The organism is Pseudomonas sp. NPDC089395, from assembly GCF_044749525.1.
GTDB lineage: Bacteria > Pseudomonadota > Gammaproteobacteria > Pseudomonadales > Pseudomonadaceae > Aquipseudomonas.
Genome location: NZ_JBIVID010000019.1, coordinates 1 through 56,209, shown reverse-complemented (window position 1 = coordinate 56,209; position 56,209 = coordinate 1). Strand labels below are relative to the sequence as shown.

Genomic DNA, 56,209 nt, shown 5'->3' with positions numbered 1-56,209 from the left:
GCCAGACTCTGCGCCTGCAACCGCTTCATCACCCGCCCCCGATACAAATCCACGGTCTTCACACTGACCCCCAGCCGCTCGGCGATCTCGCGATTGTTCAACCCCTGCGCCAACGGCACGAACACATCACGCTCACGCGGCGTCAGGCCATCGACCCGCGCCTGCACTTGCGCCAGCGCCTGCTCCCCCTTGCGCGCCTCCCCTGCCCGCTCCAGCGCAGCCTGCACACTGTCGAGCAGCAACTGGTCGTTGTAGGGCTTCTCGATGAAATCGCAGGCCCCCGCCTTGAACGCCCGCACCACGATCGGCACATCGGCATGGCCGCTGACGAAAATCACTGGAATGGCCAGCCCGCGCTCGCGCATCGCCTGCTGCACCGCCAGGCCACCCAGGCCCGGCATGCGCACATCCAGCAGCACACACGCCGGCCCATCCTCTGCGCAGGCATCGAGAAACGCCTGGCCACTGTCGAACGGCAAGGCCTGCAGGCCCACCGACTCAAGCAACCAGACCGTCGAATCACGCATGCCCTGGTCGTCATCGACCACATAAACCTTCGCTTGCACCCTGCCCTCTCCTTATCCCCTGCTCACCGCCAGGCGGCAGCACACGACCAGCCCGCCGAACTCACCCGCGCGCGCCCACAAGCTGCCACCAAAACCCTCGATCAGGCTGCGGCTCATGCTCAAGCCCAGCCCAAGCCCGTCAGCCTTGCTGGTGTTGAATGGCGTGAAGATCGCCTCCAGGCGTTCCTGCGCCACACCCGGCCCCTGGTCTGCCACCTCGACCAGTACCCCGTCGCCGTCGCGCGCGGCGCCCAGCAGGATACGCGACGGCTGTTGAGCATGCTGCTCGCGGTTGGCCTCGATGGCGTTGCGCAGCAGGTTGAGCAGCACTTGCTCGAGCAATACCCGGTCGGCGAACACCGCAGGCATCTGCCCACCGATGCGCAGCTCGACACTGACCTGATCGCGGGCCGCTTCCCAGGCGCACAGGCGCATGGCCTCGGCCGCGACTTCAGCCAGGTCGACGGCCTCGAGACGCCGCGGCCCCTTGCGCAGGAATGCGCGCAGGCGGCGGATCACTTCGGCCGCATGGGTGGCTTGCTCGCTGATGCGCTGCAGGCCCTGGCCGACCCGCTCGCGTGCCTGCGGGTCGCGCTCCAGCCCCTGTAGATAGCGCAGGCTGGCATTGGCGTAGTTGACCACCGCCGCCAGTGGCTGGTTGATTTCGTGGGCGATGCCCGACGCCAGCTCACCCAGGGTGGCGAGCCGGGCGCTGTGGGCGAGGTTTTCCTGGGCCTCGATGCGCAGGGTGATGTCACGCGACACGGCGACCACCTCCACCACCGCGCCGGTGTAGGTTTCGCGGATCGCCCGGCTGGCGATCTCGAACCAGCGGTAGCCACCGGTGGCATGGCGCACCCGGCAGGTCATGGTGTGGTAGCCGTCCTGATCCAGCGCAGCGGACGCCTGGCGCAGGGCCTGGCGGCGCTCACTCGGGTGCAGCAAGGCCAGTACCGGCATGCCACGCAATTGCTCGGGCCACAGGCCTAGCAGGCGGTAGGCGGCAGGCGAGGCATCGAGGAAGCGGCCGTCGGGGCTGTGCCGGGAAATCAGGTCGGTGGTGTTTTCGATGATCAGCCGATACAGGCGCCGGGCGCGGTTGGCTTCCCGCGCGGCCTGACGTTCCTCGCTGGCCTCTCGGCAACGGGCAAGTACCTGCTGGCCCTGGTCGTCGGGGATGAAGGTCCACAGCACGGTGCGTTCGCCCACCTGGGTTTCCACCTCGGCGATTGCACGGTGCTGGCGCAGGCAGGCGCGTACCAGGGCCGGGCAGTTGTTCGGTAACCAGTCGGCCAGCGGCGGGCCACCCTGGACCAGGGCCTGCAAGGCGGGGTTGATGGCCAGCGCGCTGCAATCGGCCGCCAGCAACAGACTGGGTTGCGGGTCCTTGGCAAGCAAGGCGGTGTGGGTTGTTTCCACGGTAGAGGCTCTTGTTATAGTAGTTTTACTATATTGCTATAGTCGATATTCCATCTACCATAGCTGTTCGCGTAAAACTGCGACAGGGGCAAGCGGCCATCGGCGCGCTGTCCACACCCTGATCAGAGCTAACAATCAGCCAACGGGGGCCACACGCACAGGCTGCGTCTGCCTCCTTAACAGGATTTCCGCATGTCGATCTTCTCCCAGGGCCTGATGCCCGCTGCCGTCAACCACGTCGCCCTGACCCCGTTGAGCTTCATCGAGCGCACCGCTGCCGTCTACGGCAACTACCCGGCCGTCATCCACGGCGCCATCCGCCGAGACTGGCGCGAGACCTACCAGCGCTGCCGACGCCTGGCCAGCGCCCTGGCCGGACGCGGTGTCGGCCGCGGCGACACGGTGGCGGTAATGCTGCCGAACATTCCGGCGATGCTCGAGGCGCACTTCGGCGTGCCGATGATCGGCGCCGTGCTCAACACCCTCAACGTGCGCCTCGATGCCGAAGCCATCGCCTTCATGCTGCACCACGGTGAAGCCAAGGTGCTGATCACCGACCGCGAGTTCCACACGGTCATCGAAGCGGCCTTGGCCTTGCTCGAACACCCGCCCCTGGTGGTCGACGTGGACGACCCCGAATACGGCGAAGGCCGAGCGGTCAGCGACCTGGACTATGAAGCCCTGCTCGCCGAAGGCGACCCGGAGTTCGCCTGGGAATGGCCCGATGACGAGTGGCAGGCGATCTCGCTCAACTACACCTCCGGCACCACCGGCAACCCCAAGGGCGTGGTCTATCACCACCGCGGGGCGTACCTCAATGCCATCGGCAACCAGATGACCTGGGGCATGGGTCACCGTCCGGTGTACCTGTGGACCCTGCCGATGTTCCACTGCAACGGCTGGTGCTACCCCTGGACCATCACCGCGCTGGCCGGCACCCACGTGTTCCTGCGCCGGGTCGACCCACAGAAAATCCTCACTCTGATCCGCGAGCACCGGGTCAGCCACCTGTGCGGTGCGCCGATCGTGCTCAATGCGCTGGTCAACATGCCCGAGGCCGCCAAGGCCGCCATCGAACACCCTGTGCAAGCCATGGTCGCCGGTGCCGCGCCACCGGCGAAAGTGATCGGCGCCGTGGAAGAAATGGGTATCCACGTCACCCACACCTATGGCCTGACCGAGGTGTACGGCCCGGTGACGGTGTGCGCCTGGCACGATGAATGGCAGGACCTGCCACTGGAGGACCGGGCGCGGATCAAGTCGCGCCAGGGCGTGCGCTACCCGACCCTCGACGGCCTGATGGTGGCCGACCCGCAAACCCTCGAACCGGTGCCGCGCGATGGCAACACCCTGGGCGAGATCTTCATGCGCGGCAACACGGTGATGAAGGGCTACCTGAAAAACCCCGAAGCCACCGCCGAGGCCTTCCGTGGCGGCTGGTTCCACACCGGTGACCTGGCGGTGTGGCACGCCGACGGCTATGTCGAGATCAAGGACCGGCTCAAGGACATCATCATTTCCGGTGGCGAGAACATCTCCACGATCGAGGTCGAGGACACCCTCTTCAAGCACCACGCCGTGCTTGAAGCTGCCGTGGTGGCGCGCGCCGACGAGAAGTGGGGCGAGACGCCATGCGCCTTCGTCGCGCTCAAGCCCGGGCACGAACATACCCGCGAAAGCGACATCATTGGCTGGTGCCGGGAGCACATGGCCGGGTTCAAGGTGCCGAAGACCGTGGTCTTTGGCGAGTTGCCCAAGACCTCCACCGGCAAGATCCAGAAGTACGTGCTGCGCGACCGCGCCAAGGCACTCTGAAACCCTAGCGGCCCTATCGCCGGCAAGCCGGCGAGAGGGCCTGACCAGTCAGCCAATCCATTTGCCCGAGCGACCCGCCAATGACCGACTACACCGCCCCCCTGCGCGACATGCGCTTCATCCTTCATGACGTGTTCCAAGGCCCTGCCCTGTGGGCGCGCCTGCCTGCCCTGGCCGAGCGCGTAGACGGCGAAACCGCCGACGCCATCCTCGAGGAGGCCGCCAAGGTCACCGCCAACCTGATCGCCCCGCTCAGCCGCAACGGCGACGAACAAGGCGTGCACTTCGACGCAGGCCATGTCACCACCCCGGACGGTTTCCGCGAAGCCTGGCGCACCTACCGCGAAGGCGGCTGGGTGGGCCTGGGTGGCAACCCCGAGTACGGCGGCATGGGCATGCCGAAAATGCTCGGCGTGCTGTTCGAAGAAATGCTCTACGCCGCCGACTGCAGCTTCAGCCTGTATTCGGCGCTGAGCGCCGGCAGCTGCCTGGCCATCGACGCCCATGCCAGCGAGGCGCTAAAGGCCGCCTACCTGCCCGCGCTGTACGAAGGCCGCTGGGCCGGCACCATGTGCCTGACCGAACCCCACGCCGGCACCGACCTGGGCCTGATCCGCACCCGCGCCGAACCCCAGGCCGATGGCAGTTTCCACATCAGCGGCAGCAAGATCTTCATCACCGGCGGCGAGCAGGACCTGACCGAGAACATTGTGCACCTGGTACTGGCCAAACTCCCGGACGCCCCCGCCGGCGCCAAAGGCATCTCGCTGTTCCTGGTGCCCAAGTTCTTGGTGGCCGCCGATGGCAGCCTGGGGCCGCGCAATGCCGCGCACTGCGGCTCGATCGAACACAAGATGGGCATCAAGGCGTCGGCGACCTGCGTGATGAACTTCGACGGTGCCACCGGTTACCTGGTGGGTGAAGCCAACAAAGGCCTGGCGGCCATGTTCACCATGATGAACTACGAACGCCTGTCCATTGGTATCCAGGGTATCGGCTGCGCCGAGGCTTCGTACCAGAGCGCGGCCCGCTATGCCAACGAGCGCCTGCAGAGCCGCGCCGCGGTGGGTCCGCAGGCGCAGGACAAGGCCGCCGACCCGATCATCCACCACGCTGACGTGCGGCGCATGCTGCTGACCATGCGCACCCTCACCGAAGGCGGCCGCGCCTTTGCCGCCTATGTGGGCCAGCAACTGGACCTGACACGCTATGCCGAAGACGCCGGCGAGCGCCAACACGCCCAACGCCTGGTGGCGCTGCTTACGCCAGTGGCCAAGGCGTTCTTCACCGACAACGGCCTGGAAAGTTGCGTGCTCGGCCAGCAGGTGTTCGGCGGCCATGGTTACATTCGCGAATGGGGCCAGGAGCAGCGCGTGCGCGATGTGCGCATCGCGCAGATCTACGAAGGCACCAATGGCATCCAGGCCCTCGACCTGCTCGGGCGCAAGGTGCTGGCCGACGGCGGCCAGGCCCTGGCCGGCTTCGCCGCCGAAGTACGCGCCTTCTGCGTGAGCACACCGCTGCACCGTGACGCCTTGCAGGCCAGCCTGGTGTGTCTGGTTGCCTGCAGTGAGTGGTTGAGCGCGCGGGCGCGCGAGGATGCCAACCTGGTCAGCAGTGTGGCGGTGGAGTACCTGCACCTGTTCGGCCTGACGGCCTACGCCTACATGTGGGCGCGCATGGCGGCAGTGGCCTTGGCCAAGCACGATGAAGATCCGGCGTTTTATGGCGCAAAGCTTGCGACAGCCGAGTTCTTCTTCCAGCGCGTGCTGCCACGCAGCCTGGCATTGGACGCGAGCATTCGTGCAGGGAGTGCGTCACTTTACCGCATGACGCCTGAGCAGTTCTGACGGCCCTGTCGCCGGCAAGCCGGCTCCCACAGATTCCCTGCCGGTCCCGGGTCTGGCGCCGTACCTGTGGGAGCCGGCTTGCCGGCGATGAGGCCCTTGCAGGACCCCGCGAAACGTTCTCAAACACTGAAATTCGATTGCCCAACCGACGAAAAACCCTCACAACTGATAGTCATTCGCCATTACCTCGGTTCTCGGAACCCCTGCGCAGGGGTAGAATGCGCAAAACCCGGAGCCGCAATGAACCAAGACCGCCTCAATCCCAGCCCAGACGATGCCATTACCGACGCCGCCGCGCACTGGTGCATGCGCCTGCACGCCGACGATTGCACGCAGGTCGAGCGCGAAGCCTTCACCCGCTGGCTGGCCGCCGACCCGCGCCACGCCGACGAGTACCAGGCCATGCTGGAGATCTGGCAAACCGCCGACTTGCTGCCCCGCACCGCTACGGTCATCGACTTCAACCCGCCCTCGCAACGCATGCCCCAGCGCCGCAACTGGCGCCCGCTGGCGTCGGCCGCGGCGCTTGCCCTGCTGGCCTTGCCCCTGGCGGCTTGGGTCGGTTGGGAGCAAGGCTGGCTACCCAACCACTACCAGCACTTCAGCGCCAGCGATAACACCCAGACTGTGCAGCTGAGCGACGGCAGTACGGTCGAGCTCAACCTCAACAGCGAACTGACCTACCTCAATTACAAGGACCGGCGCCAGGTCACCCTCAAGCGTGGCGAGGCGTTCTTCAAGGTGCAGCACGACAGTGCGCACCCCTTCATCGTGCAGGCAGCGCATGGCCAGACGCGGGTGACGGGTACTCAGTTCAACGTGTGGAAGTACGAGGACCAGGTGAAGGTCACGCTGGTGCAAGGTTCGGTGTTGGTCAGCAGCAATGGCAGCACGGGCGGCTACCGACTCGGCCCCGGCATGCAGGCCAGTTACCGCACCGGCGACTTCGAGCCACAGATGGCCCAGAGCGACGACTACGGCAACAGCCTGGCCTGGCGCAGCGGCAAGCTGGTACTCGACAACCTCAGCCTGGAACAGGCCTTGCCGGTCATCAACCGCTACCTGGAGAAGCCGCTGCTGCTGGCCGATGCCCGCACCGGTCAGATTCGCATCAGCGGCATCTACAACACCCGCGAAGTCGGGCGCCTGGTGGACAACCTGCCCAAGGTGCTGCCGGTCTACCTGACCCGCAGCAAGGACGGCAGTACCGTGCTCAACGGCATTTCCCCGCCGCCCGACAAGGGCTGAGGCCCTACAGCGTCATCGCCGCCAGCCAGCCGAAGGCCAGCAGTGGCAGGTTGTAGTGCAGGAACGTCGGCACCACGGTATCCCAGATATGGTGATGCTGGCCGTCCACGTTCAGCCCCGAGGTTGGCCCGAGCGTCGAGTCCGATGCTGGCGAACCCGCATCACCCAAGGCACCCGCCGTACCGACGATGCACACCGTGGCCAGCGGGTCGAAGCCCAGCTGCACGCACAGTGGCACGAATATCGCGGCCAGGATCGGTACCGTCGAGAACGACGAACCGATCCCCATGGTCACCAGCAGTCCCACCAACAGCATCAGCAAGGCACCAATACCTTTGCTGTGGTCGATCCACTGCGCCGATGTTTCCACCAGGCTCTTGACTTCCCCTGTGGCTTTCATCACGTCAGCGAAGCCCGATGCGGCAATCATGATGAAGCCGATCATGGCCATCATCTTCATGCCTTCGGTGAACAGGTCGTCGGTCTCTTTCCAGCGCACGATGCCTGACAGCGAGAAGATCAAGAAACCGACCATGGCGCCGATGATCATCGAATCCAGCCACAGCTGGACGATGAACGCCGAGGCAATGGCCAGCCCCGCCACCAGCAGCGTCAGCGGGTTGTACTGGACACTCACCTGCTCCACCTGTTCGATGCGCGCCAGGTCGTAGTCGCGCTTCTTGCGGTAGCTGACGAACACCGCCAGCAGCAGGCCGGCCAGCATGCCCGCGGCCGGAATGGCCATGGCATGGGTGACGTTGACCCCGCTCACATCGACCCCGGCACGGGCGACATTGGCCAGCAGGATCTCGTTGAGGAAGATGTTGCCAAAGCCCACCGGCAGGAACATGTACGGCGTGATCAAGCCGAAGGTGATGACACAGGCGATCAGCCGGCGGTCGATGCGCAGGCGGGTCAGCACGTACAGAAGCGGCGGCACCAGCAGCGGGATGAAGGCGATGTGGATGGGCAGGATGTTCTGCGATGACACGGCCACTACCAGCATCAGGCCGATCAGTAGCCATTTGATCTTGCCACCGTTGCCGTGCCCCTGGCGGTCGATCATGCTCAGGGCACGGTCGGCCAGGGCATGGGCCAGGCCTGACTTGGCGATGGCCACGGCAAAGGCGCCGAGCAAGGCATACGACAACGCCACCGTGGCGCCACCACCCAGGCCGCCGTTGAAGGCCTTGAGCGTCCCCTCGATACCCAGCCCTCCGACCAGGCCTCCGACCAGCGCGCCGATGATCAGGGCGATCACCACGTGCACCCGGGACAGGCTGAGTATCAGCATGATGCCGACGGCGGCTATCACAGCATTCATGGTTTGGTTTACCTCGTGGCGACAGACAAAAACCGCGCACTCTGAAGCAGTGGGGGGCGGATGTCAAAAGCGCCATGGTACGGCGTGTTACGCGGGTCGGTGAATTTTAATTGAACGTTTGAATAAAGAAAAATGCGGGGGCGACGATATAGAGGGGATGCGGGGGTGCATGGTTTGGGTTGTGTGGTGTTTTTTAGATCGAGCGCCGCGCGGGCGGCGCTCGATCTCGAACCCTCCAAAAACCCCAAGCCAGGCCCCCAAAAATCCCACCCAGCCCTTACTGAAAAAAAGGGATCGCCCCATGCCTTTGCGACAACTTTCCATCCAATGGAAGATCACCCTGCTCGCCGGACTCTGCCTGGCCGGCATCGTCACCCTGCTCGTCGGCCTCTCCCTCTACCGCATGGACCACAGCTCGGACCTGGTCAAAGCCAGCAGCATGCAGATGCTTGGCGAAGCGGCGCAGGCGCGCATCGAGTCGCAAGGTGAAGTCCAGGCCCTGAACATCCGTCGCCAGTTCATGGACGCCTACCAGTACGGCGCCGGCTTCGCCCGCCAGGTGCTGTTCCTGCGTGAACAGGCGGACAAACGCTTCCTCGACGCCTTCGACCTGCGCGAGGACATGACCCGCCAAGTCCGCGCCGCCCTGCAGGCCAACCCCGACCTGCTCGGCCTGTCACTGGTCTTCGAGCCCAACGCCCTGGACAACAAGGACAGCCTCTTCGCTGGCAAGCCAGAACTTGGCAGCAACGAAACCGGGCGCTTCGCCCTGTACTGGTCGCAGCCGCGCGCCGGCCAGCTGACCGCCATGGCCCTGCCCGAACACGACATGGCCAACACCGAGATCGGCCCCAGCGGCCAGCCCGCCAACACCTGGTGGGTCTGCCCGCGCAGCAGCGGCAAGGTCTGCGTGGTGGAGCCCTACTTCTACGACATCGACGGCCAACGCGTGCTGATGACCAGCATCGTCTTCCCGCTGAGCGTCGACGGCAAGGTGGTCGCCACCCTGTCCATCGACATCAACCTCAACAGCCTGCAGGCCCTGAGCCAGGAGGCTAGCCGCAGCTTGTACCAAGGCCAGACCACGGTCGGCATCCTCAGCCCCGTCGGCCTGCTGGCCGGCTACAGCGCGGACGCCAGCAAGCTGGCCCAGCGCTTCGAGCAGATCGACCCGGGTCAAGGCGCCGCGTTGGTACGCGACCTGGCTGAAGGCAAACTGACAGTTCATCATGACCAGCAACGCCTGAAAGTGCTCGCCGCCTTCCAGCCGATTCCCGGCGGCAAGCCCTGGGGCGTGCTGCTGGATGTCCCGGAAAGCGCCCTGACCGGCCCCGCCGAGGCACTGAAGCAGGAACTGGACGCGCTGAACACCAGCGGCACCCTGCTGGAACTGGGCTTGAGTCTGGTCGCCGCCATCGCCGGCCTGCTGCTGGTGTGGCTGATGGCCCGCGGCGTGACCCGGCCGATCCTGGGCGTTGCCGCCATGCTCAAGGACATCGCCAGCGGCGAAGGCGACCTGACCCGGCGCCTGACCTACGACAAGCGCGACGAACTGGGCGAACTGGCCGGCTGGTTCAACCGCTTCCTGGACAAGCTGCAACCGACCATCGCCGAGGTCAAACACTCGGTGCAGGCTGCCCGCAGCACCGCCGACCAGAGCTCGGCGATTGCCAGCCAGACCAGCGCCGGCATGGAGCAGCAGTACCGCCAGGTCGACCAGGTGGCCACCGCCTCGCACGAGATGAGCGCCACCGCCCAGGACGTTGCCCGCAGCGCCGCCCAGGCCGCACAGGCGGCGCGCGAGGCCGACCAGGCCACCCGCGAAGGGTTGACGGTCATCGACCACACCACCCAGCGCATCGACGCCCTGGCCGCCAACATGAGCCAGGCCATGGCCGAGGTCGAGGGCCTGGCGCAGAACAGCGAGAAGATCGGTTCGGTGCTGGAAGTGATCCGCTCGATCGCCGAGCAGACCAACCTGCTGGCGCTCAACGCAGCCATTGAAGCCGCGCGCGCCGGTGAAGCGGGCCGTGGGTTTGCCGTGGTGGCCGATGAAGTGCGCAATCTCGCGCAAAGGACCCAGGAATCGGTGGAAGAAACCCGCCAGGTGATCGAAGCCTTGCAGGCTGGCACCCGTGAAGTGGTCGGCGCCATGGACAACAGTCACCGCCAGGCCCAGGGCGGTGTGCAACAAGTGGGTCAGGCGGTCACTGCGCTGCAGCGCATCGGCCAGGCCGTCAGCGTGATCACCGACATGAACCTGCAGATCGCCTCGGCCGCCGAGGAGCAAAGCGCGGTAGCCGAGGAAATCAACAGCAACGTCGCCACCATCCGCGATGTCACCGAGTCGCTGTCGGGCCAGGCCAACGAGTCGGCGCGGGTCAGTCAGTCGTTGAACAGCCTGGCCAACCAGCAGCAGGCCTTGATGGATCAGTTCCGGGTCTGATCTTCAGGGGCGCAGGCGTCGCCACAGAAGCCGTCGTCCGGCAAGTGGAACCGCCCTGCCTGAAGAATGCGATCAAGCAGCATCAGGGCGCCCTGCACATTGGGCCGGGCGCCCATGGGCAGGCGATCGCTGTCAGGTAGCGTGGCATCCGCGTAGCCCGACTGCATGACCAGCAGGTGGATCTGGTCGGTGTTCAGGTAGAGGTGGTGCTGCTCGATGGCATAGGCCTGGATCAGGGCCAGCGACCCGGCCACCAGAGGGGTGGCGCTGGAGGTGCCGGTGTAGTTGTCGGTGTAGTCCCGATCGTGGCCCTCCCGGTCCTGCAAATCGCCGTAACCCAGCGTTGCCACGCTGTCGCCCCAGGCGTTGAGCATGCGGTAGCGGTAGTTGTAATTGGAGTACTGATGGGGCTTGCCATCCCAGGAATGGCAAGCGCCCACCAGGATCGCGTCGGCATCGCCTTGGTCGTTGAAGTAGCGCCATTGTGAGAGGTCGACACCATAGTTGGCGCTCGTACCTACCGCAGGGTCGGCCCTGTAGGTGCCATTGCAGGCGGCATTGAGCACCACCGCGCCACGTGTGCTCAGCGCGCGGGTAACGTCCCACCAGGCCTTATCGTGCAACGAGGGCAGGAAAGTGCCCAAGGCATTGATGTGGGCCGTCTGGCGGTTGACGGCGACGATGTCACCGGGCTGGGTATAGGCCAGCAGCTTCTTCAAGGTCTGTGAGTAGCCTCGGGCATCCACTGCACGGTTGTCGTACAGAAACAGCTCCGCAGCATGGCACACACCCGTCATGCCAACGCCGTTATCAGTTGCCAGCAGTATCCCCGCCGATGCCGTGCCGTGGTCAGGATCGGAGTTGACCGTGGGTGGGATGAGCTTCAGCCGGGGGTTGCCGCGCAGGTCTTCATGGTTGGCATGCAGGCCACCGTCGGAGAAATGCACCCGCGCGCCCCTGCCCTTCACACCCGCTTCCCAGGCCTTGCGAATGTTCAAGCCTTTATCCCTGGAGCCCGGTGTTTCCAGATAACGTTGCAACGCTTCGAAGTCAGGCGTTGGCTGCGCCTCCTCGTAGGCGTTATTGCCTGCCACGACGGCGGCGCCCGTCAGCAACGTGGCGATGGCCGCGGCAGCGGCAAACAGATAGCCGTAATCGAGCTGCGGTGGCAGAAAGGCCACATTTTCAATGCAGTCGAGCACCGCCAGGCGCTCGGACAACGCGAGAAATGCCGCGTTGGTCATCGTCGTCGGCTGCTCGATCCAGTAGTAGTTGGCGAGTGCCTGGAAGCGTTCATCATCACGCTCATGCGGCTCCAGAAACGGCTCAAGGTCGATGGCCTCGGCATCGCTGTACTGCCCGGTCATGAACTGTGCATGGCCACCCTCCCTGAACGCCACGATCAGCGCGGGGTAACGCTCGGTCTCTGGTAACTCAGGCAACGCCTGCGAGTCTTGCACCTCGCGTCGGCGTCGCGCGGATGCCGCAGGCAGTGGCACGCGGTCAAGGATACGGCGGGTCAGCTCGGCCTCGCTCACCTCGATCACCAGCGGCCCCTCGCGCAACACCGCATCGGCGTCATGCTCCAGGTCCAGCGACATGATTGCGCTGTCGAGCAGGCTGACCAAGGGTGTAATCACATAAGTGCCCGCCTGTACCTCGCAGCTCAGGGTGGCCGGGCAACCATGGTTGGAGACCCTGCCGCTGTCGGCCTGGGAAGGTACGGTGGCGCCATCGAGATGCACCACACCTTCGTCCGTCCTGCGCTCCAGCAGGTAATGGATGGACTTGACCTTGGGCAGGTCGTCGCCGATGCAGCGCACGTGGAACTTCCCGTCGAACATGAAGTTGCGGTAATACACAAATTGAAGAGCGAAACCCATCTCGTACTCCTGCCATCTCGGCTTGCGGGGCACGCAGCCTTGCAGCCCACTCCCGCCACAAGCAGACTGAAACCGTTCCAGGCGCCCCGGAGCCGTCGTCTACACTTGCCCGTCACCTGACATGACAACCCGTGAGGTGCAGATGAAGAAAATTCCAACGCTGCTGGCCGGCCTGCTGCTCGCCGTGGGCCTGGCCAGCACCGACAGCGCCGCCTCCGCCGAGCAGCGGGCGCCCATCCACTTTGGCGCCATCAACTGGGAAAGCGGTGCCTTGACCACCGAAATCCTGCGCCTGATCGTCGAGCGCGGTTACGGCTACCCCACCGACACGCTGCCCGGTAGCACCGTCAGCATGGAAGTGGCACTGGCGCGCAATGACCTGCAAGTGGTCGCCGAAGAATGGGCCGGGCGCAGCCCCGCCTGGGTCAAGGCCGAAGCGGCCGGCCAGGTGTTCGCCCTGGGCGACACCGTGAAGAACGCCGAAGAAGGCTGGTGGGTGCCGGCCTACGTGATCAAGGGCGACGCGGCACGCGGCATCAAGCCGGCGGCGCCGGAGCTGCACAGCGTCGACGACCTCAAGCGCTACCCCGAGGTGTTCAGCGACCCGGAAGCACCCGGCAAGGGCCGCTTCCTCAACAGCCCGAGCGGCTGGACCTCGGAAATCGTCAACACCCAGAAACTCAAGGCCTACGGGCTCGATGGCCTGTACAACAACTTCCGCAGTGGCACGGGCGCGGCGCTGGACGCCGAGATCGACTCGTCCATCCGCCGTGGCAAGCCGGTGCTGTTCTATTACTGGAGCCCGACACCGTTGATTGGCCGCCACGACCTGGTGCGGCTGCAGGAACCGCCGTTCAATGCCGAGCACTGGGCCACCCTGCTCGACCCCAGAAACCCCAACCCAAAGGGCAGCCAGTCGCTGCCGGCGAAACTGTCGATCGGGGTGTCCAAGGCGTTTCGCGAGGGCTACCCGGACCTGGTGGCAGTGTTCGAGAAAGTCGACTTGCCGATCGACCTGCTGAACAAAACCCTGGCGCAGATGAGCGAGAAACGCCTGGCACCCGAAAAGGCCGCGCAAGCGTTCCTGCGCGACCATCCCGAGGTGTGGAAACCCTGGTTGCCGGCCGACATCGCGGCCAAGGTCGCCAGCGACCTGTGACCGCGCGGGCCTTCAGTAGCGGATCATCACCGACTTCAACTCGGTGTAGTCGTCGATGAACGCGCTACCGAACTCGCGCCCCACCCCGGACGCCTTGCTACCGCCGAACGGCACCGCCGGGTCGAGGAAGGTGTGCATGTTGACCCACACCGTGCCGGCCTCGATCCGGGGAATCAACCGCAGCGCCTTGGACAGGTCGTTGGTCCACAGGCTGGCGGTCAGGCCGTAGGGGCTGTCGTTCATCAGCTCGACCAATTGCTCTTCGTCATCGAACGGCAGCACGCAGACGATCGGTCCGAAGGTTTCCTCATGCAGCAGCGGGTCGTTGGCGTCGTTGGCCAGCACCACGGTCGGCTCGACGAAGTAACCCGGCCGGTCTACCGCCTTGGCACCGCAGATCACCGTATTGCTGGCGCGGGCACGCTCGAAGAAACCGAGGATCTTCTCCAGGTGTGCGGCATTGGCCAGCGGGCCGAACTGGGCTTCGGGATCCAGCGCCGAGCCGATCGTCAACTGCCCCAGCGCTGCGCCCAGTTTGCGGGTGACTTCATCGACCTTGCTGCGGTGCACGTACAGCCGCTCCGGTGAGGCGCACACCTGACCCTGGTGCACGTAAGCGGTCTGCACGATGCCGGCCACGGCACCGTCCACGTCCACATCGGCCAGCAGCGCCGCCGCGTTCTTGCCGCCCAGCTCCAGGGTGGCGCGGGTCAGGTTGGCCGCCATCGCTGCCTTGCCCACGGCGATGCCGGTCGGCACGGATCCGGTGAAGGCCACCTTGGCCACATTCGGGTGCTCGATCAGTCGCTGGCCCACCGCACCACGACCGTTAACCACGTTCAAGGCGCCCGCCGGCACACCGGCTTCGATCGCAAGTTCGGCGATGCGCAACAGCGTCAGCGGCGTGAACTCGCTGGGCTTGATCACGATGGTGCAGCCGGTGACCAGGGCCGAGGCGATCTTCCAGATGCCGATCATCACCGAGAAGTTCCACGGCACGATGCCGGCCACCACCCCCACGGGCTCGCGCAGGGTGAAGGCGGTGTAGCGCTCGCCGGCGAACGAGGGGATCGACGGGGTCATGGTCTGCCCGGTGATCTTGCTTGCCCAGCCGGCGAAGTAACGCAGAAAGACTACACTTTGAGCGATTTCCAGCCCGCGCGAGAGGTTGATCGACTTGCCCGAGCACAGGGTTTCGAGCTGTGCCAGTTCCTCGGCATTGGCTTCGATGAGGTCGGCCAGTCGGTTGAGCACCACCCCTTTCTGATACGGCGAAACCTGTGCCCAGGCGCCCTTGAACGCTTGCCGGGCACTGTCCACGGCACGCGCCACTTCGGCTTCACTGGCCTCGGCGACCTGGCCGATGACCGCGCCGCTGGACGGGTCATGCACGTCGATCGACGGCCCCGCCTCGCCTGCCAGGTACTGGCCCTCGATGAAGTGGCCATGGGGCCTGGCGAGGAATTCGACCACGGCAGGTAACAGCTGGATATCGCTCATGACATGACTCCTGGATTGGCAGTGGAAAAGCTGTGCGGGCCGATCTTCAGGCGCCTGGCTACCGGTCTGCCAGCCCTGCCAGGCGTTTTGTCAGGGAGCCTCAAGAGAATGTCACGCTGGCCAAAGCAGCGCTTCGGGCCAGGCGGCAAACTGCGATGACTGCGATTTCTGCATAACCCATAACAACATCGGAGATAGCCAATGCGTCGCGTCGACAGGCTCAGCATCTCGGCGGCCCTGGCCCTGGCCCTGGCCGCAAGCACCAGCGCGGTGCGGGCCGAGCTGCCCGCCGAAGAGATCGGCAGCAACACCCTGCCGTTCCCCCCGGACCCTCACCGTGTCTACATCCTCGATGTGGATTTCAAGAACCCCATCGCCGGCAAGGTGGTGGTGGTCGACCCGAAGGCCAAGCGCATGCTCGGCATGACCACCAATGCCTTCGTCGCACCGACCGCGCTCAGCCCGGACAACCGCACCCTGTACTCGGCCAACCTGTTCTACTCGCGGGGCACCTACGGCGAGCGCACCGACGTGCTGGTGGCCTGGGACACCCAGACCCTGCGCCCGGAATGGGAAGTGGTATTGCCGGCCAAGCGCGCCAGTACCCTGACCGAGAAGTACGCCATGGGCATCAGCGCCGACAGCAAGCTGGCCTATGTCTTCAACCTCACCCCTTCGACCTCGGTGACCGTGGTCGACACCCAGTCGCGCAAGGTCGCCAGCGAAGTGGCGATCAGCGGCTGCGTGCTCAACTACCCGGTGGGCAAGCGCAGCTTCGCCTCGCTGTGCGGTGACGGCCAGCTGCTGCTGGTCACCCTCGACGACCAGGGCAAGGAAGTGTCGCGCACGCAGACGCCGTTCTTCGACCCGAACAAGGTGCGCCTGAACGAGCGCGCCATCGCCAACGGCGACACCTACTATTTCACCACCACCCATGGCGAGGTGTACCCAGTCAGCTTCGAAGGCGGCAAGACCAAGCCCCTGCCTACCTGGTCGCTGGTCAGCGACGAAGAGCGCAAGCAAGGCTGGGCGCCAGGTGGCTGGCAGGCATTGGCCGTGGCCCCTGGCCTGAACCGCCTGTATGCGCTGATGCACGACCAGCACACCGACGGCAAATGGGAAGACCCGAGCACCATCATCTGGTCCTTCGACCTCAAGACCGGCAAGAAGCTCGGCACCCTGGAGTCGCCGAAACCGGTATGGAGCCTGCAGGCGAGCCACGACAAGGCGCCGATCCTGGTGGCCACCGACCTGGAAGGCGGCGTGCAGTTCTTCGACCTGGCCACCGGCAAGCACAGCGGCGCGATGAACCAGATCGCCGACACGCCAGTGCTCACCCTGGCCCCTTGGTAAGCAGGAGACACGACCATGCTCGACCCTGTCCTGGTCATTGCCGCCAGTACCGCACTGGCGGCACTGCTGGCCAGCGCTGCCAGCCACAAGCTACGTGACTGGCGCGCCTTCAACGGCATCGTGCGCGCCTACCAGGTGCTGCCCGATGCGCTGGTGCCCGCGGCCACAACCAGCCTGGCGCTGGCCGAGCTGGGCCTGGCGCTGGCCTTGCTGCTGCCCGCCTGGCACGGCCTGGCGGCCCTGGGCGTAGTGCTGCTGATGGCGCTGTACGCCAGTGCCATCGGCCTGAACCTGTGGCGCGGGCGCCGCGACATCGACTGCGGTTGCTCCGGCCCCGGTGCCGCGCAACCGCTGCGCCCGGTGCTGCTGCTGCGCAACCTGGTGATCGCCCTGCTCGCGGGCCTGGCCGCCGTGCCGATGGCCGAACGCGCACTGGGCGCGCTGGATATCTTCGTGGTGATCGCGGCCGGTGCCGTGGCGCTGCTGATTCATGTAGCGGTGGATGGCCTGTTGGCCAATCAGCCGCGTCTTGCCAAATTGACTGGGAGATAACCTCCATGCAACTGCTTATCGCATCGAACATCCTGCTCTGGCTGCTGCTGATCGCCGTCGCCTTCACGGTCATGGCCCTGGTCCGCCAGATTGGCGTCCTGCACAGCCGCATCGCCCCAGCGGGCGCGCTGATGGTGGACAAAGGCGTCACCGTCAACGACCCTGCGCCGCAAGTGACCGCCGCCGACCGCCACGGCCGCCCGGTGAACATCGGTTACCGCGCCGAGCGCTCGCAGCTGCTGTTCTTCCTCGCCCCGGGTTGCCCGGTGTGCAAATCGCTGCTGCCGGCGGTGAAGTCGATCGCCAAGGACAACAGCGGCGAGCTGGACGTGATCTACGTCAGCGACGGCGACTTCACTGAACAGCAAGCGCTGATCGAGGCCAACGGCCTGCAGCAGGCCACCTATGTGGTCGGTCCGGAAATCGGCATGACCTACCAGATCGGCAAGCTGCCCTATGCCGTGCTCATCGACCAGGCCGGCACCCTGCGCGCCAAAGGCCTGGTGAACTCCCGCGAACACCTCGACAGCCTGTTCGAAACCGTCCACCTGGGCAGCGCCACGCTGCAGCACTACCTGCATGGCGAGCACAAGCACGACCACGCCCATGACCACGCCCACCCACACAGCGCGCAGCACTGATCGCGGAGCCCACCATGAGTTTTCTCGACAAACTGTTTGAACGCTCCAGCCGCCATGTCGCCGACACCACCTCGCGGCGCAAGGTGCTGGCCCGCCTCGGCTCGCTGATCGTCGCCGGTGCTGCCCTGCCGGTGCTGCTGCCGATCGACCGTACCGCCAAGGCGCTGGCGGCCGACGAGCCGAAGATGGGCGACCCGGGCGACCCGACCAGCTGCGACTACTGGCGCAACTGCTCGATCGACGGCTTCCTCTGCTCGTGCTGCGGCGGCTCGATCACCTCCTGCCCGCCCGGCACCGAGGCCTCCCTGGTGACCTGGATCGGCACCTGCCGCAACCCGGCCGATGGCAAGAACTACATCATCTCGTACAACGACTGCTGCGGTAAGCACGCCTGCGGCCAGTGCGCGTGCTCACGCAACGACGACGAGCAACCGCTGTACCGGCCGTTCAACAACAACGACATCAACTGGTGCCTGGGGGCCGAGTCGAAGATCTACAACTGCACCGTCACCATCATTCGCGGCGTAGCGGTGTAGCGCCATGAAGGGTGTGACGGCGCTTCTGCTCCTGTGCCTGCTGGCGCCGCTGGCCCAGGCCAGGACCCTGCCCAACCCCAACCAGCGGCCGGCGCCCGGCAATGAAGTGCCACCGGTGCCGATTGCCCAAGCCGGGTACTCGGTGCCGGTGAACTACCAGCTGCAGTGCGCCGGCTGCCACCGTGACAGTGGTGAGGGGTCGGCGGCCAACGATACACCGCGCATGCAGGGTTTCGTCGGCAACTTCCTGAAGGTGCCGGGGGGGCGCGAATTCCTGGTGCGGGTGCCGGGGATTTCACAGTCGGCGCTGAACGATCAGCAGATTGCCGACCTGCTCAACTGGCTGCTGGCACGGGATGGAATGGCAGGCGAAAGCTCGCCTGAACAGTGGCAGCCGTATAGCGGTGAGGAAGTGCAACGGGTACGCCATACCAGCATGCTCAACCTGCCCCACGTGCGGGCCGGGTTGATCGAGGCGATGCAGGCCAAGGGGATCGTCATCAGCGATGGGCTTGGCCACTGAATCACGCGAGTGCTCTACGTTCAGCCCGCTCGGTCAGCGGGCTTTTTTTTTGCCTTCGAGGGCCCTATCGCCGGCAAGCCGGCTCCCACACCGACACCACAGTTCTCAAACGCTGCGCTGTGCCTGTGGGGCCGGCTTGCTGGCGACAGGGCCCTGAAATCAAATAAAGATATAACAATATGAATTCTTATTCTTTTTTATTTGAAAACAACTCCTTTATAACGTTTCCAACTGTACAGCCGCCAACACCCGGCCAACTGTCTGCAGCGCAACACCGAATCAACATCCAACGCCCACAAGGCAACACCGGTCGAAGCCATCAAAGGCACACAACCTGTTGATTCATAACAAAATTCAAAACCGGCACGACGATTGCTCAAGCAAAGTCCCGCTTATTCAACCGGAGACCTGCCATGAGCGCCCCCCTGAATGTCGTAGCCCTGTCCGGCGGCACTTCCCGCCCTTCGCGCACCCTGACCCTGACCGAGGCCATCCTCGCCGAACTGGGCCAGCACCTGAACATCAAGCCGCACCTGATCGAGCTGGGCGACATTGCCCGCCCCCTGGGCGCCGCGCTGTGGCGCAGCGAACTGCCCGAATCGGTCGAGCATCAATTGCGCCTGGTGGAAAAGGCCGATCTGTTGGTGGTGACCACCCCGGTCTACCGCGGCAGCTTCCCAGGCCACTTCAAGCACCTGTTCGACCTGATCGGCCAGGACGCCCTGGTCGACACCCCGGTGCTGCTGGCCGCCACCGGTGGCAGCGAACGCCACGCCTTGGTGCTGGATCACCAACTGCGCCCGCTGTTCAGCTTCCTGCAGGCGCTGACCTTGCCGATCGGAGTGTACGCAAGCCAGGCGGAACTGGCCGATTACCGGGTTTCCAGCGATGCCTTGAATGCCCGCATCCGCCTCGCCGCCGAGCGCGCCGTGCCGCTGTTCGGCGCCCACCATGCGCTGCGCAAGAGCGCTTGAGGAGCGGCCATGAATGCACCGGTAACCCCTGCCCAACGCCCTGCCCTGGCCATCGCCCGCGAACTGGCCGGGCAGTTCGCCCAGAGCGCCGTCGAGCGTGACGAGCGCGGCGGCACGCCCAAGGCCGAACGCGACGCGCTGCGCGACAGCGGCCTGCTGTCGTTGGTGATCCCACAGGCCTTCGGTGGCCAGGGCGCCAGCTGGCACGACACCTTCGAGGTGGTGCGCGAGTTCGCCCGCGTCGACAGCTCGCTGGCCCACGTGTTTGGTTTCCATCACTTGATGCTGGCCACCGTGCGCCTGTTTTCCCGCCCCGAACAGTGGCAGCCGTGGTTCGAACAGACCGCGCGCAAGCACTGGTTCTGGGGCAACGCCCTCAACCCGCTGGACACCCGCACGGTGGTCAAGCACTTCGATGGCTGGTGCGAGTTCTCCGGCAAGAAGAGCTTCTGCTCCGGTGCCAGCGACTCGGAAATGCTGATTGCCTCGGCCGTGGACGAACGCGCCGGCGGCAAGCTGCTGATTGCCGCGATCCCCAGTGGCCGCACCGGCATCACCCTGCACAACGACTGGAACAACATCGGCCAGCGCCAGACCGACAGTGGCAGCGCCACCTTCGAACGGGTGCGGGTCGAGCACAACGAACTGCTGCTCGACCCCGGCCCGCTGAGCACCCCATTCGCCGCCCTGCGCCCGCTGATCGCCCAGCTGCATTTCGCCAACCTGTTCCTCGGTATCGCCGAAGGCGCGTTCGACGAAGCACGCCAGTACACCCTCAAGGAAAGCCGGCCGTGGTTCCGCTCGGGGGCCACCAGCCCCGCCGACGACCCTTACGTGCTGCGCCATTACGGCGAGTTCTGGGTCGGCCTGGAAAGCATGCGGCTGCTGATCGAACGGGCCGCCCAGCAACTCGACCGGGCCTGGGCCAAGGAGCACACACTGAGCGCCGAGGAACGCGGCGATCTGGCCCTGGCCATCGGCACCGCCAAGGTCGCGACCACGCGCCACGGCCTGGATATCTGCAACCGCCTGTTCGAAGTCACCGGCGCCCGCGCCACCCACGCTTCGCTGCGCTTTGACCGTCATTGGCGCAACCTGAGAACGCAAACCTTGCACGACCCGGTGGATTACCGCATCCACGAGCTCGGCGAGTGGGCCCTCAGCGGCAAGCGCCCAGCCCCATCCTTCTATTCCTAAGGATCGCCCATGCAACTGCTGACCCTCCCCCCGTCACCGCAACTGGCTACCTCGATCAGGGCGACCGCACAGGTCTTCGAAGACCCTAAATCGCAGGCGCTGCTCGCCCACCTGCAACAGGTCGCCCCCAGCGAGGCCAGCGTCCTGATCATCGGCGAAACCGGCACGGGCAAGGAGCTGGTCGCGCGCCACATCCACAACCTCAGCGGCCGGCGCAACGGCCCATTCGTCGCGGTCAACTGCGGCGCGTTCTCCGAGTCACTGGTCGAGGCCGAGTTGTTCGGCCATGAAAAGGGCGCCTTCACCGGCGCCCTGGCGGCCAAGGCCGGCTGGTTCGAAGAGGCCAACGGCGGCACGCTGTTCCTCGACGAGATCGGCGACCTGCCCTTGCCGATCCAGGTCAAGCTGCTGCGCGTGCTGCAGGAGCGCGAAGTGGTGCGGCTGGGCTCGCGCAAGAGCATCCCGATCAATGTGCGGGTACTGGCGGCGACCAACGTGCAGCTGGAGAAAGCCATCAACGCCGGGCATTTTCGCGAAGACCTGTACTACCGGCTGAACGTGGTGACCCTGCAGCTGCACCCGCTGCGCGACCGGCCGGGCGATATCCTGCCGTTGGCCCGGCACTTCATTCGCAGCTACAGCGAGCGTCTGGGCTACGGCCCAGTGGAGCTCAGCCCCAAGGCCCAGGCCAAGCTGGTGGAGTACAGCTGGCCGGGGAACATTCGCGAGCTGGAGAACGTGATTCATCACAGCCTGCTGACGTGCGGCGATGGGCTGGTGCAGGCGCAGGATCTGCGTCTGTCTCATCTACGCCTGGAGCGCCAGGAGGAAGAGGCCAGCAACCAGGGTGTGGAGGATCTGCTGCTGCAGGCGTTCAGCCGGTTGTACGAGGAGCAGCCGGGGGATTTGTACGAGAAGGTTGAAAACGCACTGCTGCGCTCGGCCTATCACTTCTGCCATTACAACCAGGTGCATACCGCGCAGTTGCTAGGGTTGTCGCGCAATGTCACGCGCACGCGGCTGATTGCGATTGGGGAGCTGGTGGTGAACAAGCGGCGGGTGCAGGAAGAGCAGGTGCTGGATGCGCGGGTGGTGCGGTTGTCGATCTGATCTTCATATTCTGCTCTGGCCTCTTCGCGGGACAAGCCCGCTCCCACAGGTCCTCCACTGAGTTCAAGAACAGTGGAGGACCTGTGGGAGCGGGCTTGTCCCGCGAAGAGGCCAGAACAGGCACCTCAAATGTCAGGTCCGATCACCTCCATGATCATCCCCGACATCATGATTGACCCCATCATCCGCACCATGCCCTACACCGTGGGCCTCGCCCACATTGTGATTGGCCTCGTGATTCGCTTCGTGGTTGGCTTCGTGGTTGGCCTCGTGGTTGGCTTCATGGTTGGCCCCATCATCGGCCCCGTTGCGGCCACTTTCACCACGGCCTGAACTGGCATGCCCACCGCCATCGCCGCTATGACCGCTACCGCCACTGCCGTGGCCTCCGCCGCCGCCACTGCCACCACTACCGCCGCCGTGGCCTCCGCCACCTCCACTGCCACCGCCGTGGCCTCCGCCGCCTCCACTGCCGCCACTGCCACCGCCGTGGCCGCCACCGCCACCACTACCACCATGACCACCGCCACCACCACCACTACCACCATGACCACCGCCTCCACCACCGCCGCCACCATCCTTCGCATACGCGCTGGACGCACCGCCGAGGGAGTCAGGCACCAGTACCGCCGAAGCAGACAGCACCGCACCGATGGCCAACGCCAACATACATTTCTTGAGCATGATGAGCCTCCGCTTGGAATTGCACGGGTTGCACAGGGCACTCCGTGATGTCCGGCCCCCCCATGGGGCGACCTGCCAACCAGCGCGGCCTTCCATCACCGGCGAATGTACGAGATCCTTCAGGGCCTGCTGGCCGAATGTTGCAGAATATTTCTTAATTTGTGAGCGTAGTCTGCGGTCGCGTGTTGCAGTGACCGGTCATCCGAATCGTCAATTGGCCAGGCGCCGGAACACCCACCCCGACAAGCCGCACACCAGCGCGCACACCAGCATCACCGTGGCGATGTCCGCCACCGAGGTTTCGCTGCGCCCCTCCAGCCCGGCCAACACACCCAGCAGCACCCCCGCCAGGCTGACCGACAAGGCCATGGTCAACTGCACCGACATCGCCGACAGCGAACTGGCCGCCGCCGAGCGCTCGCCGGGCACATCCTGATAGCTGGCCGCGCCCAGGGTGGAAAATTGCAGCGAGCGCACCAGCCCCGCGGCGAACAGCACCAGCGCCATCAGCCACACGGATTCATGACGAGTTGCTGAACGTGCAGATCATCCCGGCGACGTCCACCTCGGCGGCGGTCACCGGTGCGTTCAACGCCTCGCCGACGATCCACCAGGGCGTCGAAGCGGGCTTGAATACCCGCCTGTGGGAGAACCCCCAGGGCGACCTGGTGCGCTGGCGCCAGGTGTACACCTACAACGACTTCTACTACCGGCATGACGACACCTTCGGCGACAACCAGCTGCCGGGCGTGCCCAAGCACATCTACCAAGGCGAGCTGCAGTACCAGGACCACAGTGGCTGGTACACCGGGGTGAACGTGCAGTCGGCGTCGCGCACGGCGGTGGACTATGCCAACAGCCTGTATGCGCCGTCGTACACCATCTGGGGGGCGAACCTGGGGTATGAGGCGCCGAAGGGGGACTGGAAGGTTTCGCTGGATCTGAAGAACCTGGCCAACAAGGCCTACGTGACGGCGGTGACGCCGGTGTACAACGCGCGGGGGCAGGACACCGCGTCGTTCTGGCCGGGGGACGGGATCGGGGCGTATGTGGGGGTTGAAGTGAGGTACTGACAGGTCGGTTGGCTCGATGGCCTCATCGCCGGCAAGCCGGCTCCCACAGGGTCGGCGCACATCCCGAGGGCTGCGCTGTACCTGTGGGAGCCGGCTTGCCGGCGATGAGGCCCCTGCGCAATCAAGCCGTCCGCGGCATCAGGTCATAGGGGTGCTTCCACCCCTGCACCGCCTGAATCCGCTGTTTCCACGCCTCGATATGGCTGAACTCGGTCAACACGATGCCGGTGTCCTCCGGCATGAACACATACCCCGCCAACGACAGGTCCGCGATGGTCAAGCGCCCGCCGACCATGAACGGCGTCTTGGCCAAGTGCGCATCGACAATACGGTAGGCCGCCGTGGCGCGTTCGCGCAGAAAACCCGTCACGTCCGTTTCACCCGTCTTCTTCAGGCACAGCAGAAAGCGCAGCGCCGCGTAGTAGCTGGTGAACTTATGGTTATCGAATAGCATCCAGCGCCAGATCTCGCGCTTCTCGGCGTCGTCACGGGGGCCGAACTGGCCGGTGCGTTCGGCCAGGTATTCGAGGATCAACGCTGACTGAGTCAGTTTCTGCCCCGCGTGTTCCAGTACCGGCACCTCGCCTTGCTCATTGACCTCGTCACGCCACGCCTGGCCGCGGGTCTGGCCGTTGAAGAAGTCGACGAAGACCGGCTGCCAGTCCTGGCCGGTGAGTTCGAGCATGAGGGCGGCTTTGTAGGCGTTGCCGGATTCGGCGAAGCAATGCAGCTTGTAGTCGGGCATGGCGATCCTTCACTTCCCTGGGATGATGGGGGGTCCCGAGCAAATCACGCCCTGCCAGGCACGGTCAATGCTTCTATGATTAGGGGACTTACCCCACAGCCAACGCCAGGAAGGCCCATGCCCTACCCCACTCTGCCCCGCACCCTTTCCACTCCACGCACCCGCCTGGTACGCCCAGACCCGGCACTGGCCGCACAGGTGCTGCAGGCCTTGCTCGACAGCTACAGCCTGCACGCGCCCTTTCTGGCCTGGGCCAAACCTGACTGGACGCTGGACGAAGTGCGCGAAAGCCTGCAGGCGAGCGCCCGCGAGTTCCTCGAACCAGCGGCGGAAAAGCGCTTCTTCGTGCTGAAACCGGACGGCGATGCCGTGCTCGGTTGCATCGGCCTGCGTCCCGGCAATGGCGAGTATGAAGTGGGCTACTGGGCGAGCCAGGCCAGCAGTGGCCAGGGCCTGATGCGCGAAGCGCTGGTGGGCCTTCTGGATACGATCGACACGCCGGTGTGGCTGACCACCGACATCGACAACCAGGCCAGCCAGCGCCTGGCGCAACGTTCAGGGTTCGTGGTGGCCGGCAGCCTGCTCACCGAACTCGACCCGAGCACACCGCGCCCACTGTATCGGCGCGTGCCGAAGGGTGCGCAAGGCCGCTAGCGGTGCGGCGCTTCACTTGCTGCGCTGCATCCACGCTGCCCCCAGCCCGCTCACGCAGATGATCGCGATCCCCAGCAAGCTGGCGCTGTCCGGCACCTGGCCGTAGATCACCAGGCCCAGCAACCCGGCGAACACGATCTGGCAATAGCTGAACGGCGCCAGCAGCGCCGGTGCGGCATGGCGGAAGGCCTGGGTCAGCAGCAGGTGGGCGCTCATGCCGAAGCCGCCGAGGGCCAGCATCAGCAGCGCGTGGTCCCAGCGCGGCAGCTCCCAGAAGAACGGCACCAGCGCGCTCATCGCCAGGGTGTTGCACAACCCGGCGTAGAAGTTGCTGGTGGTCGGGCTGTCATGGGCCGAGACGATACGGGTGAGCAACTGGTAGAAGCAGAAGCCCATGGCCGAGCCGAGCGGGTAGAGAATCGCCGGGGTGAACATCGCGCCACCCGGGTGCACCACCACCAGCACGCCAATGAACCCCAGCCCCACCGCCAGCCACTGCCCCGCCGTGACCCGCTCCCTGAGCAGCGGCGCAGACAGCGCGGTGACCAGCACCGGCGCAAGGAAGTTGACCGACGTGGCCTCGGCCAGCGGCAGGTACTGCAGGCCGGTGGTGAACAGCAGGCTGGTGCTGAGCAGGCTCAGCGCGCGCAAAGTCTGCAGCAGCGGACGCCGGGTGCGCAGCACGTTGAGGCCGGCCTTGGGCAGGAAGATCCCGGCCATCAGCAGGGTGTGCACCACATAGCGGACCCACACCACCATGACGATCGGGTACAGCCCGCCGAGAAACTTGGACAAGGCATCGTGGCTGGCAAACAGGAACGTCGCCACCACCACCAGCACAATGCCGCGCAAAGGCTGGTTGACGCCGGACAACGGGGTACTGGAACTCATGGCGATCTCGAAGGCGGCGCAGCTGGATGCAGCGCCAGGGTGACTCGACAGCAGGGATTCTAGAAGAGATAAGACGACTTACCCAAGCGCAATCGCCGCTGCGCTCGAGGGGTACCAAGCTTTTCGTTCGCTGATCGACCACTTTGTGCGAGGGCCGCTTAGCGGCCCCTCGTTACAACGCGACCACTTGCTTCAAACGCTCGCTGGCCGGCGCCGGCCGTCCGTAGAAGTAACCCTGGAAGTGCGAGCAGCCCTCGGCCGCCAGCCGCCGCATCTGCTCTTCGGACTCCACGCCCTCGGCCGTGGTCTTGATCATCAGGCTGTTGGACAGGTCGGTGATGGCGCGGATGATCGACATCGCCTCGCGGCTGTCGCACATGTCATGCACGAACGACTTGTCGATCTTGATCCGGTCGAACGGGAACGAGCGCAGGTAGCCCAGCGACGAATAGCCGGTGCCGAAGTCATCCAGCGAAATCGACACGCCCAGGTCCTTCAGCGCCCGCAGGGTGCGCACGTTCTCTTCGCTGTTGCCCAGCAGCACCGATTCGGTGATCTCCAGCTCCAGGCGCTGCGCCGGCAGGCCCGAGTCGGCCAGGGCCAGTGCCACGATGTGTACCAGGTTGCCGTTCTTGAACTGCACCGGCGAGAGGTTGACCGACACCGTCTGCTCGCTGTCCCAGCTGGCCGCCTCCTGGCACGCCAGGTTCAGCGCGCGGGTGCCGAGCTCGTGGATCAGCCCGGTCTCCTCGGCGATGGGAATGAAGTCCATGGGCATGACCATGCCGCGGGTCGGGTGCTCCCAGCGCAGCAATGCTTCGTAGCCGGTCACGCTGCTGGTCTGCTGATCCACCACCGGCTGGTAATGCAGGTGCAACTGGCCCAGGTGCAGCGCGGTGCGCAGGTCGGTTTCAACCAGGCGACGCTGACGGGCGGCGACATCCAGTTCGACGTTGAAGCATTCGTAGCGGTTGCGGCCATTGCGCTTGGCTTCGTACAAGGCCATGTCGGCATAGCCCAGCAGCTGTTCGGCCTGGTCGTTGTCATCGGGGGCCAGGGCAATGCCGATGCTGACGCCCACCGAGAACTGATGGCCCTCGATCTGGAACGGCGGGCTGATCGCCTCGATCAGCCGCTGCGCGGTATTGCAGGCGGCATCGCGGCTATCCAGGCCGGCCAGGACCACGGCGAATTCGTCGCCGCCCAGGCGCGCCAGGGTGTCGTGCTCGCGCAGTTCGCGGCGCAGGCGCTTGCCCAACGCGCGCAGCAGTTTGTCGCCGAAGGCGTGGCCGAGCGAGTCGTTGATGTTCTTGAAGTTGTCCAGGTCCAGGCACAGGGCGGCGGTCAGCTTGTCATGCTCGTGGCCGCGCAGCAGGGCCTGCTTGAGGCGCTCGTTGAACAGCGTGCGGTTGGGCAGGCCGGTGAGCGCATCATGGTGCGCCATGTGGTGGATCTGCGCGTGGGCCGCCAGCTCCTCGGTGGCATCTTCGGCCACGAACAGCACGTAGTCGGCCTGGCCCTCGCGGTTCTGGCTGAGCAGCGCGCGGCTGCGCAAAGTGCGCAGGCCACACAGCGTATCGACCCGGGTTTCGGCGGCGAAGCCCTTGGTGCTGCGGGCACCACGGCTGAGCTGCTGCTCCAGGTACTCGGCGGCGGCCGGAGCCATGCATTCGCCGGGCAGTTGCCCGATCATGCTGCTGCCGCGCCCGCCGAACAGGCGTTCGGCCTGCTGGTTGGCCAGCAGGATGCGCTGGCTTTCCAGGTCCTGGACGATGACGCTGGCGGGAATGTTGGCGATCACCGAATCGAGGAACTGCGAGAGGTTGGCCATCTCCTGGCTGTACTGCTCGGCCAGTTCCTTGGCCTGCAGCAACTCCAGTTCCTGCTGCCGGCGCTCGGAAATGTCGCGGGTGACCTTGGCGAAGCCGACCAGTTGGCCGGCGTCATCGCGCACGGCATCGATCACCACATGGGCGTGGAAGGCGCTGCCATCCTTGCGCAGACGCGCGCCGATCTCCTCGAAGCGTCCGGTGCGGCGTGCCTGCTCCAGGTTCTGCTCGGGCACACCGGCGGCGCGCTCGTCTTCGGTGTAGAACAGCGAGTAGTGCTTGCCGACGATTTCGTCGGCGAGGTATCCCTTGGCCCGCTGGGCGCCGGGGTTCCAGTTGGCGACAGTACCGTCGGGGGTGAGCAGGTAGATGGCATAGTCCACCACGCTCTGGATCAACAGCCGGTACATGATGTCGGGGCTTGCGACTAGCGACATGAAATTTACCTGAACCTGCGACGTGCGCGAAAAGGAACCCCGGAACAGAGCGGCCGGGTCGTGAAGAGCGATGGTGGCATTATGCCGTTTGAGCTGATTTTGTGAAGTGGGTCACAGAATTTTGCGAGTGCCGTATACGCCTCAGTGGCGGGCTGAAGTGATGCGGTAGGTGAGCAGGTCTGGGTCGTCGTCCAGCATGAGCTGCTGCACTGGCCGTGGCAGGTCGGCGACCACCGCCTTGCAGAAAGCGACGGCGTCAGGGTCCAGGGCGTAGCAGCGCAGCAGCCAGTCGCCGAGGGTGCCGAGAAGCTGTTGCGCCACTGCCCGGCCGATGCCTTGGCGGCGATAACGCTTGAGGATGAACAGGTCGGCCAGCTCATGGGCCTCGACACCCGGCAACTCGCTGCGCTCGACCAGCACGAAGCCTGCGATGTAGCCGTCCACTAGTACCAGGTTGGCGCTCCAGCCTGGGGACTGCCAGTAGCGCTGCAGGTGTTCTTCATGGATGTAGAAGCGCCCGTCCACCTCCACGTCCTCCTGCTCCCAGTCGGAGGATTCGTAGGCGTAGAACTGGTAGAGATTGCGGATCAGTTCGGCCTGGTCGGGGGTGGTTGGCAGGAGTTCGATGGGTAGCATGGGGGTGGCTCGGGGGAAAAGGTCATTCTAAGGCTTTTGCGTTGGCAGTACCGGCCCTATCGCCGGCAAGCCGGCTCCCACAGAAAGTCCGGCGGGGTACCTGTGGGAGCCGGCTTGCCGGCGATAGGGCCGGTACAGACGCCAAACTTGTAGGAAATTTCGCGGTTATGGCCCCGATGTTCAACACCACGTATGTAGGCGCCAGGCGTTCGACCTTGTAAATTGCCGGCTCCGGCACGGAGGCCAGCCATTTGCCTGCATCAAGGAGATACCATGACCAAGCACCATTTCCAGCTCGCCTACACCATCAAACCCCGCAGCGATGACGACGAGGGCGCAGCCGCAGACGCTCGCCTGCATTTGCGCAACATCGGCTGGGACACGCTGCCGCAGATCGAAACCACCTTGCTCGGTGAAGTCCACCTGTTTCACAGCACCACCCACGACCGCATCGATGAAGCCGAAAAGCAGATACACGGCCGCATTCATGAAGAGCTGAAAGGCTTGAAGGTCCTGACCCGGGTCAAGTTCTACGCCAGCGTGATGGTCGACGGCCTCGGGCCTGCCATCCGCTTCAGCATCCTCGCCTGACGTTACCGGGTCGCATCAGGCGCACGCCGCGCCTGATGCACCACGGCCTCATTTTTCCTGCAGCACCGCCCTGCCCTTCACCGCCCGCGGGCCTCGCCAGGCCCAGAACAGCAAACCGGGGATGGGTGCATAGACGACGAAGACGACCCACAGCATCTTGCGCTCGGCACGCCGGTCGCTGCCGATGATGTGCCAGATGGCGAAGATTTCCAGCACGATGATCAAGGCCGCGACAATGATCCAGATCGTTCCGATTTCCATGAGCACTCTCCCGTTGGCATGTAAGGGGTTGGGTTGCTGCCAGCGGTGAGGGTTCAGTTGGATTGTGGTTGGCGGGGGTATGGGTTGGGATTGAGTGGGGCATGAAGGTGTTCGCCGATGGAGATCTTGCGCTTGTGAGATCGAGCGCCGCGCGGGCGGCGCTCGATCTCATGAACGCCGAAAATCCACCGACAAACCCATTTGTCTCAACCCGACCTCGAATACGACACCGCCACCCCGGCGATTGTCTTTCCCGCGCCCACCCGCCACACTCCGCAAGCCAGCCAGGAAGCGGAGTCCAGAGTGCCCACCCCACGCCAGTTCAGCCAAAAGACCAGCACCAGCAACATGCTTCGGCTCAAGTCCGCCGCCGGCAGCCCCCAGGCGCCCTACCGGGTCGATTTCGTGTTGCTCGAACACTTCTCCATGGCCAGCTTCACCGTGGCCATGGACGTGCTGGTCACCGCCAACCTGCTGCGCGCCGACAGCTTCCGCTTCACCCCGCTGTCACTGGACGGCGACCGCGTGCTGAGCGACCTGGGCCTGGAGCTGGTCGCCACCGAGCTGTCCGCCGGCGAACTCAAGGCGTTGGACCTGCTGATCGTCTGCGGCGGCCTGCGTACCCCGCTGAAATACCCGGAACTCGACCGCCTGCTGGACGACGCTGCCGCCCACGGCATGGCCCTGGGCGGGCTGTGGAATGGCGCCTGGTTCCTCGGACGCGCCGGGGTGCTCGACGACTACGGCTGCAGCATCCACCCCGAGCAGCGCGCCAGCCTGTCCGAGCGCAGCCCGCAGACGCGCATCACCCCGGCCAGCTTCACCCTCGACCGCGACCGCCTCACCGCCGCCAGCCCCAATGGCGCCATGGAGCTGATGCTCGGGCTGGTGCGCCGGTTGTACGGCGACGGCCTGGCCGAAGGCGTCGAAGAGATTCTGTCGTTCTCGGGTGCGCGCTACCGCCAGGTCGGGCCGGGGGCGAAGAAGTCCATGAGCCTGCACCTGCGCACCATCGTCGAGCTGATGGAAAACAACCTCGAAGAAACCCTCAGCCTCGACCAGCTGGCCGCCTACAGCGGCCGCTCGCGGCGCCAGATCGACCGCCTGTTCCAGGCCCAGCTCGGCACCTCGCCGCGGCGCTACTACATGGAACTGCGCATCACCAAGAGCCGCCGGCTGCTGCAGTACTCCGACCTGTCGGTGATGGAAGTGGCGGTGGCCTGCGGCTTCGTCTCGGTGTCGCACTTCAGCAAGTGCTACGCGGCGTACTTCGGCTACCCGCCGTCGCGCGAGCAACGGCTGGGCGAGTGAGCGCGATTCAGGCGCGCAGGTAACGCATCACCACATCGCAGATCATCGCCTTGTGGCGCTGCTTGACCTGCTCGTCGGACATGTCGATGTCGAAGATATGGCCGAAGGTGTGGCGGTTGGAAACCCGGTAGAAGCAGAACGAGCTCATCAGCATGTGCAGGTCGATGACCTCGATGCCGGGGCGGAACACCCCTTCGGCTACACCGCGCTGCAGGGTCTTGGCCAGGGCCTCGACCACCAGGCTGCTCATCTCGCGGATGACGGGCGACTTCTTCACGTACTCGCCGTAGTGGATGTTTTCGGTACAGACCATGCGCACGAAGTCGACGTTGCGATCATGGTGGTCGAAGGTGAATTCGGTCAGGCGCTGGATCGCAAGCTCAGCGGGCAGCGACTCCAGGTCCAGGCTGTGCTCGGTCTTGCGGATGTCACCGTAGAGCTTGACCAGGCACTCGACGTACAACTGCTCCTTGCTGCCGAAGTAGTAGTAGATCATGCGCTTGGACGTGGCCGTACGCTCGGCGATGGCGTCCACCCGCGCGCCGGCCAGGCCTTGCTGGACGAACTCGTTGATGGCGGCCTGGAGGATGTCCTCACGGGTTTTCTCGGGGTTGTTCTTGCGCGACTTGCGCACCCCTTCGATTTCAGGCTGGCCGAGGCTGACTACGGGATTGCTCATACCTACTCACGCGCTGTTTATTGGAATAGGTGGGGATTATCCGTGAGCGAGGCGGTGCAGGGAAGCACGCTGTTGGTCGAGTGGTCAGGATTGGGGTTGCCTGAGCTGGCCCTATCGCCAGCAAGCCGGCTCCCACAAAGATCTGAGTTGCGCCACGGATCTTGCAGGGGCTGGCTGGCCAGCCCCTGCAATGGTCGCTTACAGCGCTTTCATTTCAGCGATATCACGCACCACATGATCTGCAGAGTGGTCGAACATCGCCTGCTCCTGCGCATCCAGCGGCAACTCGATCACCCGCACAATGCCGTCCCCGGCCAACACGCAGGGGACGCCCATGGCTATATCCGTTCGCCCGTACTCGCCCTCGAGAATCGCCACCGTGGGCAAGATGCGGTTTCGCCCATGGGCGATCGCATCCACCATCTGCGCAATGGCCACGCCCGGCGCGTCGCAGGCGCTCCCGACCTTCTTCAGACCCAGAATCTCGCCGCCACCCTGACGGGTGCGCTCGACAATTCGCGCTATCTGCTGATCGGACAAAAAGTGAGACAGCGGCACCGAGCCGACCGCACAATAGCGCATCAGCGGCACCATGCTGTCGCCATGCCCTCCCAGCACCAGCGCCGTGATATCCCGAGCGGAAAAGCCTGTTTCCTCGGCAATGAAACACTTCATGCGCGCTGTATCCAGCACCCCCGCCTGGCCGAACACCTTGTTGCGGCCCAGCCCACTGAGGGACCAGGCCCGATAGGTCAGCACGTCGACCGGGTTGGACACCACCAGGACCGTCGCCGCCGGGGCATGGCGTTTGATATCCGCCATGATGCTATCGAGAATCGGCACATTGATACTCAATACATCCTGGCGCGACTGACCCGGCTTGCGCGGCACCCCCGCGGTAATCACCACCAGGTCGGAATCCTGCAGCAATTGGGCATCGGACCCGCCGAGAACCCGGGTATCGGAACCTGACTCGACAGCTGCCTGCCAGATGTCCAGCGCCTTGCCCTTTGCCAACTCGCCCTGCACATCGATCAGCATCAACTCATGACAGAACTCTTCCCGCGCGATGATCTGAGCCGCTGCCTCGCCTACGATACCGGCACCTACAATGGATAGTTTCTTCACCTGACACCTCCCGCAGCCCGTGCCACCAGCACGGCCGCCTGTACAGGGAAGTATTACCCGCGAATACCAAAAGGCCACCCGAAGGTGGCCTGTGGTTGTTTCATCTGCTTATTGCCAGCGATGGGGCCCCTGCAGCCGACTTACAACACCGGCTTGCGCGCCGCCCCACTGCGCCGCTTGGCCATCGCCGCCAGGCGCACCGCCACGTTCGCCGCGCCATATCCCGCATACCCACCCTTGCGCTGGATGATCTCGAAGAAGAACCGCTCCTCGAAGGGCTCGGTATACACATGGAACAGCTCACCGCCCTGGGCATCCCGGTCATACAACACGTTGTAATACGCCAGCTCGCTGAGAAACTCGTCGTCGAAATCGAACCGCGCTGCCAGGTCGTCGTAGTAATTCAACGGAATTTCCAGCAACGGCACACCGGCTTCCTTCGCCCGCGCCACTTCCCGGAAGATGTCCGCACAATCGAAGGCGATGTGGTGAACCCCCGAACCACGATAACTGGACAACGCGTGGGCAATCGCGGTGTTGCGGTTTTCCGAGATGTTCAGCGGCAGGCGCAGGCTGCCGCACTGGCTGCGCAGGGCGCGGCTCTTGACCAGGCCGTAAGGGTCGGGCAGCACCACCTCGTCATCGGCGGCGAAGTCGAACAGGCTCTTGTAGAACAGCACCCAGCTGTCCAGCGATTCGGCCGGCAGGGCCAAGGCCATGTGGTCGATGCGCTGCAGGCCGCCGCTGGCAGCAGCGGCCGGGTCCAGGCGGAAGTCGGTGTCGTACAGCGACGGACCTTGGGCGCCTTGCTCCACCAGATAGATCAGGCTGCCGTCCGGGGCACGCACGGCAGGCACTTCGCATTCGTTGGGGCCGACCAGGCCGCGGAATGGCTGGCCACGGAAGTCGGTGGCGCGCTGCAGCGCGGCCCGTTCGTCCTTGACCCGTAGCGCCGTGGCGCAGAGGGACGGGCCATGGGCTTCGAAGAAGTTATGGCCAAAGGAGTACGGCTCGGCGTTGAGCACGATGTTGATGTCGTTCTGGCGCAGCAGGCGTACGTCCTTGCTACGGTGCTTGCCGGCCTCGGCGAAGCCCAGGCGCTTGAGCCAGCTGCCCAGGCGTGCGCCCACGGCCTCGTCGACGGCGAATTCGAGGAACTCCACACCGTCGTAGGTGCTGGCGGCCGGCGGGGTGAACAGCACGCCAGGCTCCATGGCAGTCCCTTCCTGCTCCAGACGCAGGCGGGTTTGTTCTTCCAGGTACAGCAGCGAACGCAGGCCATCGGCGGCGTTCTGCCGGGGCGGGGCGGCGCGGAAACCGTCGTTGAAAATCTCCAGTGACAGCGGGCCGCGATAGCCGGTGGCGAGGATCGGGGCGAGGAAGCCGGCCAGGTCCATTTCGCCCTGCCCGGGGAAGCAGCGGAAGTGGCGGCTCCACTCCAGCACGTCCATGTTCAGGATCGGCGCGTCGGCCATTTGCACGAAGAAGATCTTGTCGCCGGGGATCTCGCGGATCGCGGCAGGGTCACCCTTGAGCGACAGGGTATGGAAACTGTCGAGGATCACCCCCAGCGCCGGGTGGTCGGCCTGACGCACCAGGTTCCACACCTGCTGGTAGGTGTTGACGTGGCGGCCCCAGGCCAGGGCTTCATAGCCAATGCGCAGGCCGCGCTGGCCAGCGTGCTCGGCCAGCAGGCGCAGATCGTCCACCAGCAGCTGCTCTTCGGCCAGCGCGTCGGCCTGGACGTTGCTGCACACCAGCACCAGATCAGTGCCCAGTTCGTGCATCAGGTCGAACTTGCGCGCGGCGCGGTCGAGGTTCTTCTGCAGGCGGTCACGGCGGCAGCCCTCGAAATCGCGAAACGGCTGGAACAACGTGATGGCGATGCCGAGGTCGGCGCACATCTGCCGCACTTCGCGCGGACTGCCGGCGTAGTACAGCAGGTCGTTCTCGAAGATCTCGACGCCGTCGAAACCGGCGGCGGCGATGGCTTCGAGCTTTTCCGGCAGGGTGCCGCTCAAGGACACGGTGGCTATCGAACGCTGCATGGTGGAGTTCCTTGTTATGAGGGCTACGGGGCTGGAAGTGGGTGGCTTCACCTGACTTCTTGGCACGTTCGATTATTCGCAGGTAAAGTCGCACCATCAATCACTTTGTACGGAACGGTTAGTTTTGTGTTCGATTATCGCCCAAAACCCGTTTCGACGAATTGATTCGCCCTACCCCCTGGGCAACCATGAAACCCAGCGCGCTCACCGAACACTCCCAAAATAACCCCACGCTCGCCCGTGCGGGAACCAACAAGAACAACGGAGACACCCATGGCCCACTCAAGCTCTCAAGCCAAGAAAGCGACCGCCAGCGGATGGATCGGCTCGGCACTCGAGTACTACGATTTCTTCATCTATGCCCAGGCTGCGGCACTGATCTTCCCGCAGATCTTCTTCCCCAACACCGACCCGAAAATGGCCATCATCGCCTCCCTGGCGACCTACGGCGTCGGCTACCTGGCCCGCCCCATCGGTGCCTGCGTGCTCGGCCACTGGGGTGACACCCGCGGACGCAAGAACGTGCTGCTGCTGTGCATGTTCCTGATGGGCCTGTCGACCATGGCTGTCGGCCTGCTGCCCACCTACCACGACATCGGCATCCTCGCCCCGGCCTTGCTGGTGGTGCTGCGCCTGATCCAGGGCTTCGCCGTGGCCGGCGAAATCTCCGGCGCCAGCTCGATGATCATGGAGCACGCCCCGTTCGGCCGCCGCGGCTACTACGCCAGCTTCACCCTGCAAGGCGTGCAGGCCGGCCAGGTGCTGGCGGCCGCAGTGTTCCTGCCACTGGCCTACTTCATGCCCAGCGAGGCGTTCAACGAGTGGGGCTGGCGGATTCCGTTCCTGATGAGCGCGATGGTGCTGATCGCAGGTTTCATCATCCGCAAGGAAGTGCACGAAACCCCGGCGTTCGTGAAGGAAGAAAAACAGGACAAGGTGGCCAAGTCGCCGATCAGCGAGGCCTTCCGCCACAGCTGGAAGCACATGGTGCTGGTGATGTTCATGGCCTTGATGAACGTGATTCCGGTGGTCGCCACCATCTTCGGCGCCGCCTATGCGGTACAACCGGCCTACGGCATCGGCTTCGACAAGAGCGTGTACCTGTGGATCCCGGTGGTGGGCAACATCGTCGCGGTGCTGGTGATCCCCTTCGTCGGCAACCTCTCCGACAAGATCGGCCGTCGCCCGACCATGATCGCCGGTTGCCTGGGCTCGGGCCTTTTGGCCTTCGTTTATCTGTATGCGATCAGCATCCAGAACGTGCCGCTGGCCTTCGCCTCCTCGATCCTGATGTGGGGCATGGTTTACCAGGGTTACAACGCTGTGTTCCCAAGCTTTTACCCGGAGCTGTTCCATACCCGCTACCGGGTTTCGGCCATGGCCATCGCGCAGAACGTCGGCACCATGCTGACCGCGATGCTGCCGGCGCTGTTCGCCCTGGTGGCGCCACCGGGTTCGGAGAACATTCCGCTGGTGGTGGGTGGGTTGGCGTTCTTCATCACCTGCCTGTGTGCGCTGGCGGCGTATATCGCGCCGGAGACGCATCGTCTGGCGATGGAAGATTTGGGGAATCCGCAGGCCACGCCGATGGAGAAAGGGGCCTTTGAGGCCAGTCGCAAGGGGAGCTTTCAGCCGGTGAGCAACTGATAGACCGTAGGGGGCTGCTTTGCAGCCCTTTCGCGACACAAGGCCGCTCCTACAAGCCATCGCGTCACGCCTGTAGGAGCGGCCTTGTGTCGCGAAAGGGCCGCACAGCGGCCCCAGCAATTTCAGCCCTTGACCACATCCTGAAGCCGCACCCACAACTTCTCCACATGCTCACGCTCGGTTGGCAGCGCCCCCACCGAAACCCGCACCATCCACCGTCCATTCAAGGTCGCTGGTGTCACATAAGCCTCCCCGGAAGCATTGAGCCGCTCGGCCCAGCCCTTGGTATGCGCATCCAGCGCTTCCCCTTCCAGCCCCGCAGGCTTATGCACAATGCACAAGGTCTGCAACTGCACCGGCGCCAACAACGCCCACTCCCCAGCCGCCTCCACTTGCTCGGCCAGCCACCGCGCATTGTCCAGGTCACGCCGCAAACGCTGCTGCAACGCCTCGACACCCTCGCTGCGCAGCATGAACCACAGCTTCAGCGCGCGGAACCGGCGCCCCAGCGGAATCCCCCAATCGCGCAGGTTCTTCACCTCGCCATCGACCGCCGATTGCAGGTAGCTGGGGTTGGTGCTCATCACCCGGATCAGGTGCTGCGGGTCGCGCACGTAATAGATCGAGCAATCGAAGGCCACGCCCAGCCATTTGTGCGCGTTGACCACCACCGAGTCGGCCAGCTCGATGCCGTCCCACATCCAGCGGCACTCCGGCAGGATCATCGCCGAGCCGGCCATGGCCGAGTCGACGTGCAGCCACAGGCCCTTGGCCTGGGCGATTTCGCCGATCGCGCGCAACGGGTCCAGCGCGGTGGTGGTGGTGGTGCCGGTGGTGGCGACCACCGCACAGGGTAGATTGCCGGCCGCCAGGTCCTGCTCGATGGCCGCCTGCAGCGCCTCGGGGCGCATGGCGAACTGCTCGTCGGTGGCGATCAGGCGGATGTTGGCGCGACCGAAGCCCGCCAGCAGCGCGGCCTTGTCCACCGAGCTGTGGGCATGGGCGCTGACGTAGACGATCAGGGGCTTGGCTTCGGCCTGCAGGCCGCCGCGGACCAGGGCGTAGTCGGTGGCTCGCTCACGGGCGCAGATCAGCGCGACCAGGGTGCTGGTCGAGGCCGTGTCCTGGATCACGCCGCTCCACTTCGAGGACAGGCCGAGCAACTGGCGCAGCCAGTCGAGGGTGGTTTCCTCCAGTTCGCTCAGCGCCGGGCTCGATTGCCACGACAGGCCGAGCACGCCCAGGCCGGTGCTGAGGAAGTCGCCCAGTACCGATGAGAGGGTGCCGTTGGAGGGGAAGTAGCCGTAGAAGTCGGGGTGCTGCCAGTGCGACAGGCCGGGCATGACCAGTTGGTTGACATCGTCGAGGATCGCTGCGAACGGCTCGCCCTGTTGCGGGGCGGCGGTTGGCAGGGCGGCCTTGAGGTAGCCGGGTTCGACCTGGGCCATGACCGGGCGCTCGCCGACGGTCTGGCGGTAGTCGGCGATCAGGTCGATCAGTTGGTGGCCGTACTGGCGGAATTGTTCTGGGGTCACGGGGGGGCTCCTGAGGGATCTCTACTGGCTGCACTGGCCTCATCGCCGGCAAGCCGGCTCCCACAAAGATCTCCACAAGTCTTGAAATCTGTGGGGTACCTGTGGGAGCCGGCTTGCCGGCGATGAGGCCCGTGCAGCCAACACAATGCCCCCCAGTCTAGGCGCCCCTCCCCCAGCGAATAACCCCGCTTCGCGAATACCTGCTATGGCAAATCCGCATGCCCACCCTGCACACCGAACTGCGACTGGCGCCACAACTCGAACACCCGGTTGCGCAGCCAGCGATGTTCAGCCGACCCCTGCAAGCGCTGGTGCCACACCACCCAATAGCGTTGGGTGTGCTCGACAAACGCCAGCGGCCGCCACGCCAGGTCATGCAGCCGGCACAACTGGCGGGCGATGTGCTCGGGCACGGTGGCCAGCGCCTGGCTGTTGCCGATGACCTGCACGGCGGCCGAGAAGAACGGCACTTCCAGGCTGAGCCGCCGCTGCAAGCCCTGGGCGCGCAAGTGGCGGTCGATGAAACTGTCCTTGTCGCCGCCACCGGAGATGCGCACGTGCTTGAACGCCAGGTAATCCTCCTGGCTCAGCGCCTCGCTGGCCGTCAGCGGATGCTCGCGGCGCATCAGGCACACCGCGCGGTCTTCACCCAGCAGGCGACCGTGCAGGTTGGCGGGCGATTCGTCGAACAGCGTGGTGGCCAGGTCGATCTCGCCGCTGGCGAGCAAGCCGTACTGGCCGGCCTGCCAGGTGCGGTAGTCGATGGCCACGCCCGGGGCTTCCTGCTCCAGGGCCGTCATCAGCAGCGGCAGCATGTGCTCGGCCACGTAGTCCGACGCTGCCAGGCAGAAGCGCCGTTCGCAGCGGGCCGGGTCGAAGGTGGCAGGTTGGCGCAAAGCCTTGAGTTCTTCGAGCACCTGGCGCAAGGGCTCGACCAGGGCTTCGGCGTGCTCGCTGAGCACATAGCCGCGGCCTTGGCGCACCAGAAGCGGGTCGTCGAAGGCTTCGCGCAGGTGGGCCAGTTGGCGACTCAGGGCCGGTTGGCTGACGCCCAGGCGCTCGGCTGTGTGGCTGAGGTTCTTGAGCTGCAGGAGGCAGTCGAGGGTGCGCAGGTGGGCGAGGCTGAGGGAGGCGAAGATTGGGTTCATGCGGGGTAGGCTCAGGGGCGCTGGCGAGGGCTATGCCCTCGTTTCGCGACACAAGGCCGCTCCTACAGGATCACGCGAACCTCTGTAGGAGCGGCCTTGTGTCGCGAAAGGGCCGCAACGCGGCCCCGATGATCAGTCGGTCAGACCAACGTAAACGTTCTGCACATCATCGTTCTCGTCGATCGCCTCAAGGAACGCCTCAACCTCGGCCAATGCCTCTGCACTCAGGCTGGCAGCGCTCACCGGGTTCTTCGGGGTGTAGCCGATCTTCGCCGAAACCACGGTGAAGCCTTGCTCCGGCAACGCCTTCTGCACCGCGTCCAGGTCGGTGGTGTCGGTGATGAACAGGGTCGAGCCCTCTTCTTCACCTTCCTCGAAGTCCTGCGCACCGGCTTCGATGGCGGCCATTTCCGGGTCGGCACCGTCGTTCGGGGTGGCTTCGATCAGGCCGACATGGTTGAAGTCCCAGGCCACCGAACCGCTGGCGCCCAGCTGGCCCTTGCGGAACAGCACGCGGATCTGCGCGACGGTGCGGTTGACGTTGTCGGTCAGGCACTCGACGATCAGCGGCACCTGGTGCGGCGCGAAACCTTCATAGCTCACCGCCTGGTATTGCACGGCATCACCGTCCAGGCCAGCACCCTTGCGGATTGCCCGGTCCAGGGTCTCGCGGGTCATCGAGGCCTTCTTGGCCTGCACGATGGCCAGGCGCAGGCGCGGGTTCATGTCGGGATCGGCGCCCGATCTGGCAGCGATCTGGATTTCCTTGGCCAGCTTGCCCATGATCTTGCCCTTGGCATTGGCAGCTGTTTCTCTATGCTTGGCTTTCCACTGTGCGCCCATGTCGACTCTCTTGTTTCAGCGGCCGGTTCAGGAAGCGACCGGCCAAAAGTGGGTGCAGTTTATACGCCCTCGCGCAGCGGATCGACAAGTAATCTCACCCTTTATCGGCCTTGCCCGCCGCTGCGGCGAAGCGCGCCAGGCGCACATCCAGGTGCCGTGGCCGCACGCCGCGATCCTCGGCCCGCTCCTTGCGGCGGATGGCGTTGCGCACCAGCAGCGAGCCCAAGTAGCGGATCGGCTCCGGTGGGAACAGCCCCAGCGGCCCCTTGACCAGCGGCGAGCGGGTCCAGGGGTTGTCCAGCCCCAGCGCCAGCGACGAGAGGATCTGCCCGCCCATGTGGCACGGCCCTACCCCGCTGCCGGAGTAGCCAAAGCCGTAGAACACGTTGCCCTGCCCGTCCAGCTTGCCAAAGAACGGCAAGCCGGTCACCGAACGGTCCGACGGGCCGTTCCAGCTGGCCGCCAGCGGTACCTCGGCCAGGGCCGGGAAGAAATCGCCGAGGCTTTCGCGCAGCAGCGGCCGGTACGGCGAAGGCTGGTCGAACACCGGCAGCATGCGCCCGCCATAAGCGAAGGTGTTGCCGCCCTTGCCGAGCATCAGACGGCCATCGGACGTGTTGTGGTAGTAGTGCACGAAGATCCGCGAGTCGAGCACGCTGATGCCGCTGTCCAGGCCGATCTGGCTCAGCAGCTCCGGGCATGGCTCGGTAATCACCATGTCGCTGGAGACGATTGCCACGCTGCGCTCGAACTGCGGGAAGGCCCGCGCCATCCAGGCGTTCAGGCCAAGCACCACACGGTCGGCGCGCACCGTGCCTTGGGCCGTGCGCACCTGCACCGGGGCGCCGTGCTCCAGGCCAGTCATGGCCGTGCCTTCATGAATCCGCACCCCGCGCTGCAAGGCCACCCGGCGCAAGCCGCGTACCAGCCGGCCCGGCTGCACCGTGGCGGCGGCTGGCGAGAACCAGCCCTCCAGGTGCCGCGCCGAGCCGGCCAGGCGTTGCACTTCATCCAGCGGCAGGCGCTCGAACGAATTGATCCCCTTGCCCTCAAGCGCCGCGATCACCGCATCGGTGGCACCGACCTGGGCCGCGTTGGTGGCGGTATACAGGGTGCCGTCCAGGCGGTAGTCGCAGTCGATGCCATTGGCTGCGCAGAACGCCCCGATGGCACCGATGCTGCGCTCCGACTCGCGCACCAGGCGCACCGCCTCGGCCACCCCGAACAGGCGTTCGAGGGTGAAGTACTTGGCCGACCAGGACAGCGCGCAACCGCCGTTGCGGCCACTGGCACCGGCACCGCAGATGTCGGCCTCGATCAGCACCACGTCCAGCGCCGGGATCGCCTCCTTGAGCATCATCGCGGTCCACAGCCCGGTGTAGCCGCCGCCGACGATGCACACGTCGCAACGGGCATCGCCTTGCAGCGGCGGGCACACCGCGTCCTGCTCCGAATCCAGGGCCTGTTGCAGCCAGAAGGGTCTCATTCGCTCGCTTTCCTTTAAGTACGCAGTGGCTTGATCGCCATGCTGGTGTTGGGTGCCACGTCCTGGGCCTGGGGCGCGCTGGCCGGGCGGCTGTTCCAGTGCGGCAGCAGCACCAGGGCGGAGAACAGCGCGCAGCCGGCGAACACGATGAACACCGTGACGCTGTCGAAGTAGCCCGGCAGCAACCCGCCGAGCACCGCGCCCACCGAGCCGCAGCCGTTGACGAAGCCTGCCGCCGTGGCGCCGGCCTTGGCCGTGCCGAAATCGATCGCTGCCGCGCCGCTGATCATCGAGTCCGGCCCGTACAGGGTCAGGCCCATGAGGAACAGCAGGCCCACCACCAGGGCGATGCTGCCGCTGTGCATGGCCGCCATGAACGCCGCCAGGGTCACGGTCAGCAGGACCAGGCTGATCACGCAGGCCGGCATGCGCCGGGCGCCGAACAGCTTGTCCGAGGCCAGGCCGATCATGATCGGCCCCAGCAGCCCGGCCAGTTCGAAGGCCGTCGGGATGATCGCCGCGCCGACCTTGCCCACCGAGGGCATCTGCTCGAAGACGATGACCGGCCCCCACAGCAGGATCGCGTAGCGCGCCGGCTGAGCAGGAAGTACGCCAGGCCCAGGGTCATCACCGTGCGGTTGCGCAGGATCTCGCGCAAGGGCGCCCAGACGCTGCACAGGTTACCGGCCGGCGCCATGCTCTGCGGCTCGGGCTCCACCGCCGGCAGGCCGACATCCTCAGGTTTGTTGCGCTGCAGGAAGAAGAACAGCACCGCCACCGCCGCCACCACCGCGGCGCTGGAGAAGAATGCGGCGTGCCAGGTGCCGACCAGGGTGTAGGCCCACCAGCCGGCGAACGGCGAGGCCACCAGGCCACCAAAGGCGTAGCACGAACTCCACAGCCCCAGCACCCGGCCGCGCTGGGAGGCCGGGAAGAAGCTGCCGATGTTCTTGCACAGGCCTGCCCAGCCAGTTGACTGGGCCAGGCCCTGGATCAGCATGCAGGTGGCGAAGATCGGGAAGGTCGCATAGCTGCCCATCACCACGGCTGCCGCGGCCGAGATCAGCAGGCCGCCGAGCACCACCACGCGCGGGCCGAAACGGTCGGCGAGCATGCCCCAGGTGAACTGGCCCACGGCGTAGGCGGCCAGGTAGATGCCGTCGAGGTTGGCCATGGCGGCCTTGTCGAGCATGAAGGTGGGGTCTTCGCCGATGCCGAGCTTGGCCACCGAGAAGGCTTTGCGGGTGAAGTAGAAGGCGGCGTAAGCCAGCCAGGTGATGGCGAAAATCTGGATGCGCCAGCGTTTCAACGCGGCTAGGGATTGATTCATGGTGAGTCTGACCTCTTGCTCAAGTGTGCCGGCAGAATGTGAAAAAACGCCTGTCTTGTTGTTGTGTTGCGCACTGCATGACGGGGCTCGTCATTGGTCAGATGGCGCCGGTGTGCGCGCCATGGCCCGGCAACCGCTTGTGGCGGGAGCATTGGGCTGAGGGCTATGGAAACAGCTGGTGACTGATAAATAAAATCGATTTATCGTATTTCACACATAAGCCCAGCTTGTTACTGGAGTCGTCATGTCGGTGTCTCACGCTCAACTGAAGGCCTTTCACGCGGTGGCCGTGCACGGCAGCTTTACCCGCGCCGCGCAAAAACTGTTTCTGACCCAGCCGGCGGTGTCCGACCAGGTGCGAAAACTCGAGGAACGTTTCGGCGTGCTGCTGTTTCACCGCAACAAACGTTCGGTGCAGTTGACCGACCTGGGTGAGCGTCTGCTGGGGGTCAGCCAGCGCCTGTTCGCCTGCGAGGCCGAAGCCCATGAGCTGTTGCAGGACTCCCGTGCCCTGCACACCGGCAGCCTGGTGCTGGCGGTGGATGCCCCGGTGCACGTGCTGCCGCAGATCGCGCGCTTCTGCCAGCGCTACCCGGGGATCCAGGTCAAGATTGAAACCGGCAACACCGACGAGTCGCTCGCCCGGCTGTTCAGCTACCAGGCCGACCTGGCCCTGCTGGGGCGTGATGTCGACGATGAGCGTTTGTTCTGTGTGCCCTTGCGCCGCGACCCGATGGTGGCGTTCGTTTCCCACCACCATCCCTGGGCCAGCCGCGGCTCGATCAGCCTGGCGGACCTGGACGACACGCCGTTGGTACTGCGTGAGCCTGGGTCGGTGACCCGGCAGACCCTGGAAGAAGAGATGCAGCGCGCCGGCCTGCGGATTCGCCCGGCGATTCAGGTCGAAGGCCGGGAAGCGGCGCGTGAGGCGGTGGTGGTAGGGATTGGCGTGGGGGTGGTGTCGGCGGCGGAGTTCGGGGCCGATGCGCGAGTGTGTGCGTTGCCGATCGTGGATTGCCAGCGGCACCTGACCGAGACATTGGTGTGCCTGAGTGAGCAGCGCACACGGCGGGTGGTGGCGACCTTTCTGCAGATGGTCGAGGAAGGGTTGTAGTGGCCGCGCTGGCCCTATCGCCGGCAAGCCGGCGATGAGGCCGGTACTGCCAACACAACTATGCTGGCAGTACCTCAACTTTAGGCACACTCGCCATGCTCTTTCGCCTAGCCGCCGACACCCTGGTCCTGCTGCACCTGGCCTTCATCCTGCTGGTGCTGTTCGGCGGCCTGCTGGTACTCAGATGGCCGCGCGCCCTGCTCCTGCACCTGCCCGCCCTGGCCTGGGGCCTGGCGGTCGAAGGCCTGCACCTGCCCTGCCCGCTGACCGACTGGGAAAACCACATGCGCTTCGCTGCCGGCGATGCGGGCTACCCAGGTGGTTTCGTCGAGCACTACATCTGGCCTCTGATCTACCCCGCCGGGCTGACGCCGCAGCGGCAGTGGCTACTGGGCGCCATCGTGCTGCTGCTCAACCTCGGCATCTACGGGTACGTGATCTGGCGCAGGCGCCAGCGCTAGCGGGTAGCAATCACAAACAGCCGCGGAAACGGCAACAACACCGTGCCGTCGCTGGCTGGCGGGTATTCCCGCTGCATGGCCTGCAGGTACATCTGCAGGAAGTCCGCCTGCTCGTTCTCGTCCAACTGCGTCAGGTAGGGACGCAGAGCTGACCCCTTGAACCACTCCACCACCGCCTCGGCACCGCCCGCCAGTGGGTGGTGATAGGTCGTGCGCCACACATCCACCCGTGCGCACAGGGGGCTGAGCAGGTCGTAGTAAAACGCTGCCTTGTGCCGGGGCGGCAGGCTGAAGTCGGCGAACTTGTCGGCCCAGGGGCCGCGGCTGGCGATCTCGCGCAACTGGCGGTGCGCCGGTTCGTCGAGGTTGTCCGGGGTCTGCACCGCCAGGCTGCCGCCTTCGCTCAACTGGCGCACCAGGTGCGGGTAGAGCGCGCCGTGGTCGGGCACCCACTGCAGCGAGGCGTTGGCGAGGATCAGGTCCTGGGGCTCGGGGGCGGTCCATTGGCCGATGTCGGCGACTTCGCAGCGCACCCGCGGGATGTGCAGGCGCTTGCGTTCACGGGCCTTGTCGATCATGTCCTTGTCGCTGTCCAGCGCGGTTACCTGGGCATCCGGGCAGCGTTGCAGCAGCACTTCGGTGGAGTTGCCAGGGCCGCAGCCCAGGTCGGTGGCATGGCGCACCGGGCGGGGCGGCACGGCGGCGAGCAGGTCGCGCACGGCGCGGGTGCGTTCGTTTTCGAAGAGGGAATACTGGGTGGCGGACCAGGCCATTTGGAGCTCCTTTTGGCGGGCAGTGTGCTCAGCATAAGCCATCTGCCGGCGATAGGGCCGGAACTGCCAGTCTATGCGTCGAGTCAGTCTCAATATGCGCATGCCCATGAAAACCTTCCTGGCCCTCGCCATCCTGGCCCTGATCGCCGCCGCTGCCCTGCTCGGTTCCCCCTGGATGAACCAGCGCTTCCACATGCCCGACGAGAAACCCCACGCCCAACAACGCGAAACGGCCGGGTCCCCAAGGGAGCCGGCCGTTTCGAACCACCACTAGCGCTTAGTGTTGCTTGGCGCTGCGGATCTGGTGCACCACACCCATGGCCACCACGACAGCCGCGGCAATACCGGTGGAGATCACCAGGATCTGATAGTCAGGCATGAATGCCATGGTGACCAGCGCGGCGACGATGAAAGCAATCACCAGGTAGGTCAGCCAAGGGAACAGCCACATCTTCAGGCGCACTTCCTTGCCTTCGGCGATCAGCTTGCGGCGCATGCGCAGCTGCGAGAAGGCAATCACCAGGTACACCAGCAGGGCGATCATGCCGGTGGTGTTCATCAGGGTGTCCAGCACGTCTTTCGGGCGCAGGGTCTCGCTGAAGTTGATCAGCGCGCAGACCACGGCCACGGCGCAGGAGCCGATGATCGCGAACACCGGAACGCCAGTGCCGGCGCGGGTGATCTTGAAGAACGACGGTGCGTCGCCACGCTGGGCCAGGGAGAACAGCATGCGCGAAGCGGTGTAGTGGCCCGAGATCAGGCAGCTGCTCACCGAGGTCAGCACCACGAAGTTCATCAGCAGCTCAGCATAAGGCACGCCCAGCAGTTCCAGGGTACGGCGGTAGGCGCCATAGCCGGAGACGCCCAGTTGCGGGTCGTTCCACGGTACCAGGCAGACGATCAGGAAGATCGAGCCGACGTAGAACAGGCACACACGCCATACCACCGAGTTGGTGGCCTTGACGATCTGGGAAGCCGGGTCCTTGGCTTCGGAGGCGGCGATGGTGACGATTTCGGCGCCGAGGAAGGCGAACATCACCCCGAGCAGCGCACCGATCACCGTGGTGATGCCGTTGGGCATGAAGCCTTCGGCGGTCAGGTGGGTCATGCCACGCACTTCACCGAACTGCCAGACGTTCATGACCGCAGCGGTACACACGATCAGGAAGCAGACGATCGCAATCACCTTGATCAGCGCGAACCAGAATTCGAACTCACCGTAGTGCTTGACGTTGAAGAAGTTGACAGTGATCAGCAGCAGGGTCGTGGCCAGCACGAACACGTTGACGCTCACATCAGGGAAGAAGCCATGCAGGATCTTGCCCGCCACATAGGCTTCCCAGGCCATGAGGATGACCCAGTACCACCAGTACAGCCAGCCGATGGTGAAACCGGCCCAACGGCCGATAGCGCGGTCAGCGTAGGTGGAGAACGAGCCGGTGTCAGGCGAGGAAGTCGCCATTTCACCCAGCATGCGCATGATCAGTACCACCAGGATGCCGCCGGCCAGGTAGGCCAGGACAGCAGCCGGGCCGGCGCTGTGGATCACGCTGCCGGAGCCGACGAACAAGGCGCCGCCAATAACCCCGGCGATCGACATCATCGTCAGGTGGCGCGACTTGAGCGAGGCACTGAGTTTGCTCTCGTGCCCGCTTTTCGCGGTGGTGGTTGTGGATGTTGCGTCCATCAGTTGTGTACCCCGTGCTTCTTTTTATCCAAGGAAAACTGCGAGACCGCGAGGGTCTATGGCCTCACCTGTACATCAGTGCTAATGCGGGCAGGAAGTGTGTGGCAACACACGCAGACCTTCCATGGCGGCCTGCTGACGCGCCCCAGGGTTTGCCCCTCGGGCGAACTGAACATGCTTTATGTGGCGATATCTGACACCTAATGTAAAAATGTATGACTCAGAGAGCCATGCACAGCGACATGAAAGTCGCACTGCACTGTACAGGCCACCGATGCAATACACCCTGCAGACACCAGGCGCTACGCACCCTTCAAGGCACCCGAATGTTTGAATTACACCCAGACTCCTCGACCCCGCTGGTCAACCAGATCATCGACGGGCTGCGCGAGATGATCGACAACCAGACGCTCAAGCCGGGCGCCAAGGTGCCGTCGATCCGCGCCTTTGCCGCCAGCCACTCGGTGAGTACCTTCACCGTGGTCGAGGCCTACGACCGTCTGGTGGCCCAGGGGCTTCTGGTGAGCAGGGGCAATGCCGGGTTCTTCGTCAACCGCGCGGCGGCCGAGCTGCTGGACAACCACAACGCCGAAGCCGACGCCACTCGACCATTGTTCAACTCCGAGTGGTACCTGCAGCAGATCTTCGAAACCCGCCAGCTGCCCTTCAAGCCTGGCTGTGGCTGGCTGCCCAACGACTGGATGTACGAAGAGGGCCTGCGCCGCGGCCTGCGCCAGGTTGCCGGCAGCCCGCTGGAGCTGTCGGGCTACGGCGACCCGATGGGTCTGTTGGAGTTGCGCGCGCTGACCGCGCAGAACCTGCAGCAGGAGTTGTCGATCGTCGCCAACCCGGCGCAGCTGATGCTCACCCACGGCGCCAGCCAGGCCCTGGACCTGGCCGTGCGCACCCTGGTGCGCCCCGGTGACGTGGTGCTGGTGGACGACCCTGGCTACCCCAACCTGATGAGCGTGCTGCGCACTCAGGGTGCCACGCTGGTGGGGGTGCCGCGCACCCCCAACGGCTACGACCTCAACTACCTGGAGCAGTTGCTGGCGCACCACCGCCCCACAGCGTTCTTCACCCAGCCACACCTGCACAGCCCGACCTGCTCGCGCACCCCGCTGCCGCAACTGCATCGGCTGCTGCAACTGGCCAGCCAGCACGGCTTCCGCCTGGTGGAGAACAATCTCTACGCCGACATGATCGCCGAGCCGCAACCGTGCCTGGCCAGCCTCGACCACCTGCAGCAGGTGGTGTACGTGGGCAGCTACTCGAAAAGCATCTCGCCCAACGTGCGGGTCGGCTACCTGCTGGCCAACCCGGAGCTTTCGCAGAAACTCTTGCACATGAAGATGCGCTCGGGCCTGACGACCTCGCAGGTGATGGAGCGCGTGGTCTACGCCGCGATCATCGATGGCCGCTGGCGCAAGCACCTCAAGCGCCTGCGCCAGCGCCTGGCCGAGGCGCACCAGGACGTGGGCCGGCACTTGCACCGGCTGGGGTTCGAGCTGTTCACCGAGTCGGACGAGGGGATGTACATCTGGACCCGGCATCCGGCGATCCCGGACAGCGCGGCGCTGCTCGATGATGCGCTGGAGAAAGGCATCATGCTCGGGCCTGGGCAGTTGTTCATGGTCGATGCCGAGCCGACGGGGTGGATGCGGTTCAATGTGGCGTTCAGTACGGATCCAGCGATGTGGGAGTTGTTGGAGAAGGTGTTGGTGAAGCATGTGCGGCGCAGTGGGCTCTAGGCGCTTGTCGCGGGATTTTCAGCGTTTGTGAGATCGAGCGCCGCGCGGGCGGCGCTCGATCTCATGGCCGCCAAAATTCATGTGGCGAGCCCCTCACCTACCGCCAATCCTGCTTCTGGGCAAAAAACGCCTGCGCGTTCGCCTCCAGACTCTCCAGATGATACCCCCCCTCCTGCACGATCACACACGGCATGCGCAACGCCCGAATCCGCTCACCCAACACCGCAAACCCTTCGGTCGTCACCGCCACCTTGCTCTGCGGGTCCAGCTCGTAGATATCGAACCCCAGCGACAGCACCAGCACCTCGGCGCCAAAGTCCTTCACTGCATCCAGCGCAACTTCAAGCTGCCCCATGAAATCCGCCTCGCTGGCCCCATGGGCCATCGGCAGGTTGAGGTTGTACCCCTCCCCCGCACCGCTGCCACGTTCATCCTCAAACCCGGCCACACCCGGATAGAAATTGGTCGGATCACCATGGGTAGACACATACAGCACATCATTGCGTTCGTAGAAGATCTCCTGAATCCCCTGCCCATGATGCATGTCGGTATCGAGGATCGCCACGCGGCTGTAGCGGCTGCGCAAGGCCTGGGCAGCGACAGCGGCATTGTTCACGTAGCAGAACCCACCGGCCGCATCGAACCGCGCATGGTGCCCCGGCGGGCGGCACAACGCATAGGCTGCGGGCTCACCATCGAGAATCGCCTTGGCCGCGGCCACCGCGCTCTGCGCCGACCAGTAGGCCGAGCGCCAGGTGTGCTCGCCCACCGGGCAGCTGCCATCGGCCAGGTAACGCGCGGCCTGGGCGAGAATGCCACGCAGGGCGTTGGGCTCACGCACGAAGATGTTCGACATCACTTCATCGCCCCAGTCCTCGGGCACTTCCTTCCAACGTGCGTGCGCCTCTTCGAGGAAGGCCAGGTACGCTTCGCCGTGTACGGCCTTGAGCGGGGCAAGGCCGGCGTCGTCGGGCTGGCGAATGTCGAAGCCAAGGTCATTGGCGGCCTGCAACAGGCGCTGGGCGCGCTCGGGGACTTCCTGCGGGGTGCGCATGGCGCCGCGCGAGTAGTAGCTGCGAGGATGGTGCAACAGCTGTTCGGGGTGGAAGTAGCAACGCATCAGGCTTCTCCTTGTTCTGTATGGCCAGCGCGGGCCAGCACGGCATTGAGCAATACGTCGACACCCTGACGGGCGTCCTCGGGCAGCACGTCTTCGGCCTCGTTGTGGCTCAGGCCACCGACGCAGGGGATGAACACCATGGCCGTCGGGCAGTAGCGTGCCAGCAGGATAGCGTCATGGCCGGCGCCGCTGACGATCGCCTGCTGGGCATAGCCCAGGCCGTCCACCGCCTGCTGCACGGCCGCCACGCACTCGGCATCGAAGGGCGTCGCCGGGCTGCCCCAGTGGCGTTCGATGCGCACCTGCAGGCCGCGCTGCGCGGCGATGGCCTGCAGCTGCTGGCCAAGGTCGCGCGCCATGGCCTCGATCGCCTCGTCACGGTGGTGGCGCAAGTCGACCGTGAAACGCAGTACACCGGGGATGGTGTTGCGCGAAGACTTGGCGATCGACAACTCGCCCACGGTGGTCAAGCCTTGCGGCGCGAAATCGGCGGCCAGTTGCTCGACCGCCTGGATCATCCGCGCGGCGCCATACAAAGCATCCTTGCGCAGCGGCATCGGCGTGGTGCCGGCGTGGGCGGCCATGCCTTCGACGGTCACGTCCAGCCAGCGGATGGCCTGACCGCCCGTGACCACCCCAATAGCCTTGGCGTTGTCTTCGAGAATCGGGCCTTGCTCGATGTGCGCCTCGAAGTAGGCATCGACCTTGCCGCCCAGTGGACGCTGGCCGGCGTAGCCGGTGCGCTGCAGTTCATCGGCCACGCTGATGCCGTCGGCATCGCGGATGGCCAGGGCCTGCTCCAGCGCGAGGGTGCCGGTGAACACCGCCGAGCCGAACATGGCCGGGGTGAAACGCGCGCCCTCCTCGTTGGTCCACACCGCGATTTCCAGCGGTTTGCGGGTCTGGATGTTCAAGTCGTTCAGGCGACGTACCACTTCCAGGCCCGCCAGCACACCGTAGACACCATCGAAACGGCCGCCCTCGGGCTGGGTGTCGAGGTGGCTGCCCATCATCACCGGGGCTGCATCGGCGTCGGTGCCGGGGCGGCGGGCGAACAGGTTGCCGATGGCATCCACCGAAAGGCTCAGGCCCGCCTCGCGGCACCAGTGGCTGAACAGTTCGCGGCCAGCCTTGTCCTCGTCGCTCAGGGCCAGGCGACAGCTGCCGCCGCGGGCGGTGGCGCCGACTTCGGCCATGGCCATCAGGCTCGCCCACAGGCGTTCGCCATTGCTTTTCAACATGGGGGTAACTCCTCGCTAAAACGGATGATTCAGGCCAGTTCCAGGCGCTGGCTGCGGGCGTACTGGCGCGCCAGGGCCAGTACGCAGACCAGGGAAATGCTGGCGATCAGGGTGTAGAACAGCGCCATCGGCCACCATTGCCCGGTGAAGCTGTGGGCCAGCCAGGTGCCGATCAGCGGGGTCAGGCCACCGGCGATGGCGCCGCAGACCTGGTAGGCCATGGAAATCGCGGTATAGCGCACGCGGGTCTCGAACATGCCGCTGACGTAGCCGGCGATCACGGCGTAGAACGAGGCCATGCAGGCGGCCGCCAGGGCAATGCCGAGCACGATCAGCGGGCCTTCGCCGGAGCTGACCAGCACGAACATCGGGTATGGGGACGCCATCGCCAACAGCGCGACCAGGGCCAGGAAGCGGGTGGCGCCGAGCTTTTCCGACAGCCAGGCGGCCAGCGGCTGGACACAGAACTGGATGATCGCCACGAAGAACAGGCATTCGAGGATCAGCGAACGCTCTAGGTGCAACTGCTGGGTGGTGTAGCTGATCATGAAGGTGTTGGTGAAATACACCCCGGCGATGCCCAGGGTATTGGCGCCGATGCACAGCAGCAGTGGCCGCCAGGCCGTGCGCAGCACCTCCAGCACCGGCGCCTGCTCCTTGCGCTTGGCCTTTTCCGCCTGCTCGCGGCTCGCCAGGAACTCGGGCGATTCATTGACCCCCAGGCGGATCGCCAGGCCCACCAGCAGCAACAGTGCGCTGGCCAGGAACGGCACGCGCCAGCCCCAGCTCATCAGGTCTTCCTCGGGCAGGCGGGTGACGGCGCCAAAGGCCAACAGCGAGAGAATCAGCCCTGCCGGGCTGCCCAACTGGGCGAACGAGGCAAAGAAGTTGCGTCGGCCCTTGGGCGCATGCTCACCGGCCATCAACACCGCCCCGCCCCACTCGCCGCCCACGGCAATGCCCTGGACCACGCGCAGGATGATCAGCATCACCGGCGCGGCAGCGCCAATCTGCGCGTAGGTCGGCAGCAGGCCGATGCACACGGTGACGATGCCCATCATCAGCAAAGTGATGACCAGCGACTTCTTGCGGCCGATGCGGTCGCCCACATGCCCGAACACGATGCCCCCCAGCGGCCGGGCGAAGAAGCCCACGGCGAAGGTGCCGAAGGCGGCCATGGTGCTGAACAGGCTGTCGTCGGAGGGGAAGAACAAGGCGCCGAACACCAGGGCGGCGGCGGTGGCGTAGATGTAGAAGTCGTACCACTCGATCATGGTACCGATGAACGCGGCGGCGGCGGCACGGCGCGGCTGGGGCGAAGCGATGGGCTTCATGGGGGCTCCTTTGCTTGTTTTTTTGGCAGGAGTTACGGGTCACGGTGGCGCTCTGGCGGCGCGCTGGCTGAGATTTATCGTTCCGGGGCTATGATTAGTCAATTTTCTATTTATTATTCCAACTATTAACCCTGCTTATCATCGAGCTGATCATGTCCGACCGCCTGCTCAACGACCGCCTCGACTGGAACCTGCTGCGCACTTTCAGGGTGATCGGCCAGGAGCTGTCCATCAGCCGCGCCGCCGCCCGCCTGCACCTGACCCAGCCAGCGGTGAGCCAGGCGCTCAAACGCCTGGAAGACCAGCTCGGCCGCCAGCTGATTGCCCGGCGCGGGCCACGCTTCGTGCTCACCGACATGGGCGAGCAACTGTTCCAGCTGGCCGGCGAGGTGTACGGCCAGATGTCGCAGATCGGCGGCCTGCTGGAGCAACCGGCGGATGAGCTGGTGGGCAAGGTGCGCCTGCTGATGATCAGCCGCATCGTCAGCGAGCGTTTCGACGATTTTCTCGCCGACTTCCACCGCCAGCACCCGCGGGTGGATGTGGAGATAGACGTGATGCGCAGCTCCGACATCGTCGCGGCGCTGCAGGAAAAGACCGCCACGGCGGGCCTGAGCCTCAACCGCCGACCGCAGCCCCGGCTTGAGCAACGCCTGTTCCTGCGCCAGCGCTATGCCTTTTTCTGCGGTAAGCACCATGCCCTCTTCGGCCAGGCGCAGGGCGACCTGCAGCGGGAAAACTTCGTCAGTTTCACCAGCGACCAGATCGGCGGCATGCTCTCGCCGCTGACCATTTTTCGTGACCAGCAGGGGTTTTCCGGGCGGATCGTGGCCTCTTCGCCGAGCCTTGAGGAAGTGCGCCGGCTGGTGATCGCCGGTTTTGGCATCGGTTGCCTGCCGGAGCATGTGGTGGCGGCAGATGTAGCGGCGGGTTTGCTGTGGAAGCTGCCGCCGCAGGAAGGGATCGCGGACGTGGACATTCACTTGCTGTGGAACCGGGAGCAGCGCTTGAGCCGGGCTGAAGAGGTGTTCATCGATGCGTTGCAAGCCAGCCTCGACTGAGGGCGACGCTGACGAAGCGCCGGTTTGGCTAAAACTTGGATCCCATTCGTTGAGCGGGTATGCTAAGCGCAATAGCTAAACGCCATTACTCCGGGCGCTCCTTGCGCCTGGCGCTCAAGGAAGAGACTCGTGCCTAGCCACCCTACCCGCCATACCATCGCCCGCCAATGGCAGTTGCTCAAACTGCTCCCCGACCGGCACCCAGGCAAGAGCGCTGCACAGCTGCAAGCCGCGCTGGCCAAGCTTGGCCACAAGACCAGCAAACGCACGGTCGAGCGCGACCTCAATGAACTGGCCACGCTGTTTGCGGTGCACTGCAACAGCAAGGGGATGCCCTATGGCTGGTATTGGCAGCCGGGCCTGGACCCAAGCCAGCTGGAGCAGCTGCAGCCGGATGTGCTCTCACCCACGGCGCAGATCGAACTGCGCGCCTGGGTGGACGACGGCCTGGCCCGGCGACTCGAAGATCAGCCGCTGTCCGAGGACATGCGCCTGGCGCCGCAGGAAACCGGGGGCGCGAAACTCGATGCCACCGTGCATGACAGCCGGGCGCTGATGGGCTGGCTGCTGTCGCAGGCGGGTTCCATTTGTGTGCAGGGGCCGGAGGCGTTGCGCAAGGCCATGGTCGAGCAACTGCGCCAGAGCCTGGCCTTGCACGACGGGGGTAGCTGACAGGTCGGAATGCTGAAGCTGACGCGGTCCTTGTGGGAGCGGGCTTGTCCCGCGAAAGGACCGGCCCAGGCAATAGTGGTGTATGGCCAGGGCTTCGCCCTGGTTCGCGGGACAAGCCCGCTCCCACAGAAATCACGCTGGATTCTGGTAGCGGCTCAGGACGGCAAGCTCGGCATGCGCCGCCGCGCCAGACAGGCATAGCCCAGGCCCAGCACAGCCAGCACCAGCACGCCAAGCACCGCCACCAGTTCCCCGCTGTAGCGCGCCACCAGCGCCGGGAAGCCGGCAAATTCGCGGTAAACCTGCACATCCGCCACCCCGTCGGCGTGGTTGATGCTGATACCGCCCTGGCGGATCTGCGAATAGTCGGCATCGAAATAGACCCAGACCTTGCACACCCCGCTAGGGTCGATGCTGGCGATCTCCACCAGGGGCGTCGAGGCCTCGTACAGTGTGTCGTTGCCGGTCGCGTCGCGTACCTGCACCAGGCCTTTGGCCGGCAGGTGGATCCTGACCTCGCGTACGGCCTTGTCGCCGGTGTTGCGCAGGTCGATGAGCAAGCCCGTGCGATGGTCCACCAGTCCCGCCTCGAACGGCTTGGCGAACAACTGGGCGTAAGGCGCCTGGGCCAGTTCCACCAGCCTGTCGACCTGATCCTGGCTCAAGACCCCTTGGCCGATGCGGCTGATGCGTGGCTGCAGCTGTTCGTACTTGAGCTGATCGTTGGCCCTGCTGATGCGCTCGCTGAATTGGCTCGGGTAGGTCAGGTAGGCGTAAGTCAGGGACGCATCCAGCCGAGCGGAATCCTTGAACACCAGATAGACCAGCAGCATGGCGACCAGGCCCAGCAGCGTGGCCACAAGGCGTTTCCCGACGTTGTCCCGACTCAACGGTGCGATTCCTTCTGTAGCGCCTGGTAAGTGTGCAGCGGTCCAAAGGTTGCCAAGTTCAACGCCCCTAGGCAAGCGTTCAGCGTCCCAGCAACGGGGGCAACGAGGCCATCAGCATGGCCACACCCGACAAGGTCAGCAGCCCCAGCACCACCCGGCGAAACGCCTGCTCGCTGATCCCCAGGTACACCCGCGTGCCAAGCAGCGCCGGCAAGGCCATGGCCAGCAGCACGACGCCGAACGAGGGCAGCATGTCGCGGGTGACCACACCGGTGCCCAGGTAGGTGAGCAGGGTCACCAGCAGCATCGACAGGTTGAAGTTCTGGATCACCGCGCGCTGGGTATCACGCTCGAAGCCACGCAAGGTACACCAGAGTGTAGGCACTGTCCCGGTAAAACCACCGATGCCGCCCAGGGCACCGCCCAACATACCCACCGCACCATCGGCCAGGCGGTTGCCCGGCAGCCGTGGCAGGCGCGGTGCCAGCAGCATCAGCGGGCACCACAGCACCAGCAAGGTGCCGAACACGGCCTTGAACCAGAGCATGTTCAGGTAGGGCAACACCCACACCCCCAGCGGGATCCCAGCCAGGCCGCCGAGCACGAAGGGCCACAGCAGTGGCCAGCTGAAGCCGCGGCGCACGCTGAACACGGCGATCAGCTGGCCGGCGAGGCTGCCGAACACGGTCAGCGAGGCCGCCAGCCGTGGCTCCAGGCCCCAGGCCCAGAACGACATGGCGACCATGCCAAAGGCAAACCCGGAAAGGCCCTGGACGAATCCGGCGACAATGGCGCCAACGGCGATGAGGTAGAGCGAGTCCATAGGTGCTTGTCAGCTTGGCTTGATCGGCGTCATACCATGCCAGAGCTGGGGGCAGATGTCTGCTGAAGCAGGCCCTGCCTTGCCGCTGTCCTGTGGGAGCAACTGTCTTGCTCAAGTTCCAACAACTGTCGCCCCTGAGCTGCACCCCAAAAGTTGGACGCTGAGTGTGTAAGGCTACGCGGCCTGGGCTCTGTAAGCCACAGGGCTCAGGCCGCCGAGTTTCATCTTGA

The 56,209-nt window shown here is 65.1% G+C and carries 51 protein-coding genes and 2 pseudogenes (1 of these 53 cut by a window edge); 27 read left to right on the top strand and 26 right to left on the bottom strand.

Annotation, left to right across the window (positions count from 1 at the left end):
• Both ACIPZG_RS25820 and ACIPZG_RS25815 read right to left on the bottom strand, forming a co-directional pair.
• Window positions 1–566 carry the 5' portion of a response regulator transcription factor gene (locus tag ACIPZG_RS25820; protein WP_400718187.1) on the bottom strand. 61 nt of this gene lie to the left of the window's left edge, so 566 of the gene's 627 nt are visible here — the first part of the coding sequence; its start codon is at window positions 564–566; the stop codon falls past the left edge of the window.
• A 12-nt stretch (window positions 567–578) separates the two neighbouring features.
• Window positions 579–1,985, bottom strand: a complete 1,407-nt coding sequence (locus tag ACIPZG_RS25815) for a sensor histidine kinase (protein ID WP_400718185.1) — start codon at window positions 1,983–1,985, stop codon at window positions 579–581.
• A 192-nt stretch (window positions 1,986–2,177) separates the two neighbouring features.
• Here ACIPZG_RS25815 and ACIPZG_RS25810 point away from each other — a divergent pair, with 192 nt between their 5' ends.
• The 3 genes from ACIPZG_RS25810 (at window position 2,178) to ACIPZG_RS25800 (ending at window position 6,898) form a co-directional block, all read left to right on the top strand.
• Window positions 2,178–3,800: an acyl-CoA synthetase gene (locus tag ACIPZG_RS25810; RefSeq protein WP_008093672.1), complete on the top strand. Its 1,623-nt coding sequence runs from the start codon at window positions 2,178–2,180 to the stop codon at window positions 3,798–3,800.
• A gap of 80 nt (window positions 3,801–3,880) precedes the next feature.
• Complete coding sequence (locus ACIPZG_RS25805; protein ID WP_400718183.1) at window positions 3,881–5,650, top strand: acyl-CoA dehydrogenase C-terminal domain-containing protein; 1,770 nt, start codon at window positions 3,881–3,883, stop codon at window positions 5,648–5,650.
• 240 nt (window positions 5,651–5,890) lie between these two features.
• Window positions 5,891–6,898 (top strand): FecR family protein, encoded by a 1,008-nt coding sequence (locus ACIPZG_RS25800; protein WP_400718181.1) that lies wholly within the window; start codon window positions 5,891–5,893, stop codon window positions 6,896–6,898.
• Window positions 6,899–6,902: 4 nt separating this feature from the next.
• On the opposite strand, the gene ACIPZG_RS25795 is transcribed toward ACIPZG_RS25800, so the two are convergent.
• On the bottom strand, window positions 6,903–8,222 hold the full coding sequence (locus ACIPZG_RS25795) for a Na+/H+ antiporter family protein (protein WP_400718179.1): 1,320 nt from the start codon (window positions 8,220–8,222) through the stop codon (window positions 6,903–6,905).
• 157 nt (window positions 8,223–8,379) lie between these two features.
• Here ACIPZG_RS25795 and ACIPZG_RS25790 point away from each other — a divergent pair.
• A pseudogene (locus ACIPZG_RS25790) lies at window positions 8,380–9,810 on the top strand (HAMP domain-containing protein); the annotation flags it as partial.
• A gap of 102 nt (window positions 9,811–9,912) precedes the next feature.
• Window positions 9,913–10,668: a methyl-accepting chemotaxis protein gene (locus tag ACIPZG_RS25785; RefSeq protein WP_400641532.1), complete on the top strand. Its 756-nt coding sequence runs from the start codon at window positions 9,913–9,915 to the stop codon at window positions 10,666–10,668.
• On the opposite strand, the gene ACIPZG_RS25780 is transcribed toward ACIPZG_RS25785, so the two are convergent.
• Complete coding sequence (locus ACIPZG_RS25780) at window positions 10,653–12,551, bottom strand: S8 family serine peptidase (protein WP_400718177.1); 1,899 nt, start codon at window positions 12,549–12,551, stop codon at window positions 10,653–10,655. The two genes, ACIPZG_RS25785 and ACIPZG_RS25780, sit on opposite strands and share 16 nt — an antisense overlap.
• 142 nt (window positions 12,552–12,693) lie before the next feature.
• Between ACIPZG_RS25780 and ACIPZG_RS25775 the strand changes: the two genes are divergently transcribed.
• Entirely contained in the window at window positions 12,694–13,710 is a 1,017-nt protein-coding gene (locus ACIPZG_RS25775; RefSeq protein WP_400718196.1) for an ABC transporter substrate-binding protein, read from the top strand.
• Window positions 13,711–13,722: 12 nt separating this feature from the next.
• On the opposite strand, the gene ACIPZG_RS25770 is transcribed toward ACIPZG_RS25775, so the two are convergent.
• Window positions 13,723–15,210 (bottom strand): aldehyde dehydrogenase family protein, encoded by a 1,488-nt coding sequence (locus ACIPZG_RS25770; protein WP_400718175.1) that lies wholly within the window; start codon window positions 15,208–15,210, stop codon window positions 13,723–13,725.
• A 201-nt stretch (window positions 15,211–15,411) separates the two neighbouring features.
• Between ACIPZG_RS25770 and ACIPZG_RS25765 the strand changes: the two genes are divergently transcribed.
• The 10 genes from ACIPZG_RS25765 to ACIPZG_RS25720 all read left to right on the top strand — a co-directional run bounded on the left by ACIPZG_RS25765 (window position 15,412) and on the right by ACIPZG_RS25720 (window position 22,828).
• On the top strand, window positions 15,412–16,563 hold the full coding sequence (locus tag ACIPZG_RS25765; RefSeq protein WP_400718173.1) for an amine dehydrogenase large subunit: 1,152 nt from the start codon (window positions 15,412–15,414) through the stop codon (window positions 16,561–16,563).
• Window positions 16,564–16,578: 15 nt separating this feature from the next.
• Complete coding sequence (locus ACIPZG_RS25760) at window positions 16,579–17,115, top strand: MauE/DoxX family redox-associated membrane protein (protein WP_400641254.1); 537 nt, start codon at window positions 16,579–16,581, stop codon at window positions 17,113–17,115.
• Window positions 17,116–17,120: 5 nt separating this feature from the next.
• Window positions 17,121–17,756: a methylamine dehydrogenase accessory protein MauD gene (gene mauD / locus ACIPZG_RS25755; RefSeq protein WP_400641256.1), complete on the top strand. Its 636-nt coding sequence runs from the start codon at window positions 17,121–17,123 to the stop codon at window positions 17,754–17,756.
• Window positions 17,757–17,770: 14 nt separating this feature from the next.
• Window positions 17,771–18,292: a methylamine dehydrogenase light chain gene (locus ACIPZG_RS25750; protein WP_008094646.1), complete on the top strand. Its 522-nt coding sequence runs from the start codon at window positions 17,771–17,773 to the stop codon at window positions 18,290–18,292.
• Between the two features lie 4 nt (window positions 18,293–18,296).
• Window positions 18,297–18,815, top strand: a complete 519-nt coding sequence (locus tag ACIPZG_RS25745; RefSeq protein WP_400718170.1) for a cytochrome C — start codon at window positions 18,297–18,299, stop codon at window positions 18,813–18,815.
• A gap of 413 nt (window positions 18,816–19,228) precedes the next feature.
• Window positions 19,229–19,789: an FMN reductase gene (gene msuE, locus ACIPZG_RS25740; RefSeq protein ID WP_008100285.1), complete on the top strand. Its 561-nt coding sequence runs from the start codon at window positions 19,229–19,231 to the stop codon at window positions 19,787–19,789.
• Window positions 19,790–19,798: 9 nt separating this feature from the next.
• Entirely contained in the window at window positions 19,799–20,986 is a 1,188-nt protein-coding gene (locus tag ACIPZG_RS25735; RefSeq protein ID WP_400718168.1) for an acyl-CoA dehydrogenase family protein, read from the top strand.
• Window positions 20,987–20,995: 9 nt separating this feature from the next.
• Window positions 20,996–22,096, top strand: coding sequence for a sigma54-dependent transcriptional activator SfnR (gene sfnR, locus ACIPZG_RS25730; protein WP_400641263.1), 1,101 nt, complete (start codon window positions 20,996–20,998; stop codon window positions 22,094–22,096).
• Window positions 22,097–22,246: 150 nt separating this feature from the next.
• A complete protein-coding gene (locus ACIPZG_RS25725) occupies window positions 22,247–22,429 on the top strand; it encodes a hypothetical protein (RefSeq protein WP_400718166.1) in 183 nt (60 codons plus the stop codon).
• Window positions 22,430–22,435: 6 nt separating this feature from the next.
• Window positions 22,436–22,828: a hypothetical protein gene (locus ACIPZG_RS25720; protein ID WP_400718164.1), complete on the top strand. Its 393-nt coding sequence runs from the start codon at window positions 22,436–22,438 to the stop codon at window positions 22,826–22,828.
• A 162-nt stretch (window positions 22,829–22,990) separates the two neighbouring features.
• Here ACIPZG_RS25720 and ACIPZG_RS25715 read toward each other — a convergent pair whose 3' ends face one another.
• Complete coding sequence (locus ACIPZG_RS25715; RefSeq protein WP_400718162.1) at window positions 22,991–23,287, bottom strand: hypothetical protein; 297 nt, start codon at window positions 23,285–23,287, stop codon at window positions 22,991–22,993.
• 32 nt (window positions 23,288–23,319) lie between these two features.
• Here ACIPZG_RS25715 and ACIPZG_RS25710 point away from each other — a divergent pair, with 32 nt between their 5' ends.
• The gene (locus ACIPZG_RS25710; protein ID WP_400718193.1) at window positions 23,320–23,853 is read left to right on the top strand and encodes a TonB-dependent receptor domain-containing protein; all 534 of its coding nucleotides are present in this window, start codon (window positions 23,320–23,322) and stop codon (window positions 23,851–23,853) included.
• 121 nt (window positions 23,854–23,974) lie between these two features.
• On the opposite strand, the gene ACIPZG_RS25705 is transcribed toward ACIPZG_RS25710, so the two are convergent.
• The gene (locus ACIPZG_RS25705) at window positions 23,975–24,598 is read right to left on the bottom strand and encodes a glutathione S-transferase family protein (RefSeq protein ID WP_400718160.1); all 624 of its coding nucleotides are present in this window, start codon (window positions 24,596–24,598) and stop codon (window positions 23,975–23,977) included.
• Between the two features lie 117 nt (window positions 24,599–24,715).
• Here ACIPZG_RS25705 and ACIPZG_RS25700 point away from each other — a divergent pair, with 117 nt between their 5' ends.
• Complete coding sequence (locus ACIPZG_RS25700; RefSeq protein ID WP_400718157.1) at window positions 24,716–25,252, top strand: GNAT family N-acetyltransferase; 537 nt, start codon at window positions 24,716–24,718, stop codon at window positions 25,250–25,252.
• A gap of 12 nt (window positions 25,253–25,264) precedes the next feature.
• Here ACIPZG_RS25700 and ACIPZG_RS25695 read toward each other — a convergent pair whose 3' ends face one another.
• The 3 genes from ACIPZG_RS25695 to ACIPZG_RS25685 all read right to left on the bottom strand — a co-directional run bounded on the left by ACIPZG_RS25695 (window position 25,265) and on the right by ACIPZG_RS25685 (window position 29,045).
• The gene (locus tag ACIPZG_RS25695) at window positions 25,265–26,143 is read right to left on the bottom strand and encodes a DMT family transporter (RefSeq protein ID WP_400718155.1); all 879 of its coding nucleotides are present in this window, start codon (window positions 26,141–26,143) and stop codon (window positions 25,265–25,267) included.
• A 172-nt stretch (window positions 26,144–26,315) separates the two neighbouring features.
• Window positions 26,316–28,409 (bottom strand): putative bifunctional diguanylate cyclase/phosphodiesterase, encoded by a 2,094-nt coding sequence (locus ACIPZG_RS25690; protein ID WP_400718153.1) that lies wholly within the window; start codon window positions 28,407–28,409, stop codon window positions 26,316–26,318.
• 141 nt (window positions 28,410–28,550) lie between these two features.
• On the bottom strand, window positions 28,551–29,045 hold the full coding sequence (locus tag ACIPZG_RS25685) for a GNAT family N-acetyltransferase (RefSeq protein WP_400718151.1): 495 nt from the start codon (window positions 29,043–29,045) through the stop codon (window positions 28,551–28,553).
• Window positions 29,046–29,318: 273 nt separating this feature from the next.
• Here ACIPZG_RS25685 and ACIPZG_RS25680 point away from each other — a divergent pair, with 273 nt between their 5' ends.
• Entirely contained in the window at window positions 29,319–29,636 is a 318-nt protein-coding gene (locus ACIPZG_RS25680; protein ID WP_400718148.1) for a hypothetical protein, read from the top strand.
• A gap of 48 nt (window positions 29,637–29,684) precedes the next feature.
• Here ACIPZG_RS25680 and ACIPZG_RS25675 read toward each other — a convergent pair whose 3' ends face one another.
• Window positions 29,685–29,897 carry a PLDc N-terminal domain-containing protein gene (locus ACIPZG_RS25675; RefSeq protein WP_008100931.1) on the bottom strand — a complete coding sequence of 71 codons (213 nt, stop codon included), beginning with the start codon at window positions 29,895–29,897 and terminating at the stop codon, window positions 29,685–29,687.
• Between the two features lie 303 nt (window positions 29,898–30,200).
• On the opposite strand from ACIPZG_RS25675, the gene ACIPZG_RS25670 reads away from it, so the two are divergent.
• Window positions 30,201–31,208: a GlxA family transcriptional regulator gene (locus tag ACIPZG_RS25670; protein ID WP_400718146.1), complete on the top strand. Its 1,008-nt coding sequence runs from the start codon at window positions 30,201–30,203 to the stop codon at window positions 31,206–31,208.
• A 7-nt stretch (window positions 31,209–31,215) separates the two neighbouring features.
• Here ACIPZG_RS25670 and ACIPZG_RS25665 read toward each other — a convergent pair whose 3' ends face one another.
• The 3 genes from ACIPZG_RS25665 to quiC form a co-directional block, all read right to left on the bottom strand.
• Window positions 31,216–31,887, bottom strand: a complete 672-nt coding sequence (locus tag ACIPZG_RS25665; RefSeq protein ID WP_008093737.1) for a TetR/AcrR family transcriptional regulator — start codon at window positions 31,885–31,887, stop codon at window positions 31,216–31,218.
• 198 nt (window positions 31,888–32,085) lie between these two features.
• Window positions 32,086–33,015, bottom strand: coding sequence for a malate dehydrogenase (locus ACIPZG_RS25660; protein ID WP_400718143.1), 930 nt, complete (start codon window positions 33,013–33,015; stop codon window positions 32,086–32,088).
• 140 nt (window positions 33,016–33,155) lie between these two features.
• The gene (gene quiC / locus ACIPZG_RS25655; RefSeq protein WP_400718142.1) at window positions 33,156–35,063 is read right to left on the bottom strand and encodes a 3-dehydroshikimate dehydratase QuiC; all 1,908 of its coding nucleotides are present in this window, start codon (window positions 35,061–35,063) and stop codon (window positions 33,156–33,158) included.
• Window positions 35,064–35,336: 273 nt separating this feature from the next.
• Here quiC and ACIPZG_RS25650 point away from each other — a divergent pair, with 273 nt between their 5' ends.
• Window positions 35,337–36,710, top strand: a complete 1,374-nt coding sequence (locus ACIPZG_RS25650) for an MFS transporter (RefSeq protein WP_400718139.1) — start codon at window positions 35,337–35,339, stop codon at window positions 36,708–36,710.
• A gap of 122 nt (window positions 36,711–36,832) precedes the next feature.
• Here the strand turns inward: ACIPZG_RS25650 and ACIPZG_RS25645 are convergent, their stop codons facing one another.
• The 5 genes and pseudogenes from ACIPZG_RS25645 to ACIPZG_RS25625 all read right to left on the bottom strand — a co-directional run bounded on the left by ACIPZG_RS25645 (window position 36,833) and on the right by ACIPZG_RS25625 (window position 43,052).
• Complete coding sequence (locus tag ACIPZG_RS25645) at window positions 36,833–38,245, bottom strand: DOPA decarboxylase (RefSeq protein WP_400718137.1); 1,413 nt, start codon at window positions 38,243–38,245, stop codon at window positions 36,833–36,835.
• A gap of 203 nt (window positions 38,246–38,448) precedes the next feature.
• On the bottom strand, window positions 38,449–39,393 hold the full coding sequence (locus ACIPZG_RS25640) for a LysR family transcriptional regulator (RefSeq protein WP_400718135.1): 945 nt from the start codon (window positions 39,391–39,393) through the stop codon (window positions 38,449–38,451).
• A gap of 132 nt (window positions 39,394–39,525) precedes the next feature.
• Window positions 39,526–40,236 carry a YebC/PmpR family DNA-binding transcriptional regulator gene (locus tag ACIPZG_RS25635; RefSeq protein WP_400718133.1) on the bottom strand — a complete coding sequence of 237 codons (711 nt, stop codon included), beginning with the start codon at window positions 40,234–40,236 and terminating at the stop codon, window positions 39,526–39,528.
• 94 nt (window positions 40,237–40,330) lie between these two features.
• On the bottom strand, window positions 40,331–41,722 hold the full coding sequence (locus ACIPZG_RS25630) for an FAD-dependent oxidoreductase (RefSeq protein ID WP_400718130.1): 1,392 nt from the start codon (window positions 41,720–41,722) through the stop codon (window positions 40,331–40,333).
• A 14-nt stretch (window positions 41,723–41,736) separates the two neighbouring features.
• Window positions 41,737–43,052: pseudogene (locus ACIPZG_RS25625) on the bottom strand (MFS transporter).
• Window positions 43,053–43,296: 244 nt separating this feature from the next.
• On the opposite strand from ACIPZG_RS25625, the gene ACIPZG_RS25620 reads away from it, so the two are divergent.
• The gene (locus ACIPZG_RS25620; RefSeq protein WP_400718128.1) at window positions 43,297–44,166 is read left to right on the top strand and encodes a LysR substrate-binding domain-containing protein; all 870 of its coding nucleotides are present in this window, start codon (window positions 43,297–43,299) and stop codon (window positions 44,164–44,166) included.
• Window positions 44,167–44,261: 95 nt separating this feature from the next.
• Window positions 44,262–44,627 (top strand): DUF2784 domain-containing protein, encoded by a 366-nt coding sequence (locus tag ACIPZG_RS25615; RefSeq protein ID WP_400718126.1) that lies wholly within the window; start codon window positions 44,262–44,264, stop codon window positions 44,625–44,627.
• On the opposite strand, the gene tam is transcribed toward ACIPZG_RS25615, so the two are convergent.
• Window positions 44,624–45,400, bottom strand: coding sequence for a trans-aconitate 2-methyltransferase (tam, locus tag ACIPZG_RS25610; protein ID WP_400718124.1), 777 nt, complete (start codon window positions 45,398–45,400; stop codon window positions 44,624–44,626). The genes ACIPZG_RS25615 and tam overlap by 4 nt on opposite strands.
• A gap of 94 nt (window positions 45,401–45,494) precedes the next feature.
• On the opposite strand from tam, the gene ACIPZG_RS25605 reads away from it, so the two are divergent.
• Window positions 45,495–45,674 carry a hypothetical protein gene (locus ACIPZG_RS25605; protein WP_400718190.1) on the top strand — a complete coding sequence of 60 codons (180 nt, stop codon included), beginning with the start codon at window positions 45,495–45,497 and terminating at the stop codon, window positions 45,672–45,674.
• 3 nt (window positions 45,675–45,677) lie between these two features.
• Here ACIPZG_RS25605 and ACIPZG_RS25600 read toward each other — a convergent pair whose 3' ends face one another.
• Window positions 45,678–47,087, bottom strand: a complete 1,410-nt coding sequence (locus ACIPZG_RS25600; protein ID WP_400718121.1) for an amino acid permease — start codon at window positions 47,085–47,087, stop codon at window positions 45,678–45,680.
• Between the two features lie 326 nt (window positions 47,088–47,413).
• On the opposite strand from ACIPZG_RS25600, the gene ACIPZG_RS25595 reads away from it, so the two are divergent.
• Window positions 47,414–48,838, top strand: a complete 1,425-nt coding sequence (locus tag ACIPZG_RS25595; RefSeq protein ID WP_400718118.1) for a PLP-dependent aminotransferase family protein — start codon at window positions 47,414–47,416, stop codon at window positions 48,836–48,838.
• Window positions 48,839–48,935: 97 nt separating this feature from the next.
• On the opposite strand, the gene ACIPZG_RS25590 is transcribed toward ACIPZG_RS25595, so the two are convergent.
• Genes ACIPZG_RS25590 through ACIPZG_RS25580 form a run of 3 tightly spaced genes read right to left on the bottom strand, consistent with a single transcriptional unit; the run spans window position 48,936 to window position 52,533 of the window.
• Window positions 48,936–49,958 (bottom strand): histone deacetylase family protein, encoded by a 1,023-nt coding sequence (locus tag ACIPZG_RS25590; protein WP_400718115.1) that lies wholly within the window; start codon window positions 49,956–49,958, stop codon window positions 48,936–48,938.
• Entirely contained in the window at window positions 49,958–51,199 is a 1,242-nt protein-coding gene (locus ACIPZG_RS25585; RefSeq protein WP_400718113.1) for a Zn-dependent hydrolase, read from the bottom strand. The genes ACIPZG_RS25590 and ACIPZG_RS25585 overlap by 1 nt, the downstream gene beginning before the upstream one ends.
• Window positions 51,200–51,228: 29 nt before the next feature.
• Window positions 51,229–52,533, bottom strand: a complete 1,305-nt coding sequence (locus ACIPZG_RS25580) for an MFS transporter (protein ID WP_400718110.1) — start codon at window positions 52,531–52,533, stop codon at window positions 51,229–51,231.
• Window positions 52,534–52,685: 152 nt separating this feature from the next.
• Between ACIPZG_RS25580 and ACIPZG_RS25575 the strand changes: the two genes are divergently transcribed.
• Both ACIPZG_RS25575 and ACIPZG_RS25570 read left to right on the top strand, forming a co-directional pair.
• Window positions 52,686–53,594, top strand: a complete 909-nt coding sequence (locus ACIPZG_RS25575) for a LysR family transcriptional regulator (protein WP_400718107.1) — start codon at window positions 52,686–52,688, stop codon at window positions 53,592–53,594.
• 129 nt (window positions 53,595–53,723) lie between these two features.
• Entirely contained in the window at window positions 53,724–54,266 is a 543-nt protein-coding gene (locus ACIPZG_RS25570; RefSeq protein ID WP_400718104.1) for a WYL domain-containing protein, read from the top strand.
• A 155-nt stretch (window positions 54,267–54,421) separates the two neighbouring features.
• On the opposite strand, the gene ACIPZG_RS25565 is transcribed toward ACIPZG_RS25570, so the two are convergent.
• Both ACIPZG_RS25565 and ACIPZG_RS25560 read right to left on the bottom strand, forming a co-directional pair.
• Window positions 54,422–55,156: a hypothetical protein gene (locus ACIPZG_RS25565; RefSeq protein WP_400718101.1), complete on the bottom strand. Its 735-nt coding sequence runs from the start codon at window positions 55,154–55,156 to the stop codon at window positions 54,422–54,424.
• Between the two features lie 79 nt (window positions 55,157–55,235).
• Window positions 55,236–55,979, bottom strand: a complete 744-nt coding sequence (locus ACIPZG_RS25560; RefSeq protein ID WP_400718098.1) for a sulfite exporter TauE/SafE family protein — start codon at window positions 55,977–55,979, stop codon at window positions 55,236–55,238.
• Window positions 55,980–56,209: the final 230 nt, after the last annotated feature.

Bases quoted from the DNA above. Each gene is read 5' to 3' on its own strand.
- ACIPZG_RS25810 (WP_008093672.1), top strand. From the start codon at position 2,178: ATGTCGATCTTCTCCCAGGGCCTGATGCCCGCTGCCGTCAACCACGTC.
- ACIPZG_RS25805 (WP_400718183.1), top strand. From the start codon at position 3,881: ATGACCGACTACACCGCCCCCCTGCGCGACATGCGCTTCATCCTTCAT.
- ACIPZG_RS25800 (WP_400718181.1), top strand. From the start codon at position 5,891: ATGAACCAAGACCGCCTCAATCCCAGCCCAGACGATGCCATTACCGAC.
- ACIPZG_RS25795 (WP_400718179.1), bottom strand. From the start codon at position 8,222: ATGAATGCTGTGATAGCCGCCGTCGGCATCATGCTGATACTCAGCCTG.
- ACIPZG_RS25785 (WP_400641532.1), top strand. From the start codon at position 9,913: ATGGAGCAGCAGTACCGCCAGGTCGACCAGGTGGCCACCGCCTCGCAC.
- ACIPZG_RS25780 (WP_400718177.1), bottom strand. From the start codon at position 12,551: ATGGGTTTCGCTCTTCAATTTGTGTATTACCGCAACTTCATGTTCGAC.
- ACIPZG_RS25775 (WP_400718196.1), top strand. From the start codon at position 12,694: ATGAAGAAAATTCCAACGCTGCTGGCCGGCCTGCTGCTCGCCGTGGGC.
- ACIPZG_RS25770 (WP_400718175.1), bottom strand. From the start codon at position 15,210: ATGAGCGATATCCAGCTGTTACCTGCCGTGGTCGAATTCCTCGCCAGG.
- ACIPZG_RS25765 (WP_400718173.1), top strand. From the start codon at position 15,412: ATGCGTCGCGTCGACAGGCTCAGCATCTCGGCGGCCCTGGCCCTGGCC.
- ACIPZG_RS25760 (WP_400641254.1), top strand. From the start codon at position 16,579: ATGCTCGACCCTGTCCTGGTCATTGCCGCCAGTACCGCACTGGCGGCA.
- mauD (WP_400641256.1), top strand. From the start codon at position 17,121: ATGCAACTGCTTATCGCATCGAACATCCTGCTCTGGCTGCTGCTGATC.
- ACIPZG_RS25750 (WP_008094646.1), top strand. From the start codon at position 17,771: ATGAGTTTTCTCGACAAACTGTTTGAACGCTCCAGCCGCCATGTCGCC.
- ACIPZG_RS25745 (WP_400718170.1), top strand. From the start codon at position 18,297: ATGAAGGGTGTGACGGCGCTTCTGCTCCTGTGCCTGCTGGCGCCGCTG.
- msuE (WP_008100285.1), top strand. From the start codon at position 19,229: ATGAGCGCCCCCCTGAATGTCGTAGCCCTGTCCGGCGGCACTTCCCGC.
- ACIPZG_RS25735 (WP_400718168.1), top strand. From the start codon at position 19,799: ATGAATGCACCGGTAACCCCTGCCCAACGCCCTGCCCTGGCCATCGCC.
- sfnR (WP_400641263.1), top strand. From the start codon at position 20,996: ATGCAACTGCTGACCCTCCCCCCGTCACCGCAACTGGCTACCTCGATC.
- ACIPZG_RS25725 (WP_400718166.1), top strand. From the start codon at position 22,247: ATGATCATCCCCGACATCATGATTGACCCCATCATCCGCACCATGCCC.
- ACIPZG_RS25720 (WP_400718164.1), top strand. From the start codon at position 22,436: ATGCCCACCGCCATCGCCGCTATGACCGCTACCGCCACTGCCGTGGCC.
- ACIPZG_RS25715 (WP_400718162.1), bottom strand. From the start codon at position 23,287: ATGGCGCTGGTGCTGTTCGCCGCGGGGCTGGTGCGCTCGCTGCAATTT.
- ACIPZG_RS25705 (WP_400718160.1), bottom strand. From the start codon at position 24,598: ATGCCCGACTACAAGCTGCATTGCTTCGCCGAATCCGGCAACGCCTAC.
- ACIPZG_RS25700 (WP_400718157.1), top strand. From the start codon at position 24,716: ATGCCCTACCCCACTCTGCCCCGCACCCTTTCCACTCCACGCACCCGC.
- ACIPZG_RS25695 (WP_400718155.1), bottom strand. From the start codon at position 26,143: ATGAGTTCCAGTACCCCGTTGTCCGGCGTCAACCAGCCTTTGCGCGGC.
- ACIPZG_RS25690 (WP_400718153.1), bottom strand. From the start codon at position 28,409: ATGTCGCTAGTCGCAAGCCCCGACATCATGTACCGGCTGTTGATCCAG.
- ACIPZG_RS25685 (WP_400718151.1), bottom strand. From the start codon at position 29,045: ATGCTACCCATCGAACTCCTGCCAACCACCCCCGACCAGGCCGAACTG.
- ACIPZG_RS25680 (WP_400718148.1), top strand. From the start codon at position 29,319: ATGACCAAGCACCATTTCCAGCTCGCCTACACCATCAAACCCCGCAGC.
- ACIPZG_RS25675 (WP_008100931.1), bottom strand. From the start codon at position 29,897: ATGGAAATCGGAACGATCTGGATCATTGTCGCGGCCTTGATCATCGTG.
- ACIPZG_RS25665 (WP_008093737.1), bottom strand. From the start codon at position 31,887: ATGAGCAATCCCGTAGTCAGCCTCGGCCAGCCTGAAATCGAAGGGGTG.
- quiC (WP_400718142.1), bottom strand. From the start codon at position 35,063: ATGCAGCGTTCGATAGCCACCGTGTCCTTGAGCGGCACCCTGCCGGAA.
- ACIPZG_RS25650 (WP_400718139.1), top strand. From the start codon at position 35,337: ATGGCCCACTCAAGCTCTCAAGCCAAGAAAGCGACCGCCAGCGGATGG.
- ACIPZG_RS25640 (WP_400718135.1), bottom strand. From the start codon at position 39,393: ATGAACCCAATCTTCGCCTCCCTCAGCCTCGCCCACCTGCGCACCCTC.
- ACIPZG_RS25635 (WP_400718133.1), bottom strand. From the start codon at position 40,236: ATGGGCGCACAGTGGAAAGCCAAGCATAGAGAAACAGCTGCCAATGCC.
- ACIPZG_RS25630 (WP_400718130.1), bottom strand. From the start codon at position 41,722: ATGAGACCCTTCTGGCTGCAACAGGCCCTGGATTCGGAGCAGGACGCG.
- ACIPZG_RS25620 (WP_400718128.1), top strand. From the start codon at position 43,297: ATGTCGGTGTCTCACGCTCAACTGAAGGCCTTTCACGCGGTGGCCGTG.
- ACIPZG_RS25615 (WP_400718126.1), top strand. From the start codon at position 44,262: ATGCTCTTTCGCCTAGCCGCCGACACCCTGGTCCTGCTGCACCTGGCC.
- tam (WP_400718124.1), bottom strand. From the start codon at position 45,400: ATGGCCTGGTCCGCCACCCAGTATTCCCTCTTCGAAAACGAACGCACC.
- ACIPZG_RS25605 (WP_400718190.1), top strand. From the start codon at position 45,495: ATGCGCATGCCCATGAAAACCTTCCTGGCCCTCGCCATCCTGGCCCTG.
- ACIPZG_RS25600 (WP_400718121.1), bottom strand. From the start codon at position 47,087: ATGGACGCAACATCCACAACCACCACCGCGAAAAGCGGGCACGAGAGC.
- ACIPZG_RS25595 (WP_400718118.1), top strand. From the start codon at position 47,414: ATGTTTGAATTACACCCAGACTCCTCGACCCCGCTGGTCAACCAGATC.
- ACIPZG_RS25590 (WP_400718115.1), bottom strand. From the start codon at position 49,958: ATGCGTTGCTACTTCCACCCCGAACAGCTGTTGCACCATCCTCGCAGC.
- ACIPZG_RS25585 (WP_400718113.1), bottom strand. From the start codon at position 51,199: ATGTTGAAAAGCAATGGCGAACGCCTGTGGGCGAGCCTGATGGCCATG.
- ACIPZG_RS25580 (WP_400718110.1), bottom strand. From the start codon at position 52,533: ATGAAGCCCATCGCTTCGCCCCAGCCGCGCCGTGCCGCCGCCGCCGCG.
- ACIPZG_RS25575 (WP_400718107.1), top strand. From the start codon at position 52,686: ATGTCCGACCGCCTGCTCAACGACCGCCTCGACTGGAACCTGCTGCGC.
- ACIPZG_RS25560 (WP_400718098.1), bottom strand. From the start codon at position 55,979: ATGGACTCGCTCTACCTCATCGCCGTTGGCGCCATTGTCGCCGGATTC.